50 protein-coding genes (1 of these 50 cut by a window edge) are annotated in these 56,654 nt (G+C 72.5%); 24 read left to right on the top strand and 26 right to left on the bottom strand.

Going from position 1 to position 56,654, the window contains the following annotated elements:
• Window positions 1–69: the beginning of a TetR/AcrR family transcriptional regulator gene (locus tag AB0L89_RS30965; RefSeq protein ID WP_365148197.1), read on the bottom strand. Its footprint begins 507 nt before the window's first position; 69 of the gene's 576 nt are visible here — the first part of the coding sequence; its start codon is at window positions 67–69; the stop codon falls past the left edge of the window.
• A gap of 70 nt (window positions 70–139) precedes the next feature.
• Between AB0L89_RS30965 and AB0L89_RS30960 the strand changes: the two genes are divergently transcribed.
• The 3 genes from AB0L89_RS30960 to AB0L89_RS30950 are packed head-to-tail and all read left to right on the top strand — an operon-like array spanning window position 140 to window position 3,080.
• Window positions 140–1,348, top strand: coding sequence for a saccharopine dehydrogenase NADP-binding domain-containing protein (locus tag AB0L89_RS30960; protein ID WP_365148194.1), 1,209 nt, complete (start codon window positions 140–142; stop codon window positions 1,346–1,348).
• Window positions 1,335–2,114, top strand: coding sequence for an alpha/beta fold hydrolase (locus AB0L89_RS30955; protein WP_365148191.1), 780 nt, complete (start codon window positions 1,335–1,337; stop codon window positions 2,112–2,114). Before AB0L89_RS30960 ends, AB0L89_RS30955 begins: the two co-directional genes overlap by 14 nt.
• Before the next feature lie 45 nt (window positions 2,115–2,159).
• Entirely contained in the window at window positions 2,160–3,080 is a 921-nt protein-coding gene (locus AB0L89_RS30950; protein ID WP_365148188.1) for an NAD-dependent epimerase/dehydratase family protein, read from the top strand.
• Window positions 3,081–3,100: 20 nt separating this feature from the next.
• Here the strand turns inward: AB0L89_RS30950 and AB0L89_RS30945 are convergent, their stop codons facing one another.
• The 5 genes from AB0L89_RS30945 to AB0L89_RS30925 form a co-directional block, all read right to left on the bottom strand.
• On the bottom strand, window positions 3,101–3,343 hold the full coding sequence (locus AB0L89_RS30945; protein ID WP_365148185.1) for a helix-turn-helix transcriptional regulator: 243 nt from the start codon (window positions 3,341–3,343) through the stop codon (window positions 3,101–3,103).
• Window positions 3,241–5,463, bottom strand: coding sequence for a TniQ family protein (locus AB0L89_RS30940; protein ID WP_365148182.1), 2,223 nt, complete (start codon window positions 5,461–5,463; stop codon window positions 3,241–3,243). Before AB0L89_RS30940 ends, AB0L89_RS30945 begins: the two co-directional genes overlap by 103 nt.
• Window positions 5,464–5,480: 17 nt before the next feature.
• Window positions 5,481–6,368 carry a TniB family NTP-binding protein gene (locus tag AB0L89_RS30935; RefSeq protein WP_365148179.1) on the bottom strand — a complete coding sequence of 296 codons (888 nt, stop codon included), beginning with the start codon at window positions 6,366–6,368 and terminating at the stop codon, window positions 5,481–5,483.
• A 219-nt stretch (window positions 6,369–6,587) separates the two neighbouring features.
• Entirely contained in the window at window positions 6,588–7,127 is a 540-nt protein-coding gene (locus tag AB0L89_RS30930; protein WP_365148176.1) for a hypothetical protein, read from the bottom strand.
• On the bottom strand, window positions 7,124–7,753 hold the full coding sequence (locus AB0L89_RS30925) for a TnsA-like heteromeric transposase endonuclease subunit (RefSeq protein WP_365148173.1): 630 nt from the start codon (window positions 7,751–7,753) through the stop codon (window positions 7,124–7,126). The genes AB0L89_RS30930 and AB0L89_RS30925 overlap by 4 nt, the downstream gene beginning before the upstream one ends.
• A gap of 122 nt (window positions 7,754–7,875) precedes the next feature.
• On the opposite strand from AB0L89_RS30925, the gene AB0L89_RS30920 reads away from it, so the two are divergent.
• From AB0L89_RS30920 to AB0L89_RS30905, 4 genes are all read left to right on the top strand, one after another.
• Entirely contained in the window at window positions 7,876–9,429 is a 1,554-nt protein-coding gene (locus AB0L89_RS30920; protein ID WP_365148170.1) for an NAD(P)/FAD-dependent oxidoreductase, read from the top strand.
• A gap of 90 nt (window positions 9,430–9,519) precedes the next feature.
• The gene (locus tag AB0L89_RS30915; RefSeq protein ID WP_365148168.1) at window positions 9,520–10,233 is read left to right on the top strand and encodes a TetR/AcrR family transcriptional regulator; all 714 of its coding nucleotides are present in this window, start codon (window positions 9,520–9,522) and stop codon (window positions 10,231–10,233) included.
• Window positions 10,234–10,343: 110 nt separating this feature from the next.
• Window positions 10,344–11,663 (top strand): hypothetical protein, encoded by a 1,320-nt coding sequence (locus tag AB0L89_RS30910; protein ID WP_365148165.1) that lies wholly within the window; start codon window positions 10,344–10,346, stop codon window positions 11,661–11,663.
• 54 nt (window positions 11,664–11,717) lie between these two features.
• Window positions 11,718–12,719: a MerR family transcriptional regulator gene (locus tag AB0L89_RS30905; protein WP_365148162.1), complete on the top strand. Its 1,002-nt coding sequence runs from the start codon at window positions 11,718–11,720 to the stop codon at window positions 12,717–12,719.
• A 26-nt stretch (window positions 12,720–12,745) separates the two neighbouring features.
• Here the strand turns inward: AB0L89_RS30905 and AB0L89_RS30900 are convergent, their stop codons facing one another.
• Complete coding sequence (locus AB0L89_RS30900) at window positions 12,746–13,993, bottom strand: FAD-dependent oxidoreductase (protein WP_365148159.1); 1,248 nt, start codon at window positions 13,991–13,993, stop codon at window positions 12,746–12,748.
• A 187-nt stretch (window positions 13,994–14,180) separates the two neighbouring features.
• Here AB0L89_RS30900 and AB0L89_RS30895 point away from each other — a divergent pair, with 187 nt between their 5' ends.
• Both AB0L89_RS30895 and AB0L89_RS30890 read left to right on the top strand, forming a co-directional pair.
• A complete protein-coding gene (locus tag AB0L89_RS30895) occupies window positions 14,181–15,293 on the top strand; it encodes a nitronate monooxygenase (protein ID WP_365148156.1) in 1,113 nt (370 codons plus the stop codon).
• Window positions 15,290–16,855 (top strand): acyl-CoA synthetase, encoded by a 1,566-nt coding sequence (locus AB0L89_RS30890; protein WP_365148153.1) that lies wholly within the window; start codon window positions 15,290–15,292, stop codon window positions 16,853–16,855. The genes AB0L89_RS30895 and AB0L89_RS30890 overlap by 4 nt, the downstream gene beginning before the upstream one ends.
• 94 nt (window positions 16,856–16,949) lie before the next feature.
• On the opposite strand, the gene AB0L89_RS30885 is transcribed toward AB0L89_RS30890, so the two are convergent.
• Entirely contained in the window at window positions 16,950–19,361 is a 2,412-nt protein-coding gene (locus tag AB0L89_RS30885) for a penicillin acylase family protein (protein WP_365148150.1), read from the bottom strand.
• Between the two features lie 140 nt (window positions 19,362–19,501).
• On the opposite strand from AB0L89_RS30885, the gene AB0L89_RS30880 reads away from it, so the two are divergent.
• On the top strand, window positions 19,502–21,028 hold the full coding sequence (locus AB0L89_RS30880; protein WP_365148147.1) for an acyl-CoA synthetase: 1,527 nt from the start codon (window positions 19,502–19,504) through the stop codon (window positions 21,026–21,028).
• Window positions 21,029–21,244: 216 nt separating this feature from the next.
• On the opposite strand, the gene paaK is transcribed toward AB0L89_RS30880, so the two are convergent.
• A complete protein-coding gene (gene paaK, locus AB0L89_RS30875; protein WP_365148388.1) occupies window positions 21,245–22,528 on the bottom strand; it encodes a phenylacetate--CoA ligase PaaK in 1,284 nt (427 codons plus the stop codon).
• A 214-nt stretch (window positions 22,529–22,742) separates the two neighbouring features.
• Between paaK and AB0L89_RS30870 the strand changes: the two genes are divergently transcribed.
• The 3 genes from AB0L89_RS30870 (at window position 22,743) to AB0L89_RS30860 (ending at window position 24,974) form a co-directional block, all read left to right on the top strand.
• Window positions 22,743–23,588: an alpha/beta hydrolase gene (locus tag AB0L89_RS30870; RefSeq protein WP_365148144.1), complete on the top strand. Its 846-nt coding sequence runs from the start codon at window positions 22,743–22,745 to the stop codon at window positions 23,586–23,588.
• Window positions 23,589–23,715: 127 nt separating this feature from the next.
• Window positions 23,716–24,327 carry a chorismate mutase gene (locus tag AB0L89_RS30865; protein WP_365148141.1) on the top strand — a complete coding sequence of 204 codons (612 nt, stop codon included), beginning with the start codon at window positions 23,716–23,718 and terminating at the stop codon, window positions 24,325–24,327.
• Between the two features lie 185 nt (window positions 24,328–24,512).
• Window positions 24,513–24,974 carry a cupin domain-containing protein gene (locus AB0L89_RS30860; protein ID WP_365148138.1) on the top strand — a complete coding sequence of 154 codons (462 nt, stop codon included), beginning with the start codon at window positions 24,513–24,515 and terminating at the stop codon, window positions 24,972–24,974.
• 66 nt (window positions 24,975–25,040) lie between these two features.
• Here the strand turns inward: AB0L89_RS30860 and AB0L89_RS30855 are convergent, their stop codons facing one another.
• Window positions 25,041–25,568, bottom strand: a complete 528-nt coding sequence (locus AB0L89_RS30855; protein ID WP_365148135.1) for a hypothetical protein — start codon at window positions 25,566–25,568, stop codon at window positions 25,041–25,043.
• Between the two features lie 129 nt (window positions 25,569–25,697).
• Entirely contained in the window at window positions 25,698–27,323 is a 1,626-nt protein-coding gene (locus tag AB0L89_RS30850; protein ID WP_365148132.1) for an acyl-CoA synthetase, read from the bottom strand.
• A gap of 222 nt (window positions 27,324–27,545) precedes the next feature.
• On the opposite strand from AB0L89_RS30850, the gene AB0L89_RS30845 reads away from it, so the two are divergent.
• The 6 genes from AB0L89_RS30845 (at window position 27,546) to AB0L89_RS30820 (ending at window position 33,165) form a co-directional block, all read left to right on the top strand.
• Complete coding sequence (locus AB0L89_RS30845) at window positions 27,546–28,346, top strand: crotonase/enoyl-CoA hydratase family protein (RefSeq protein ID WP_365148129.1); 801 nt, start codon at window positions 27,546–27,548, stop codon at window positions 28,344–28,346.
• A gap of 114 nt (window positions 28,347–28,460) precedes the next feature.
• Window positions 28,461–29,423, top strand: a complete 963-nt coding sequence (locus AB0L89_RS30840; RefSeq protein WP_365148126.1) for an OB-fold domain-containing protein — start codon at window positions 28,461–28,463, stop codon at window positions 29,421–29,423.
• Window positions 29,424–30,503 (top strand): thiolase domain-containing protein, encoded by a 1,080-nt coding sequence (locus AB0L89_RS30835; RefSeq protein WP_365148123.1) that lies wholly within the window; start codon window positions 29,424–29,426, stop codon window positions 30,501–30,503.
• A complete protein-coding gene (locus AB0L89_RS30830; protein WP_365148120.1) occupies window positions 30,500–31,717 on the top strand; it encodes a thiolase domain-containing protein in 1,218 nt (405 codons plus the stop codon). The genes AB0L89_RS30835 and AB0L89_RS30830 overlap by 4 nt, the downstream gene beginning before the upstream one ends.
• Window positions 31,718–31,825: 108 nt before the next feature.
• Complete coding sequence (locus AB0L89_RS30825; protein WP_055696416.1) at window positions 31,826–32,068, top strand: DUF397 domain-containing protein; 243 nt, start codon at window positions 31,826–31,828, stop codon at window positions 32,066–32,068.
• Window positions 32,069–32,154: 86 nt separating this feature from the next.
• Window positions 32,155–33,165: a universal stress protein gene (locus tag AB0L89_RS30820; RefSeq protein WP_365148116.1), complete on the top strand. Its 1,011-nt coding sequence runs from the start codon at window positions 32,155–32,157 to the stop codon at window positions 33,163–33,165.
• A gap of 62 nt (window positions 33,166–33,227) precedes the next feature.
• On the opposite strand, the gene AB0L89_RS30815 is transcribed toward AB0L89_RS30820, so the two are convergent.
• From AB0L89_RS30815 to AB0L89_RS30780, 8 genes are all read right to left on the bottom strand, one after another.
• The gene (locus AB0L89_RS30815) at window positions 33,228–33,986 is read right to left on the bottom strand and encodes an HAD-IA family hydrolase (protein WP_365148113.1); all 759 of its coding nucleotides are present in this window, start codon (window positions 33,984–33,986) and stop codon (window positions 33,228–33,230) included.
• A gap of 45 nt (window positions 33,987–34,031) precedes the next feature.
• Complete coding sequence (locus AB0L89_RS30810) at window positions 34,032–35,192, bottom strand: GNAT family N-acetyltransferase (protein ID WP_365148110.1); 1,161 nt, start codon at window positions 35,190–35,192, stop codon at window positions 34,032–34,034.
• A 5-nt stretch (window positions 35,193–35,197) separates the two neighbouring features.
• Window positions 35,198–36,376 (bottom strand): DegT/DnrJ/EryC1/StrS family aminotransferase, encoded by a 1,179-nt coding sequence (locus AB0L89_RS30805; RefSeq protein WP_365148107.1) that lies wholly within the window; start codon window positions 36,374–36,376, stop codon window positions 35,198–35,200.
• Window positions 36,377–36,384: 8 nt separating this feature from the next.
• Entirely contained in the window at window positions 36,385–37,554 is a 1,170-nt protein-coding gene (locus AB0L89_RS30800; protein ID WP_365148104.1) for a class II D-tagatose-bisphosphate aldolase, non-catalytic subunit, read from the bottom strand.
• Window positions 37,555–37,621: 67 nt separating this feature from the next.
• Entirely contained in the window at window positions 37,622–38,839 is a 1,218-nt protein-coding gene (locus AB0L89_RS30795; RefSeq protein ID WP_365148101.1) for a galactosyltransferase-related protein, read from the bottom strand.
• 18 nt (window positions 38,840–38,857) lie between these two features.
• The gene (locus tag AB0L89_RS30790; RefSeq protein ID WP_365148098.1) at window positions 38,858–40,084 is read right to left on the bottom strand and encodes an MFS transporter; all 1,227 of its coding nucleotides are present in this window, start codon (window positions 40,082–40,084) and stop codon (window positions 38,858–38,860) included.
• Between the two features lie 25 nt (window positions 40,085–40,109).
• A complete protein-coding gene (locus tag AB0L89_RS30785; protein ID WP_365148095.1) occupies window positions 40,110–40,607 on the bottom strand; it encodes a hypothetical protein in 498 nt (165 codons plus the stop codon).
• 171 nt (window positions 40,608–40,778) lie between these two features.
• Window positions 40,779–41,504, bottom strand: coding sequence for a leucine-rich repeat domain-containing protein (locus AB0L89_RS30780; protein WP_365148092.1), 726 nt, complete (start codon window positions 41,502–41,504; stop codon window positions 40,779–40,781).
• 151 nt (window positions 41,505–41,655) lie between these two features.
• On the opposite strand from AB0L89_RS30780, the gene AB0L89_RS30775 reads away from it, so the two are divergent.
• Window positions 41,656–42,156, top strand: a complete 501-nt coding sequence (locus AB0L89_RS30775; RefSeq protein WP_365148089.1) for a hypothetical protein — start codon at window positions 41,656–41,658, stop codon at window positions 42,154–42,156.
• A gap of 240 nt (window positions 42,157–42,396) precedes the next feature.
• Window positions 42,397–44,763, top strand: coding sequence for a glycoside hydrolase family 95 protein (locus AB0L89_RS30770; protein ID WP_365148086.1), 2,367 nt, complete (start codon window positions 42,397–42,399; stop codon window positions 44,761–44,763).
• Between the two features lie 14 nt (window positions 44,764–44,777).
• On the opposite strand, the gene cydC is transcribed toward AB0L89_RS30770, so the two are convergent.
• The 4 genes from cydC to AB0L89_RS30750 form a co-directional block, all read right to left on the bottom strand.
• Complete coding sequence (gene cydC / locus AB0L89_RS30765) at window positions 44,778–46,478, bottom strand: thiol reductant ABC exporter subunit CydC (RefSeq protein ID WP_365148083.1); 1,701 nt, start codon at window positions 46,476–46,478, stop codon at window positions 44,778–44,780.
• Between the two features lie 178 nt (window positions 46,479–46,656).
• Window positions 46,657–48,348: a thiol reductant ABC exporter subunit CydD gene (gene cydD, locus AB0L89_RS30760; RefSeq protein WP_365148080.1), complete on the bottom strand. Its 1,692-nt coding sequence runs from the start codon at window positions 48,346–48,348 to the stop codon at window positions 46,657–46,659.
• Between the two features lie 48 nt (window positions 48,349–48,396).
• Window positions 48,397–49,425 carry a cytochrome d ubiquinol oxidase subunit II gene (gene cydB, locus AB0L89_RS30755; protein ID WP_365148077.1) on the bottom strand — a complete coding sequence of 343 codons (1,029 nt, stop codon included), beginning with the start codon at window positions 49,423–49,425 and terminating at the stop codon, window positions 48,397–48,399.
• Window positions 49,426–49,490: 65 nt separating this feature from the next.
• Window positions 49,491–50,792, bottom strand: a complete 1,302-nt coding sequence (locus AB0L89_RS30750) for a cytochrome ubiquinol oxidase subunit I (protein WP_365148074.1) — start codon at window positions 50,790–50,792, stop codon at window positions 49,491–49,493.
• Window positions 50,793–51,011: 219 nt separating this feature from the next.
• On the opposite strand from AB0L89_RS30750, the gene AB0L89_RS30745 reads away from it, so the two are divergent.
• From AB0L89_RS30745 to AB0L89_RS30735, 3 genes are all read left to right on the top strand, one after another.
• Window positions 51,012–52,001, top strand: a complete 990-nt coding sequence (locus tag AB0L89_RS30745) for a LysR substrate-binding domain-containing protein (protein WP_365148071.1) — start codon at window positions 51,012–51,014, stop codon at window positions 51,999–52,001.
• Window positions 52,002–52,245: 244 nt separating this feature from the next.
• Window positions 52,246–52,569 carry a 2Fe-2S iron-sulfur cluster-binding protein gene (locus AB0L89_RS30740; RefSeq protein WP_365148068.1) on the top strand — a complete coding sequence of 108 codons (324 nt, stop codon included), beginning with the start codon at window positions 52,246–52,248 and terminating at the stop codon, window positions 52,567–52,569.
• The gene (locus AB0L89_RS30735) at window positions 52,569–53,864 is read left to right on the top strand and encodes an FAD-dependent oxidoreductase (protein WP_365148065.1); all 1,296 of its coding nucleotides are present in this window, start codon (window positions 52,569–52,571) and stop codon (window positions 53,862–53,864) included. The genes AB0L89_RS30740 and AB0L89_RS30735 overlap by 1 nt, the downstream gene beginning before the upstream one ends.
• On the opposite strand, the gene AB0L89_RS30730 is transcribed toward AB0L89_RS30735, so the two are convergent.
• From AB0L89_RS30730 to sigJ, 3 genes are all read right to left on the bottom strand, one after another.
• The gene (locus tag AB0L89_RS30730; RefSeq protein WP_365148062.1) at window positions 53,818–55,128 is read right to left on the bottom strand and encodes a phytase; all 1,311 of its coding nucleotides are present in this window, start codon (window positions 55,126–55,128) and stop codon (window positions 53,818–53,820) included. The genes AB0L89_RS30735 and AB0L89_RS30730 overlap by 47 nt on opposite strands.
• A gap of 156 nt (window positions 55,129–55,284) precedes the next feature.
• Window positions 55,285–55,758 carry an SRPBCC family protein gene (locus AB0L89_RS30725; protein WP_365148059.1) on the bottom strand — a complete coding sequence of 158 codons (474 nt, stop codon included), beginning with the start codon at window positions 55,756–55,758 and terminating at the stop codon, window positions 55,285–55,287.
• Window positions 55,746–56,588, bottom strand: a complete 843-nt coding sequence (gene sigJ / locus AB0L89_RS30720; RefSeq protein WP_365148385.1) for an RNA polymerase sigma factor SigJ — start codon at window positions 56,586–56,588, stop codon at window positions 55,746–55,748. The genes AB0L89_RS30725 and sigJ overlap by 13 nt, the downstream gene beginning before the upstream one ends.
• Between the last annotated feature and the right edge of the window lie 66 nt (window positions 56,589–56,654).

Raw genomic sequence — 56,654 nt, 5'->3', positions numbered from 1 at the left:
CATCGCGGTCGACACCAGCGCCGCCCGCAGGTCGCCGTGGTGGTAGCCGCTCTTCTCTGAAGTTGACACTGCTTACTTCACCCTCCTACGCTTTGTGAGCACTGTAAACATAGTGCATCTCCGGAGGATCCGAGACTTGATGTCCCCACGCCCGCATCCGCGCCCCTTCGACGTCGTACTGCTCGGCGCCACCGGCTTCACCGGCGGTCTGGCCGCCGACTACCTCGTTTCCCACCTCCCTCCCGGAGCCGGGCTCGCACTGGCCGGACGCAACCAGGTCAAGTTGGAGGCCGTCCGCGACCGTCTCCTCCGGATCAACCAGCAGCTGGGGGACATTGCGCTGCTCCACGCCGACTCCTCGGACCCGCATTCGCTGGCCCGCGTCGCCGAGTCTGCCCGGGTCGTGATCACCACGGTCGGCCCTTACCTGGAGCACGGCGAACCACTGGTCGCTGCCTGTGCCGCGGCCGGCACGGACTACGTCGACCTCACCGGCGAGCCCGAGTTCGTCGACCGCATGTACATCGAGCACCACGCGACCGCCGAGCGGACCGGTGCTCGCCTCGTTCACGCCTGCGGCTTCGACTCGATCCCGCACGACCTCGGTGCGCTCTTCACCGTCCAGCAGCTGCCGGACGATGTGCCAGTGACCCTTCGGGGAGTGGTCCGCACCAACGCCACCGTCTCCGGCGGCACCCTGCACTCCGGTCTCGGCCAGCTGTCGCGACCGCGCGCGATGCTGCAGGCTGCGGCCGGACGCCGCCGTCTCGAGCCGCGACCGCCCGGCCGGCAGGTCCGCACCCGCACCGGCCTCCCCCGCCGCGACCGCACGCTCGACACCTGGCTGATCCCGCTGCCCACCATCGACCCCGACGTCGTACGCCGCTCCGCGCTCGCCCGCACGGACTACGGGCCGGACTTCACCTACTCCCACTACGCCGGGGCCCGGCGCGCCGTGACCGTCGCCGGCGCACTGGCCGGCTTCACCGCAGTTCTGGCTGCCGTGCAGATCCCGCCCCTGCGCCGCGCCATCGGCCGACGCATCCCCCAAGGAGAGGGACCCTCTGCGGAGCGACGCGATCGCACCTGGTTCACCGTCGACATCACCGGCGAGGGCGGCGGTCAGAGGGTGCACACCCAGGTCAGCGGCGCAGACCCCGGCTACACCGAGACAGCCAAAATGCTGGCCGAGTCGGCGTTGTGCCTCGCCTTCGACGACAACCCGCCCACCGCCGGCCAGGTCACCACCGCCACCGCGATGGGAGAGAACCTGCTGCGCCGCCTCGGCCACGCCGGCATCTCCTTCACCGTGCTCACCTCGCAGACGGCGACCCATGCCGGACGCTGACAAGGGCGGCGCCGGCACGCCGATCGTTCTCATCTCACCGGCGATGGCCATCGGCTCCGGCTACTACCGGCCCCTGGCCGCCGAGTTCGAGCGACACGGGTGGCAGGCCCGAGCGCTGCGCCGGCGAGGGTTCGAGCGCGGCGAACCACGGGCGAGCCGACGTGAGGACTGGGCCTACCGCGACGAGATCGACGACATTGCGCACGCCGTCGCCGCCGCGCGGGCGCAGCAACCCGCACGGCCCGTGCTCCTCCTCGGTCACAGCCTCGGGGGACAGCTCGTCGCCGGACACGAGCTCACCCGCCCGCCGGCCGACGGAGTGATCACCGTCGCCGGCGCGATCCCGCACTACCGGCACTACCCCTACAGGGGCCTCCACGTCGCTGCGATGGCGGCGCTGGTGGTCCCGGCGATGACGGCGGTGTTCGGCTACCTCCCCAAGCCGGCGTTCGGCGGCCCCGGGGCACGCACCCTGATGCGGGAATGGGCCCGCATGGTGCTCACCGGCCGACCGCCGTACGCGGTCGACCAGCCGATCACCACCCCTGCCCTCGTCATCAGCCTGGCCGACGACGCGTTGTCGCCGCTCAAGACGGTCGACGACCTCGCGCATCGCCTCTTCGCGCCTGCCTCGGTGACACGCTGGCACCACACCAGCGAACAGCGGCCCGAAGGCTCGACCCACGACCACATCGGCTGGGTCCGCACTCCGGCCACGGTCGTCGACCGCATCGTCACGTGGTGGCACGACGCCGCTCGCAGTTGAGTTGTCGTCACCACCCGCACCATCCATCTCAAGGAGACCAGAGCCATGCAGACCGTGCTCGGCGCCGGCGGACCCATCGCCGACGAGCTCGTGAACGAGCTCCACCGCAACCACACCAAGGACATCCGCCTCGTCAGTCGCAAGCCGTCGAGAGTGAACGAAACCGACGAGCTCGTGCCCGCAGACCTCACGGACGCCGACGCCACCAGCCGTGCCGTCGCGGGCAGCGACATCGCCTACCTCACCGTCGGCCTGCCCCTGGACTCACAGCTGTGGGAGCGACAGTTCCCCGTCATCATGCGCAACGTCATCGACGCCTGCGCCGAACACGGCACTAAGCTCGTCTTCTTCGACAACACCTACATGTATCCCGGAACGGCGACGCCCCAGACCGAGGCGGCCGCATTCGCACCTGGCGGACGCAAGGGACGGGTCCGCGCCGAGATCGCCACCATGCTGCTGGAAGCCATGCGGGCCGGCCGGGTCGACGCCCTGATCGGCCGGGCGCCCGAGTTCTACGGCCCCGGCCGGACGAAGAGCTACACGAACTCGCTGGTGTTCGACCGGATCAAGGCGGGCAAGCGGCCGTTCGTCCCCGTCAACGCCCACGCCAAGCGCTCCCTGATCTGGACCCCGGACGCGAGCCGCGCTCTCGCCCTGCTCGGCAACACGCCGGATGCCTACGGCCAGACATGGCATCTGCCGGTCGATCCGGACCGGAAGTCCTACGCCCAGCTCATCCAGATCGCGGGTGAGGTCACCGGCCACAAGATCGGCTACACGGTGCTGCCGATGCTCGCCTTCCGCGTCGGGCGCCGCTTCGTCAAGCCGCTCGACGAGATGTACGAGCTGCTCGTCCGATACCGCGACGACAACATCTTCGACAGCTCGAAGTTCGCGGCCCGCTTTCCCGGATTCCAGGTCACCAGCTATCGCGAGGGCGTGGACCGGATCCTTGCTGGCTGACCCGCCGACGGGTCCTCCTTTCAGCTGACTCGTGCCGCGACGCCGAACCGGCGCCGGTACTCCGACGGCGTGACGCCCGTAGCGCGCCGGAACAGTCGCCGGAAGTTCGACACGTCCAGGTAGCCGACGCTGTGGGAGATCTGGGCGACCGGCTCGTTGGTCAGCTCCAGCAGCTCACGTGCCTTCGCGGTGCGCGCCGCCTGGATGTATTCCGTCGCAGGCAGCCGGTTGCTTGCCCCACCGACGCCACGGACGGTCCGCATCCAGGCCGAGTGCCGCGAACGACTCTCTTCGAGGTGATCGCGACACTCGTTCTGAGGTACGGCCTGACGAGCGGAAATGGGGCGAGCAGGGAACGGGAGACCCCGGAGTGCGGCCCGGCGGGGGCTCTCACCTCAGCAAGCACCAGTTGCAGCGCAAGCGACTCCGCCCACGAGTGCTGCTCGTGAATGGACATAGCGCATCTCCAGCGGAAAGCTTCTCTTCCCTCGAGGTTCCGCCTCGTCGAAATTGATCGCATTCGGTGATGCGGGTGGGAGCGGTGTGCGCATGCGCACGGAGCGGACCCCGCAGAGTCGCCGCTGGGTCGTCTGGGACCCATCCTCTGTTCACAACCGGCGTCGGAAGCTTCCTGGTGGGCGGATCGGGACATCGTTCTTGAGGAAGGCAAGACGCACGGTAGCCAGGCTCGTCCCTTCGCGGTCGGCGATGTCGTGAAGGGAGAGTTAGTTGTGTTCGTACCAGGTGCGCCATTGCCCGATGCGGGTGGCGGTGTGCTGGGTGCGCCGGAACCGGGAGGACTCCAGTCGACCGGGTGTCGGGACAGCAAGTAGATGACGTGCGCTGTGGTGGTGTTGAGCCTGTGGGCGACTTGGGCGATGGAGAAGTCGCCGACAGGCACGGCCTGATGGAGTTGGGCCACGGTGATGCTGTCCGGGGCGGGGCCCGGCAAGGTCAGTGGGCGAAGGGCTGTAGGGGCGAGGCGCGGGGCCCACTGGAGGGGTTCGTCGATGTCGTGCTCGTCGAGGATCGCGCGTGCGGTGTGGGTGAGGAGTTCGGCCTCGGCGGGCAGGATGCGCCAGCGAAATCGCAGGTACTGCTGGCGCTGTGAGGGTGTCGTCGGCGCGATGGAAGGGTGTGCCAGACGCGGGGGTGTGCCGGTCAGGGTGTGGAAGATCCAGCGGTTGGCGTGGGTGATGTCAGGGAGGTGGTTCGCGCGCATGCGGCGTTGTAGGTCGTACCAACGCTCCGGAGTGATGAAGCGGGCGCGTGGGATGAACAGGGCGCGGCGGCGTGCGTAGTCGATGGGGCTGCCGTGCTGGTCGAGGTGGTCGGCGAGCAGGACCAGGGCGTGCAGGACTCCGGCGCAGTCGCGGCGGCGGGTCAGCTCCGCGAGCAGGCTCGCAACATTGTGGCTGCTGACCGTGGTGCCCGTCAGACCGGCGGCGGCGCGGATCGCGGTGCTGTTGCCGACCAACAAGCAAGCGACGGCGAGGAGTTCGTCCACTCGTCGCGCCACCGGCTTGCCGCTGGGGTGCCACGGCGCCAGGCGCAGGCTCCACTCGGGCCACAGGGCGTTCGGCAGCATCCGGGCCCTGGCGTCCTGGTTGCCAGGGGAGCGGGTGGAAGCGACGGCGGTGCGGTGGCGCAGCCGGGCCACCGGCATCACCTTCGCCTCCCGGCTGCAGCGCAGCGCCGCTTGGAGACTGGGCGAGACGGTGCCGCCCAACGAGGCGACATTGCCGGGGTGAAGGGCGCGGCCGGTGGCAGCCACCCGCTCGGTAAGCCACTGTGCCGCCTGGCCGGCAGCGGAAACGGACTTGGCTCTCAGCGGGTGATGGCAGCGCCGACCGCGCGGCCCGTTGGGCGCCGGGCTCGCGCACAGACCCGGGCGGGGAATCTCCCGGCGCGGGTGGGCGTGCAAGCGCGGAATCCGCTGGCACGCCGGGCAGCGGTCGGCCAGCACGACTTGGTGCCGCGTGCAGGCAAAGGACCAGCTCAGCTGCCAGGTCACCTGCCAGCGTCCCTTGCTGTCGGACAGGCAGGAGGGACAGAAACGCGATCCGGCCCGCCCCCACAACGACCGGCGCTCCACTCGCCGCTGACCTACCTGAATCGCCACCGCACGTCCGTCGAACCGGCGCAGCGTCATCGCGGTGAGCACTTTCTCGGCGATCCCGGCCACGGCAGCGATCCCGGGGGTCTCCTCACCGGTGGCCAGCACGGCCCACCGCGGGAGCATCGGCTTGGCCAGAGTCACATCCCGCATCGGCAGCCCCAGCGAACGCAGGACGTCCGCGTACCGACAGTGCAGACGAGCGGCAAGAAACTCCAGCCAGGAGTCCAGGGCTTCGCCCGCCGCGGGCGCATACGGGATCGGCAAGGTCGGCTGCCCGCTCCTCATGGGCCGACCCGCATGGCGCGCGGCCGGCTGCTGGCCTTGCCGCTGTGCAGCGCATGCTCAAGTTCGGCACGGGCGTGCTCGGCGGCTTCGTCGTTTCGGACCTGGTCCAGCAGACCTTGAGTGAGGCGCTCGGCGCCGGTACGGACGGCCCGCTGGCAGGCGCGGTTGACCAGCGTCATGAGCGAGCCGATGTGCCCGGTGCTGCGGGCGAAGAGGTAGTCGGACAACGCGTCGGCGAGCATGCCGGGATACGCGTCGGCCAGGACGATCCGCTGTTCCAGGGCCAGGAGCAGCTGGCGCCAGTGGCGGCGGCCGGGTTCGGCGTCGATGGTGAAGGGCGGCATGTCTAGGCGCGTGGTGCGCCGGCCGGTCTGCGCGAGCGCCGAGTCCCCACCCCGCTCACCTTCGCTGAACAGGCCCTTGTCCGCGAGGCCCACGCCGACCTTGAGGAGGGTGACCGGGAATTCGTTGGCGATCCACTTCAGGTGGTTGCTGACCTCGATGCCACTGGTCTTGCGCCACTTGAGGAAGTGCAGGTCGTCCAGGATGAGTAGCCGGACCTCGCACAACAGCATGCAGTCCAGGGCCTGCATACCGAGCTGGGCGGCGGTGGAGGTGTGGCGGCCGGGGTGGCCGAAGAACTCCAGCATGGACCGGTTGAGGTCCTTCATACCTGTGTTGCCGGTCAAGCCCACCCGGCACACCGGCCACCGCTCATGGCCCTGTGCGGTGAACGCGCCGCGCTCGGTGATCTCCCGGCGGTGAAACTCCCGTGCGAAGGCGAGTACGGCGGTGGTCTTGCCCAGCCCTGGGAAAGCGTCGAGGGCCACAGCCCCCTTGGCCTTGTCGCCGTCCTGCTGATTGCTGTCGACGATGTCCCACAAGTCCTCGTGAAGGTTGGCCAGTTGCGGCGTCCGGATGGGACCCAGGTTGGCGTGCCATGTCCGCCGGTCGCGTTCGTAGGCGGCCCGAGAAGACTCATCCAGGGTCCGGAGTGCCTGCCGGCCCAGCCTCTCGGGCTGCCTGCGGCGCGTCGACGAACGTCTTGAAGTCCTCCTTCCGGGAGAGCGCCAGGTTGCCGAGGCCCGCCGGGCCGGCGGCCATCACACGTCCTCCAGGGCATCCGCGTAAAAGCCCTCTTCTGCGGCGAGCTCTTCCAGATCGGCTTCGTCGTCATCGCCAGCCTCGGTGACGGGTGCTCGCGCCTCCGCTGTCGCTGGTGTCTCCGTTTGCCCCAGCGCTCGGCGTACGGACGCGAGAGAAGCGCCAGCCGAGGTGCCGGGCTCGGGAAGGTCGATGCCGGTCTGCTCGCGCGAGGCCCTCAGGGCCATTCGACGCTCGGCGGGCGTGGTCCCGAGCCCGAGATTCCATCGTTCCAGCAGGTCGGCGACCGCGAGGCGGTCATCGGGGTAGCGGTACTTGGCCGCGGCCGGCTTCCGGGCGAACACGAGCGCGTCCTCGCTCGGCGGCGCACGGTCGGAGAACAGCAGCTCCTTCGACGTGAGCCGCATGACCCTTCCCTGGCCGTCCTTGAGCACCACCTCGTTGCCCGCCGTCGTCGCGGCCATCTCGACCACCTCGACCGTCTCCCCGTCGTAGCGGAAACGTGTGCCCACTCCCACACGGGCCCCGGCACCGCTCATGCTGTCCTCCTCAACACAGTGGACGGACGCAGGGGTTCAGTCAGATCCACGTGCAGGTCGTGCGACCACAAAAGGTGATGGACCGCGGCGCGCACAGTCGGATCAGGCCGCTGCGACAGACTCGATGACGCCTGCGCTAACGTCATGCCGCTCAGATCGGCGCTGCGCAGTTCCTCCAGGACCTCCGGCTGGAACAGCCACGGGCGGCGATAGCCGGCGAGGAAGCGGATGTTCTCCAGCGCCGCCGCAGGGGGTGCGTCCCACACCTCGTAACGCCAACCGCGTGCCTCCACCGCCTGCCGGGTCCACGCGAACGTGCAGGACACCACCGGCTCGGACCACCGCTGCCGCGGCTTCACATCCACCACGACCGGCCCGCTTTTGGTGATCAACAAGTAATCCGGGATGTGCTTGCGGACCCGCCCCTCGACGATGGCCTTCAACAGGAACGGCTGCGCCACGATGCCGTGCACGAGAGGGTCGAAGTCGGCACACAGCAGCCGTACGAGTTCCAGCCGCGACTCGTAGATCACATGGCCGCCCGTCGTGGCTGACCAGTACGTTCCGGATTCGAGAGCCTGGCCGTTCGTCTGGCGGACGCTGGCCGTCGGCGCGAGGCTGTCCATGGCGCTACCCCCAACCCGAAGAACGGCCTACCTCACCACGGTGCCGTCTCGGTCCTGAGGCTGTGCAGCGAATCTTGAGACCCTACGTACCCCGGCGCGGGGCCCCCGTGCTAGGAAGAGTCATGCCTGATCGTGATGCGTACGACGCCGTCATCGTCGGCGGTGGTCACAACGGTCTCGTCGCCGCCGCCTACCTCGCCCGCGCCGGGCGGTCCGTGCTGCTTCTGGAGCGGCTCCCCGGCACCGGCGGCGCCGCTGTCTCCAGCCGGCCCTTCGCCGGGGTCGACGCGCGGCTCTCCCGCTACTCGTACCTGGTCAGCCTCCTCCCCAAGAAGATCGTCCGGGACCTCGACCTCGACTTCCGGGTCCGCACCCGCACCATCTCCTCGTACACCCCGGCCGAGCGCGCCGGACGCCCCACCGGGCTGCTCGTCGGCGGCGGCGAGGCCCGCACCCGGCAGGCCTTCGCACGGCTCACCGGCGACCATCGCGAGTACGACGCGTGGCGCGACTTCTACGCCATGACCGGCCAGGTCGCCCGCCGCGTCTTCCCCACCCTCACCGAACCCCTGCCCACCCGCACCGAACTGCGCGCCGTCGTCGACGACGCCACCGCCTGGCGCACGCTCTTCGAGGAGCCGATCGGCACCGCGATCGAGGCCCGCTTCGCCGACGACCTGGTGCGCGGGGTCGTCCTGACCGACGCCCTGATCGGCACGTTCGCCGACGCGCACGATCCCTCGCTGCGCCAGAACCGCTGCTTCCTCTACCACGTCATCGGCGGCGGCACCGGCGACTGGAACGTCCCCGTCGGCGGCATGGGCGCCCTCACCACCGCCATCGCCGACGCCGCGCGGGCGGCAGGTGCCACGCTGCGCACCGGGTGCGAGGTGACGGGGATCGCCACCGACGGGCAGCGCGGGGAGGTGACGTACCGGGCGGGCGAGGACGGCGAGCGGACCGTCGCCGCGCGCCACGTCCTGGTCAACGCGTCGCCGCAGGCCCTCGCCGCGCTGCTCGGCGACGCGCCGCCCCCGCCCGCCGAAGGCGCCCAGCTCAAGGTCAACATGCTGCTCAAGCGGCTGCCGCGGCTGCGCGACACCTCCGTCGACCCGCGCGAGGCCTTCGCCGGGACCTTCCACATCGCCGAGGGCTACGAGGAGCTGGCGGCCGCGTACGCCCAGGCCGCCGCCGGCGCCCCGCCCGCCGCGCCGCCCTCCGAGATCTACTGCCACTCGCTCACCGACCCGACGATCCTCGCCCCCGAACTCGTCGAGCGCGGCTACCAGACCCTCACGCTCTTCGGGCTGCACACGCCCGCCCGGCTCTTCGCGAAGGACAACGACGCCGTCCGCGCGGACCTCCTGAAGTCCACCCTCGCGCAACTGGAGGCGCACCTCGCCGAGCCGCTCGCCGACTGCCTGGCCCCGGACGCCGAGGGGCGCCCCTGCATCGAGGCGAAGACCCCGCTGGACCTGGAGCGGGACCTCGGGCTGCCCGGCGGCAACATCTTCCACCGCGACCTCGCCTTTCCGTACGCCCAGGAGGACACCGGGCGTTGGGGCGTGGAGACCCGGCACGCGAACGTCCTCCTCTGCGGGGCGGGCGCGGTGCGCGGCGGCGGCGTGAGCGGCATCCCCGGGCACAACGCCGCCATGGCCGCTCTGGGCGCATAGCCGCTGGTGTACGGTCGGATGCCGATCACCGGCCGGACCGCTTGCCGGGTGGCCGCCGGACATCGGCGCGAGCGAGGAGAGGAGGGCGTCATGGCTGCCGACGCGGCGCGCACACCCCGCTCGTCTCGCGCGCCCCGCCCGTCCCGCCGCGCGGGCGGCGCCCCGACCTTCACCGAACAGGCCCGCCGCGGCCAGCTCATCGAGTGCACGATCGACATGATCTCCACCAGGGGCTATCCGGCGACGTCGCTCGCGGCGATCGCCGAACAGGCGGGTCTGTCGAAGGCCGCGGTCCTCTACCACTTCTCGTCCAAGGACAACCTGACCCGGGCCACCCTGTCATACGTCCTGGAGCGGTTCATGACGTACGTGGACGAGAGGGTGGCCGCCGAGGCCGACCCGCGCGCCGCGATCGTCGCCTACGTCCGCGCGATGGTCGGCTACCAGCGGGACAACCGCCGTCACGTCCGCGTGATCACCGAGATGCTCCTCGACGACGCGGACGGCACGCGCCTGAAGAACCCCGGCGGACACGACACCGCGGGCCGCTGGAACGCCCTGGCGGACCTGCTCGCCGCGGGCCAACGGACGGGCCAGTTCCGCGCGTTCGCCCCGCCGACGCTCGCCCTCGCGATCGGCGGCGCGATCGACGGGGTGATCGGGCAGTGGCTCGCCCACCCGGACCTGGACCTCGACGCGGCGGCGGACGAACTGGTGACGTTCACGCTGTACGCGATCGAGCAGCGCGAGACGTCGGGTGGGGCGCGCGAGACGCTTGGTGCGACGCGCGGGAACGGCGGCTGAGGAGCGGGGACGGCCCGGCCGGGGAGCACGGGACGGCCCGGCCTGGGAACACCGGCCGAGGGCGCGAAAACCGATTGAGGGGTCTCCTCCCGACAGGGATGATCTTCAGCATGTTTTCACGCAAGAACCGTCCGCCGAAGACCCCCGACCTCCTGAAGGCCTGGGAGTCCCTGGACGCGGGGGACATACCCGGCGCCGTGCGGCAGCTCAGGGCGGGCGGGGAGGACCGGCCGACGGCCGAGGTGGCCCGCGTGGTCGCCCGTGCGGCCGAGGCGATCGGCTTCGACGACCTGCGGCAGGCCTCCGCCGCGCTGGCCGCGCACCCCGAACAGGCGCAGGCGCTCTACGACTTCGGCTACGCGTGCGTCGAGCGCGGCCTCTCCTTCCTGGCGGTACCCGCCCTGCGCGAGGTGCTGGAGCACGATCCCGGTGCCCTCGGCGTGGTCCGTGAGCTCGTGTCGGCGTACGAGGACGAGGAACGCCACCACGACGCCGTGGCGCTCCTCGCGCGGCACGAGGACGAGTTCGAGGACTGGCCCGACCGTTACCTCCTGGTCTTCAACGCCCTCATGGCGGGCGACCTGGCCCTGGCGAGCCGCCAGCACGCGCTGCTGCCCGACCCGGACGACGCGCGGTGGCGGCCGGCGCGGGACCGGCAGTGCCGCATGCTGGAGCGGGCCGAGGCCGCCGCGGGAGTGGGGCCGCTGGACGGGACGGATCTGCGCGGCTGGCAGTTCGCGCTGGGCGGCACCGTGCTCGGGACGCTGTCCCCCTACGGCTTCGACGCGGGCATGAACGGGCGGTACGCGTGGCTGCAGGACTCCTACGACCAGTGCCTTCAGGGTCTGCTGCGCCTGAAAGCGGTGCTGGACGCCGCCGAGGTGCGGCCCCGTTCGGTGTCCCTGCTGCCCGACCGCGACAGCCGGATCCTCGGTCTGGCGGCGGCCGACGTGCTGGGCCTGCCCGCCGAGCCCTTCGCGGCCGGACGGGAGGACACCGTCGTGATCGCGTACGACCTGAACGGGACCGCGGGGACGGACGAGGGCCGTGAGGCGCTCGGGCAGTTGGTCGAGCGCGTCCCGGGACAGGTGCTGCACGAGCACGCCGGCCAGTGGACCGACACTCCCGCGGTCACCGCGGACAGCGTGGCCCTGCTGCACCAGTCGGTGGTCGCCCCGTGGGCGGCACGGCTGCGGGCCGACGCCGACGGCGAGGTGCGGGAGGAGCCGGCCGACGACAGGCCCGAGGCGCAGCTCGCCGCCGAGATCCTGGCGGGCGACCCGACGCCGGACCAGGGCGACGGCGGGACGCCCGCCGACCCGGTGGAACGCACGGCCGCCTTCGCCGCGGCCGTGCGCGGCACGTGGCTCCGGGGCGACCGGGACCGCGTGAGGTCGTCGGGTCCGGTGCGCAGCTCGCGCTTCTCCTGAGGTGGGCGGGGGAGGGGTTGAGTCTCCAGTAGGGGGAGACGTGAGAGTGGGGTCATGAGCGAAGGCGACATCCTCCAGGGCAACACTCATCAAGGCGATAATCGGCACGGCGACCGCCTGTACTCGATCGGCGAACTGGCCCGGCGGACCGGGCTTCCCGTCAAGACGATCCGTTTCTACTCGGACTCCGGGATCGTCGCGCCCACGGACCGCAGCGGGGCCGGCTACCGGCGCTACGGCCCCGAGGCCGCCGCCCGCCTCGACCTGGTGCGGACCCTGCGGGAGCTGGGCCTCGACCTGCCCACGGTGCGCAAGGTCGTGGACCGGGAGGTCGCGCTGACCGACGTGGCGGCGGCGCACGCCGAGGCGCTGGACGTACAGATCCACGCCCTGCGCGTGCGCCGCGCGGTCCTGACCGCGGTGGCCGAGCGAGGCTGCGCGCCGGAGGAGCTGGATCTCCTGCACCGGCTCGCCACGCTCTCGGAGGCCGAGCGCAGCCGTCTGATCGGCGACTTCCTCGACACCGTCTTCGCGGGCCTGGACACCCACCCGGCCTTCGCCGCGGTGATCCGCTCGATGACCCCCGAACTGCCCGACGCCCCCGATGTGCAGCAGATCGAGGCGTGGGTGGAACTGGCAGGACTGATGGCGGACCCCGGATTCCGCGCCAGCGTGCAGGGGATGGCCCGGGCCATTGCGGCCGACCGGGCCCCGGACGACGCGACGGGCCTGCCCCGCGTCCTCGCCGAAGCCCTCCGCTCCCTGGCAGAACCGGCCCTGAGCGAGGGCATCGAGCCGACCTCGTCCCTGGCCGCCCCGATCGTCACGGCACTCGCCACCCACTACAGCAGCATCGTCGGTGTGCCCGACGGCGAAGAACTCCGCCGACGCCTGGCAGGCCACGTCGACGGCATGAACGACGCGCGCAGGGACCGCTATCTGGAGCTCCTCGCTGTGATCAACGACTGGCCCGCGCCGGACGCTCTCGCCCCCGCTCTCGACTGGACCGTACGGGCCCTGCGGGCGTGGCCCCGGAGCCCCGCCACGGCGGTCTGACCCAGGGACCGCGTACGGCACCGAGGTCAGGCGCCGAGGGCTCCGTCGCGGCGCCGCGCGAACCCCGGCGCGTGTTCCGGGCGTACGCCCACGCCGCCCAAGTAGCCCGTCACCGTCCGCAGCGCCGGGATCGTGCGGAGCGCGCGCAGGGGGAGTGGGAGGCGGTCGCCTCGGAGGGTGCCGTCCAGGGCCGGGCGCAGCAGCATCTCGTGTTCGCCCCGCTGCTGGCGCTGCGTCAGAGCCGTCGGCAGGTGGCGGCGTTTCTGGACGCGGGACAGGTCGCGGACGCCGACCGTGCCGCGGCGCAGCGGCCCGGCCAGGAGGCGGGCCGTGGCGACGGCGTCCTGTACCGCGAGGTTGACGCCGACGCCCCCGACCGGCGACATGGTGTGCGCGGCGTCGCCGATGCACAGGACGCCCTCGTCGTACCAGCGGGGCAGCCGGTCCATCGTGACCTCCAGGAGCTTCACGTCGTCCCAGGAGCGGATCGCCGCCGTCGTGGCGCGGTCCCAGCCGAGCAGTGTGCCCAGCCGTTCGCGGAACCGGTCGATGCCGTGGGCGCGCAGTTCGGCGTCCGTGCCCTTCCTGATGAGGTAGGAGGTCTGGTAGTAGTCGCCGCGGTCCATGGTGGCGGCGATCTGTCCGTCGCGGATGCTCAGGAAGACGCGGCCGTTCTTGAGTTCGTCGCGCGGGGCGGGCACGCGGACCTGCCAGACGTCGATCGGGACGTCGTACGTGACGGGGGTCAGTCCCGCCGCGGCGCGGACCAGGGAGCGCCGGCCGTCGCAGGCCACGGTCAGGTCCGCGGCCAGCTCGCCGGGCCTGCCGTCCGCGTCGGTGTACCGGACGCCGGTGACCCGGCCGGAGCCGTCCGTGCGCAGGCCGGTCACGGCGGTCCGCATCCGCAGCGTGAACGACGGCTCCGCGGCGGCGGCGCCCGCGAGGAGGTCGAGGAAGTCCCACTGCGGGACCATCGCGATGTACTTGTGGCGGCCGGGTATGTGCCGCAGATCGCCCGCGACGACGCTGGTGCCGTCGATGTGCATCCGCATCTCGCGGAGCCTGCGCGCGGGCAGGCGTGCGAAGCGTGCGCCGAGGCCGAGTTCGTCGAGCAGGCGCAGGGTCGACGGGTGGACCGTGTCGCCCCGGAAGTCCCGCAGGAAGTCCCCGTGCTTCTCCAGGACGGTCACCTCGATGCCCGCTCGCGCGAGGAGCAGGCCCAGCATCATGCCGGCCGGTCCGCCGCCCACCACGCAGCACGTCGTGCGTTCCATCCCGGTGTCCTCCGTCGGTCGAGCCCCAAGGTGCGGACACACTAACCGATCGGTCAGATGTCTGACCATGCGGTCAGACGGAGGTGCGGTGCGGGCCGTGCCGGGGGTGCCTCGTGGCGTCGTAAATATCTGACACTGCATCAGAAAATCTCTTCCCTCGGCCGGTCGGCTGCGGCATCCTGCGCCCATGCAGACGGAGTTGAGCAAGAGACTGGGAGTCGAGCACGCCGTCTTCGGCTTCACGCCCTTCCCCGCGGTGGCCGCCGCCATCAGCAGAGCGGGCGGATTCGGGGTGCTCGGCGCGGTCCGCTACACGGCGCCGGACGAGCTGGCCAGGGACCTCGACTGGATGCAGGAGCACGTCGACGGCAGGCCGTACGGCCTCGACGTCGTGATGCCCGCCAAGAAGGTCGAAGGCGTCACGGAGGCCGACGTCGAGGCGATGATCCCGGACGGGCACCGGCAGTTCGTCAAGGACACCCTCGCCAAGCACGGCGTGCCCGAGCTCGCCGAGGGCGAGGAGTCGGGATGGCGCATCACCGGCTGGATGGAGCAGGTCGCCCGCAACCAGCTCGACGTCGCCTTCGACTACCCGATCAAGCTCCTCGCCAACGCGCTCGGTTCACCCCCGGCCGACGTGATCGAATGCGCCCACGCCAACGACGTCCTGGTCGCCGCCCTCGCGGGCAGCGCCCGGCACGCCCGCAAGCACGCGGACGCGGGCATCGACGTCGTCGTCGCGCAGGGGTACGAGGCGGGCGGCCACACCGGCGAGATCGCGTCGATGGTGCTCACCCCGGAGGCCGTCGAGGCCGTCGCGCCGCTGCCCGTGCTCGCCGCCGGAGGCATCGGCAGTGGCGAGCAGATCGCGGCCGCGCTGGCGCTCGGCGCACAGGGCGTCTGGCTCGGCTCCCTCTGGCTCACCACCACGGAGGCCGACCTGCACTCACCCGCCCTCACCCGCAAGCTGCTCGCCGCGGGCTCCGGCGACACGGTCCGCTCCCGTGCCCTGACCGGAAAGCCCGCCCGGCAGCTGCGCACGGAGTGGACCGACGCCTGGGACGACCCGCAGGGCCCCGGTCCGCTCCCGATGCCGCTCCAGGGCCTGCTGGTCGCCGAGGCGGTGTCCCGCATCCAGAAGTACGAGGTACAGGAGCTGCTCGGTACGCCGGTCGGTCAGATCGTCGGCCGGATGAACAGCGAGCGCAGCGTACAGGCCGTCTTCGACGATCTGACGCGCGGATTCGAGCGGGCCGTCGACCGAGTCAACCGCATCGCGGGAAGGGGAAGTCAGTCGTGAGCACACCCCCCAACAGCGCTCCGCCGAACGGTTTCTGGGCCCAGGCCGCGGCCGACCCGGGACGCGTCGTCCTCGTCGCGCCCGACGGCGAGCAGTGGACGGCAGGCCGGCTGCACGGCGCCGTCAACCAGCTGGTGCACGGGCTGCGCGCCGCGGGCCTGAAACGCGGCGACGCCTTCGCCGTCGTCCTGCCCAACGGCGTGGAGTTCCTCACCGCGTATCTCGCCGCCTCCCAGGCCGGGTTCTACCTCGTCCCGGTCAACCACCACCTGGTCGGGCCCGAGATCGCCTGGATCGTCGCCGACTCCGGCGCGAAGGTGCTGATCGCGCACGAGCGGTTCGCGGACGCGGCGGTCCCGGCGGCCGACGAGGCGGGCCTGCCGGCGAGTCACCGGTACGCGGTCGGTGACGTGCGGGGCTTCCGTCCTTACGCCCGACTCCTCGACGGACAGCCCGAGTCCGCCCCCGCCGACCGCACTCTCGGCTGGGTCATGAACTACACCTCGGGCACGACGGGCCGCCCGCGCGGCATCCGCCGCCCCCTGTCCGGCAAGCTCCCCGAGGAGTCCTACCTCGGCGGCTTCCTCGGCATCTTCGGGATCAGGCCCTTCGACGACAACGTCCACCTGGTCTGCTCGCCGCTCTACCACACGGCCGTCCTCCAGTTCGCGGGCGCCGCCCTGCACATCGGCCATCCGCTGGTCCTGATGGACAGGTGGACGCCCGAGGAGATGCTCCGCCTCATCGACGCGCACCGGTGCACGCACACCCACATGGTGCCGACGCAGTTCCACCGCCTGCTCGCCCTGCCGGAGGCGACGCGGGCCGCGTACGACGTGTCGTCGATGCGGCACGCCATCCACGGCGCCGCGCCCTGCCCCGACCACGTGAAGCGCGCGATGATCGAGTGGTGGGGCGAGTGCGTCGAGGAGTACTACGCGGCCAGCGAGGGCGGCGGCGCCTTCGCCACCGCACAGGACTGGCTGAAGAAGCCCGGGACGGTCGGAAAGGCCTGGCCCATCAGCGAGTTGGCGGTCTTCGACGACGACGGCAGCCGGCTGGCGCCGGGCGAACTCGGCACCGTCTACATGAAGATGTCCACCGGCGGCTTCTCGTACCACAAGGACGAGGCGAAGACGAAGAAGAACCGCATCGGGGACTTCTTCACCGTCGGCGACCTCGGTCTGCTGGACGAGGACGGCTATCTGTTCCTGCGCGACCGCAAGATCGACATGATCATCTCGGGCGGGGTCAACATCTATCCCGCCGAGATCGAGTCGGCGCTGCTCACGCATCCCGCGGTCGCGGACGCCGCCGCCTTCGGGATCCCGCACGACGACTGGGGAGAGGAGGTCAAGGCCGTCGTCGAGGTGGCCGAGGGCAGGGCGGCCGACGACGCACTCGCCGCCGAGATCCTGGCGCACTGCGAGCACCACCTCGCGGGCTACAAGCGCCCCAAGAGCGTCGACTTCATCGCGACGATGCCGCGCGACCCCAACGGCAAGCTGTACAAGCGGCGGCTGCGCGAACCGTACTGGGAGGGGCGCGAGCGCGCGATGTGATCTCGGCGGAGGCGGCCCGGGTCTCCTGCCCAAGGGCGGCCCGACGGGCCTGGGCCGGGCCCCGGCTTCCGGGACCCGGCCAAGGAGAGGCGCGTCAGCCGCGCTCGCGGGCGCGGACCACCTTCAGGGCCGGGTCCGCGAGGATGTCCTTCTCGCAGAACCGTGACGTCACCCAGCGCTCCTTCGCGTACAGCCTCGTCTGGTCGCTGAAATGCGGTGAGTCGGGGTTCGAGGACTGGGAGTACGCCAGGAGCGTGCGGGCCTTCGGGCAGCGGCCCTCGGTCCAGCCGACCGCCTGCACATGGCTCGTGCCGTGCACGACCTCGGTGTAGCCGGCCTTCGCGTCCCAGGTCGTCTCGACCTTGTTCCAGACGCCGAGCGACTCCGTGCCGCCGGAGACGGGGATGCGCTTGCCGTTCCGTACGACGTACTGGTTCGCGCCCAGCGGCGCGTCCAGGGCGATGCCCGCGGCGGTCAGCTCGGTGACCGCGTCGGCCAGCGCCGTCCGGAAGGCCGGCAGCGCGGTGTCCAGCGTGTTCGGGGTGCGCACCGGGTCGGCCGCCGAGAACGGCACCTTCCACAGCTGCGCGTTCGGCACGGCCGCCGACAGCTTGCGCCAGAAGCGGTCGAAGAGCAGCGCGCCCCGGCTGCCGGTGTCCATCGCGTGGTCCCAGCGCGCCAGGACCGCGCAGGCCCGGCTCACGTCGACCGTCCTGCCGTCGCTGCCCGTCGCGGTGCCGCCCGGCAGCGCCGCGCACGCCTTCGCCGTGTCGTCCGCCGCGAGGTCCGCCGCAGGAACCCGGTTCGCGAACTGCTGCCGCTGGAGGTCGGCGACCGTCAGGCCGCCCTTCTGTGCCATCGCGGCGACGTCCTCGACCGCGCCGCGCGTGCGCATCGAGCGCTGCGTGCCGATCGTGCCGAAGATCCGCTCGTAACCGGTGAGCGGGCGGTCCGCGTTGGTCAGCCAGGCGCTGTCGTTGGAGTTCTCCGCGTACGGGGCGTCCTTGAGGGTCGGCATCCTCGACGGGCCGAAGATGCCCGGCTGCACCGCGTCCTTGTCGGAGCCGAGCGCGCAGTCGCCGCGCGAGCCGTCGAGAACGGCGACGCCCGACGCCGGATAGGTGACCTTGCCCAGCGCCGTGCTGCACCGCTGCGCCAGATCGTCGGTGATCCGGGGCAGCACCTGCGACTGGCTGAGCAGCGAGTGGCCGTGGCGGTCGGCGGCGACGGTGTTCACCCAGGGCAGCCCCTGGGTCTCGCGCAGCGACCTGAGGATGCCGGCGGTGGAGCGGGCCCTGCCGAAGCCGAGGTCGGTGTCTGAACCGCGCAGGTTCACGGCGTTGGGGTCGTTGAGCGCGTACGCCGTGGTCGACGACCAGGGCAGCGGGAGCTGCGGGCCGAGGCTGGTGACGACGGGGCCGTAGCGGGTCCACCACTGGGCGCGGGTCACCGGCGGGCCGTCCTTGACCGGCACCGTCACCGTGCGCTTCGTCATCTTCCGCGGCTTGCCGTCGACGAGATAGGAGGTCGGGTCGGCGGGGTCCAGCGTGAGCTGATGCAGATTCAGGGTGACGCCGGTCGCGACCGTGTGGCTCCATGCCACGTCGCCGTTGAAGCCGATGTTGACCACGCTCGTACCGAGCAACGAGCCGCCGGACACGTTGAGTTCGCCGGGAATGGTCTGCTGCGACTGCCAGAAGCGGCGCCCGCCCTGCCAGGGGTAGTGCGGATTGCCCAAGAGCAGGCCCTTGCCGTTCGCCGTCGTGCGCCCGCTGAACGCGACGGCGTTGGAGCCCATGTCGGCGTCCTGGGAGGAGAACAGCTCACGGGCGGCCTTCGCCGTGCGCCGCGGGTCGGCCGCGCGGTCCGCGTCCTTCGCGCCGGGCGGCGCGGCGGCCGTGATGCCGTCGATCCCGCGCCCCTGTCCGCCGAGCACCTGCACGGCGAAGCCCTGCCGGGCCACGTCCAGGGCGGTGATCGGGCGGACCCAGTCGGCCTTCGCGCAGGCCGGGTCGGTGATGCGGTTCTGCTTCAGCCAGGCGTTGTAGCCCGCGGCGAAGCCCCGCATGAGCTTCTTGGAGCGGCGGCTCGGCCCGGCGGGCGCGGGCTGCTTCAGGAGCTTCTCGACGGTGCCCGCCTCGCGTACGCCACGGAAGTACAGGTCGCTGCCGAGGTTGGTGGACGCCGATGACAGCGAGGCACCGGGCGAGGCGTCGGGCCCGAAGTGCCGCGAGCGCTCGCCGCGGACGGTCAGATATCCGTCGGCGAGCGTGCACACCTGGTCGGCGGCCTGCGCCCAGCCGGTGCCGAAGCCGAGGTTCTCGTAGTCCTCGGCGAGGATGTGCGGTACGCCGTACTCGGTGTAGCGGATGGTGGCGTGCAGGCCGCCGCCGGACGGGCGGGCGTCCCGGGACGGCGCGGCCCCCGCTCCGGACGAGGGCAGCAGGGCCACGGCCGTCAGCAGGGTGATTCCCACGGCCGCCGTGCGTCTTGTGCGGTTGCGCATCGTGCCTCCCAACTGGGGTGAGGGAAGGAGCGGTTGAGCGTACCAAGCGGTATGTCGATGGGGCCCGGGCGCGGCGCCGATCTTTTCGGCACCGGTGCGGGTCTCTTGACCTGGGGGGTGGGCGGGCACAGGATCGCGCCATGACGGGAGCAGCGGGGAACAGGGTCGACGACGTACTCGCGCGCAGCGCGCGCCGCACACCGCGGCGGGTGGCGCTCCGCTACCGGGAGCGGACCTGGACGTACGGCGAACTGGACGCCGCGGTCAGCCGGGCGGCGGCGTTCCTGCTGGGCCGACGGCTCGGGCACGGGAGCCGGGTCGGCGCCTACGGCCACAACTCCGACGCCTATCTGATCGGCTTCCTGGCCTGCTCGCGCGCCGGGCTCGTGCACGTGCCGATCAACCACAACCTCACGGGCGAGGACCTGCGGTACATCATCGAGCAGTCGGGCAGCGCCCTCGTCCTCGCCGACCCGCAGGTGCGGCACCGGCTCCCGGACTCCGTACGGGTGCTGCCGCTGCGTGACGCCACGGGCTCGCTCCTCGAACACGCCTGCCGCCGCGAGGAGGGCGGCACGCACGTCCTGCTGGGGGAGGACGACGGAAGCGCGCTGGCCCAGCTGCTCTACACGTCCGGGACCACCGCGCTGCCCAAGGGCGCGATGATGTCGCACCGGGCCCTCGTCCACGAGTACGCCAGCGCGATCGCCGCCCTCGACCTCAAGGAGACGGACAAGCCCGTCCACGCGCTGCCGCTGTACCACTCGGCGCAGATGCACGTCTTCCTGCTGCCCTATCTCGCGGTCGGTGCCGAGAACACGATCCTCGACGCGCCCGATCCCGAGCGGATCTTCGAGCTGGTCGAGGCGGGCCGCGCGGACAGCCTCTTCGCGCCGCCCACGGTCTGGATCGGCCTCTCGCGCCACCCGGGCTTCGCCACCCGCGACCTGGGGACGCTGCGCAAGGCGTACTACGGGGCGTCGATCATGCCGGTGCCGGTCCTGGAACGGCTGCGGTCCCGGCTGCCGGGGCTCGGCTTCTACAACTGCTTCGGACAGAGCGAGATCGGCCCGCTCGCTACGGTCCTGGGACCCGACGAGCACGAGGGACGCATGGATTCGTGCGGGCGGCCCGTCCTGTTCGTCGAGGCGCGCGTCGTGGACGAGTACGGCAAGGAGGTGCCGGACGGAACCCAGGGCGAAGTCGTCTACCGCTCGCCGCAGTTGTGCGAGGGGTACTGGGACAAGCCGCAGGAGACCGCGGCGGCGTTCCGCGACGGCTGGTTCCGCTCGGGCGACCTCGCCGTGCGCGACGCCGAGGGCTACTTCACCGTCGTCGACCGGGTCAAGGACGTCATCAACTCCGGGGGAGTCCTGGTCGCCTCGCGGCAGGTCGAGGACGCGCTGTACACCCACGAGGGAGTCGCCGAGACCGCGGTGATCGGTCTGCCGGACGAACGGTGGATCGAGGCGGTCACCGCGGTCGTCGTACGCGCCGGCACGAGCGCGGGCGAGGAGCTGACGGAGTCCGGACTCATCGCCCACGCACGCGAAAGGCTCGCCCACTTCAAGGCGCCCAAGAGGGTCCTGTTCGTGGCCGAGCTGCCGCGCAACGCCAGCGGGAAGATCCTCAAACGGGAGCTGAGGGACCGCTTCGGGGAGGAGTGAGGAAGGAGGCCGGACGGTGGGGCGCTGCGCAGGATCCCCGGATGGCCGCCACCACTTTCCTCCGGCAGGGGCCGCGCGTCGCCGTGCGCGACCTCCGCCGCGTGGCGCGCCCACGAGCGCTGGGCCCTCACGGCGGAGGGCCGGGTGCCCGAGGGCTCCGCGTGTCCGGGAACCCCGTTGACCGACGACCCGTCAGTTCCGCCGATCCAGGATCCGTCAGTCCCGCAGGTCCACGATCCGCTTGAACTTGCCGACCGACCGCTCCAGCGTCTCCGGATCGACGATCTCCACGCCGACCGAGACGCCGATGCCGTCCTTCACCGCCGCCGCGATCTCCCGCGCCGCGGCCTCGCGCCGCTCCGGCGGGGTGTCCGCGCGCGCCTCGGCCCGCACCGTCAGCGCGTCCATGCGGCCCTCGCGGGTCAGGCGCAGCTGGAAGTGCGGCGCGATGCCCGCCGTACGCAGCACGATCTCCTCGACCTGGGTGGGGAAGAGGTTGACGCCCCGCAGGATCACCATGTCGTCGCTGCGGCCCGTCACCTTCTCCATCCGGCGGAAGATGCGCGCCGTGCCCGGCAGCAGCCGCGTCAGGTCCCGTGTCCGGTAGCGGATCACGGGCATGGCCTCCTTGGTGAGGGAGGTGAACACCAGCTCGCCGCGCTCCCCGTCCGGCAGCACCTCGCCCGTGATCGGGTCCACGACCTCGGGATAGAAATGGTCCTCCCAGATGTGCAGCCCGTCCTTGGTCTCCACGCACTCCTGCGCGACACCCGGGCCGATCACCTCGGAGAGGCCGTATATGTCCACGGCGTCGATCGCGAAGCGCTCCTCGATCTCGCGCCGCATCTCCTCCGTCCACGGCTCCGCGCCGAAGATGCCGACCCGCAGGGACGTGGTCCGGGGGTCGACGCCCTGCCGCTCGAACTCCTCCAGGAGCGTGAGCATGTACGACGGGGTCACCATGATGATCTCGGGCCGGAAGTCCTGGATCAGGCGTACCTGACGCGCTGTCATGCCGCCGGACGCGGGGATGACCGTGCAGCCGAGCCGCTCGGCGCCGTAGTGCGCGCCGAGGCCGCCCGTGAACAGGCCGTATCCGTACGCCACATGGACCTTGTCGCCGGGCCTGCCGCCCGCGGCCCGGATCGAGCGGGCGACCACGTCCGCCCACATCGACAGGTCCTGCTCGGTGTACCCGACGACCGTGGGCAGGCCGGTCGTGCCGCTGGAGGCGTGCAGGCGGCGGACCTCGGACTGCTCGACCGCGAACATCCCGAACGGGTAGTTGGCCCGCAGGTCGTCCTTGGTGGTGAAGGGGAACCGCGCCAGGTCGGCGAGCGAACGGCAGTCGTCGGGGTGCAGGCCCGCCTTGTCGAACGCCGCGCGGTAGAACGGCACGTTCTCGTACGCGTGCAGAAGGGTGTCCTGGAGGCGTTCCAGCTGCAGCGCGGCGAGCTCCCGGGGGCCGAGCCGTTCCGCCGCGTCCAGCAGTAGCGGCATACGCGTCATGAGAGGTGCTCCCGTCCCGAACGGGCGACCGATCATTCGGTCGTCGATCTTCCTAGGACCTCAGTAATCCAGTCCGGAGGGTGGGCGTCAAGAGATCGAGCACTTCCGCTTTGAGCTGGGGCGCTGCGTCATGGGCCACCGTCATGGGACAGCGCGGGCGGGCGCCGATTGCCCGCGCCCGACGCGGGATGTGATGATCACCCGCATGCCGACATTCAGCGCGTACGACGGAACGGAGCTCGCCTACCACGAGAAGGGGGACGGAGAACCTCTGCTGTGCGTGCCGGGCGGCCCCCTGCGCGCCTCCGCCTACCTCGGGGACCTCGGCGGCCTCACCGCGCACCGCCGCCTCGTCCTGCTCGATCTGCGCGGCACCGGCGACTCCGCGACGCCCGCCGACCCGGCGACGTACCGCTGCGACCGGCTCGTCGACGACGTGGAGGCCCTCCGCGAGCACCTGGGGCTCGACGAGGTCGACCTGCTCGGGCACTCGGCGTCCGGGAACATCGCCACGCTGTACGCGGCCCGTCACCCCAAGCGGGTCCGCACCCTCGTCCTGGTCACCCCGTCCACGCACTCCGTCGGTCTCACGGTCACCGACCGGGACCACCGCGCCGCCGCGGCGCTGCGCGCGGGCGAGCCCTGGTACCCCGCCGCCGTCGCGGCGCTCGACGAGATCGCGGCCGGCCGCAGCCCCGCCGAGGTGATGGACGCCCTCGCGCCCCTCGCCTACGGCCGCTGGGACGAGGCGGCCCAGGCGCACCGCGCGGCGAGCGCCCGCGAGAAGAACGCGGAGGCGGCCGCCGTCTTCTACGGCGAGGGCGCCTTCGACCCGCCCGCGACCCGCGCCGCGCTGGCCGCCCTGAACGCGCCGGTGCTCGTCCTCGCCGGGGAGTGGGACAGCGGGCCGAACCCCGCGCACGCCGAGGAGTTCGCCGGGCTGTTCCCGCGCGGGGTACGCCAAGTGCAGCCGCGCGGCGGGCACTTCCCGTGGCTGGACGACCCGGAGTGGTTCGCGCGGCGCGTCGCGGGGTTCCTCGCGCAGGACTGAGGGGCGGCGGGCCGTGCCGGGCGGGCGGCACGCACGGCTCGTACGATGAGCGTCGATCCGGCGCGGCCCCCGGCGGGCCCGTGCCCGGTCACTGAACGTCCGTCACCGACCCCCTGGGGGAACCGTCGTGCGCCTCACCTCTTCGGCCGGCCGTCTGCTCACCGTCGGTGCCGTGGCCGCCGCCCTGTGCACGGGAGGAGGCGCGGCGGTCGCGGCGCCCGCGCAGCCGCCGACGGCCGCGGTCGCCGCCGGCCCGTACGCGCAGCTGCACCCTCTCGCCGACCTGTCCGCCCAGCGCCTGGCCACCGCCGACCTGGTGGCCGCGGCCAAGTACGGCACGGACAGCCCGATCGACGACCCCGCCCGCGAGAAGCAGGTCCTGGACGCAGTGGCCGGGCAGGCGAAGGAGCTCGGCGCCGACCCGGTGGCGACCGTGCGGATCTTCCGCGACCAGATCGAGGCCAACAAGGTCGTCCAGCGCGGCCTGTTCCGGCGCTGGGACGCCGATCCCTCCCAAGCCCCGACGGAGCGGCCCGACCTCGCGGAGGTCCGCAAGGAGATCAACCGGATCAACACCGGTCTGGTGCGAGCGGTCGCCGCGTCCCCCGACGCGCGGCGGGCGCCGTACTGCGAGGGCGTCCTGACGGCGGCGGCCGTGCGCGTGGGGCACCAGGAGCGGCTCGACGCGCTGCACTCCGTGGCCCTGGGCCGTGCGCTGCGGTCGGTCTGCGCGGGCTGATCCCCGGCACGCTTCCTCGTCGACGAGCGTACGGGGGGCATGGTTCCGTTTGCTGTACCGGCAAGGTTAATTGCCGTATTGGATAAGGCGGGAGCAGTCTGGATCCGGTCAAGCCGACGCGGGGGACGAGCCGGTCACGGCAGACCCCCGCAAGGGTCGGGCAATCGGAATCGAGAGGCTGCACGATGAGTATTCAGGACGGCGTCGGAACCGCACCGGGCGTCGGAACCGCACCGGGCTCCGAGGACAGCGCCCCGCTGAACAACCGCGTCCACCACGTCCGCTCCGGTGAGCTGGACGGCTTCGCCGCCATCAGCGGCAGCATGGTCGGCTCGAAGAAGCTCTGGATGGGCATGGTGGAGAACCCGCCGCTGAGCTCGACGGACAATCACCACCACGGGGACTCGGAGGCGGGCATCTACGTGGTCAGCGGGCACCCCGTGTTCGTCTACCACGACGGCACCCGGGAGGTACGCGTCGCCGCGGGGCCGGGGGACTTCTTCCTCGTGCCGCCGTTCGTCCCGCACCGGGAGGAGAACCCCTCCCCGGAGGAGCCCGCGGTCGTCGTGATCGCCCGCACCACCCAGGAGCCGATCAAGGTCTCCGTGCCCGAGCTGTACCAGCTCACGGAGGGGAACGCGGCCTAGCGGGCGGGGCCCGGGGCGGCGCGTCCGCGGGGACGGAAGGCCGTCGCCGCGGCCCCGTCCCGGGTCCTAGCCCACCCAGCCCCGCAACAGCTTCTCCCGCTCGGCTGCGCGGGGCGACGCGCCCTCGGAGCCGCGGCCCCACTCCGCCATGGCCGCCAGCGTCGTGGACATCGTCGCGGCGCCCTCCGTGAGGCGCGCCAGGAGGGCGCGGGAGAGGTCGGCCTCGGTCTTCGGGTAGCCGACGGCGGCGGCGACGTAGGCCGAAAGATCGTGATCGCCCGCGGACGTCCGCACGCGCACGGTCATCATCGCCGGGGCCTCCTCGGCCATACCGATGCCCACGGGCATGGCCAGCTCCTTCACCGTGCCCAGGGCGATGCTCTTGACCGCGCCGACCCGCCGCATCAGCGACTTCACCGGGACGTCCGCCACCGTGAGGGACTCCACGTCCTCCCACAGGAAGAGGCGGGCCTGTCCGTCGCCGAGCGCCTCCACTCCCTGGGAGGTCAGGCGCACTCCGGGTGCGAGGCCGGACGGCTTCGCACCCACGTACACGTCGCCCTCGGCGATCCAGAACAGGCCCACCATGGCCATCGGCTGCTCACTACTCCCCGGCGACGGCGTGGCCGTCGTTTCGCACTTCCAAAGATCGGACTGATCAGTCTAGTCCGTGCTGACCTGCGGGTTCGGGCGGTGCTCGGGGAAGTGGAGGGGCCGTTGCCGCTACGGGCCCACGGTGCCCCGCGCGGCGACCGACTTGGCCCAGCGGTAGTCCGCCTTGCCGCTCGGCGAGCGCTGGATGCGGTCCGTGACGACGACGGCGCGCGGGATCTTGTAGCCGGCGAGCAGGGCCCGGCAGTGCGTCTGGATCGCCGCCAGGTCCAACGAGGGCGCGTCGGGGCGCAGTTGAACGACGGCGGCCACCCGGTTGCCCCAGCGCTCGTCCGGCACTCCGGCGACCAGTGCGTCGTACACGTCCGGATGGGACTTGAGGGCCTGCTCGACCTCCTCGGGGTAGACCTTCTCGCCCCCGGTGTTGATGCACTGCGAACCGCGCCCGAGCACGGTGACGATGCCGTCCTCGTCGACCGTCGCCATGTCGCCGAGCAGCACCCAGCGTTCGGCGCCCTTCTGGAAGAAGGTCTCGGCGGTCTTCGCCGGGTCGTTGTAGTAGCCGAGCGGTACGTGGCCGCGCTGGGCGAGGCGGCCCACCTCGCCCACCGGGACCGGCTCGTGCGTCGCCGGATCCACCACCTGAGTCCGCTCGTTGACCTCCAGGCGGAAGCCCTTCTCCGGGCCCGAGTCGTCCGTGGCCTTGCCGTTGGAACCGGACTCGGAGGAGCCGAAGTTGTTGAGGAGCAGCACGTTCGGCACCAGCTCCTGGAACTGGGCGCGCACCGTCTCCGACATGATGGCCCCGGACGAGGAGACGCTGAACAGCGACGACAGGTCGGTGCCCTTGAGCGGTCCGTGCAGCGCGTCGACGAGCGGCCTGAGCATCGCGTCGCCGACCAGCGACACGCTGGACACCTTCTCCTTCTCGATGGTGCGCAGCACTTCCTCGGGCACGTACTTGCGGTGCAGGGCCACCCGCTGGCCGTAGTTGAAGGCGATGAACGACGTCAGCGTCGACGTGCCGTGCATCAGCGGGGGAGTGGGGAAGAAGGTGATGCCGGGCCCGCCCGCCGCGACGCGTTCGGCCAGCTCCTCGGGGCGCTTGACCGGTTCGCCCGCCGGTTCTCCGCCGAAGAGCCCGGCGAAGAACAGGTCCTCGTGGCGCCACATGACGCCCTTGGGCATGCCGGTCGTGCCGCCGGTGTAGATGATGAACAGGTCGTCCGCCGAGCGCGGTCCGAAGCCGCGCTCCGGTGATCCGGCCCGCTCCGCGTCGGCGAAGGCCACGACGTCGAGCGCGGGCGCCTCGGCGGGCGGCTCGCCCACCCGTATCAGATGCCGCAGCTTCTCCGTGCGCGGCAGCGCGGCCGCGACCCGCCCGGTGAACTCGGCGTCGAAGACGAGCGCGGCGAGATCGGCGTCGCGATAGAGGTAGACCAACTCCTCTTCGACGTAGCGGTAGTTGACGTTGACCGGGACCAGGCGCGCCTTGAGGCAGGCAAGCACCGTCTGGAGGTACTCGACGCCGTTGTACAGGTGCAGGCCCAGGTGCTCGCCCGCTTTGAGGCCGCTGTCGATCAGGTGGTGGGCCAGGCGGTTGGCGGCGGTGTCGAGCTCGGCGTAGGTCAGTCGGCGCTCCGCGCCCGTGCCGGGATGGTCGATGTACACGAGCGCCTCGCGGTCGGGGACCACGTCGACGACCGACTCGAACAGGTCGGCAAGGTTGTACTCCACCGTGCTCCTCCTGACCCCGGAGTCCAAGCGACGTCTGGCTTGGCGGTTGGCTTGGCGGTCATCAGAGCAGAGGCACCCACAAGTGGGAAGGGCCCCCGCAGAAGAAAACTGACTGACTGTCAGAAAACTCTTGAACTGGCTCTCCGCCTACTGCAACCTGTTCCAGGTCCGTGGGCGACGGCGGCAGTCGCCCGGTGACCGTCGATGGAGGGAGCACGGCACATGGGTGGGACGGAACACCTCTCCGTGCGGCGCGAGGGCGCCACACTGATACTCACGCTGAACAGGCCCGAGGCGAAGAACGCGCTGTCTCTGGCGATGCTCGTGGGCCTCCACGACGGGTGGGTCGAGGCCGACGAGGACGACGCGATCCGCTCCGTCGTGCTCACCGGCGCGGGCGGCGCGTTCTGCGCGGGCATGGACCTCAAGGCGCTCGCCGGCAAGGGCATGGAGGGCGAGCAGTACCGGGACCGGCTGAAGGCCGACCCCGATCTGCACTGGAAGGCGATGCTGCGCCACCACCGGCCCCGCAAACCCGTCATCGCCGCCGTCGAGGGCCACTGCGTGGCGGGCGGCACGGAGATCCTCCAGGGCACCGACATCCGCATCGCGGGCGAGTCGGCGACGTTCGGGCTCTTCGAGGTGAAGCGGGGGCTGTTCCCGATCGGCGGCTCGACCGTGCGGCTGCCCCGGCAGATCCCCCGTACGCATGCCCTGGAGATGCTGCTCACCGGGCGGTCCTACTCGGCGGCCGAGGCGGCGTCGATCGGGCTCGTTGGGCGGGTCGTCCCCGACGGCACGGCGCTGGAGAGCGCCCTCGCCGTCGCCGAGCAGATCAACGCGTGCGGGCCGCTGGCGGTCGAGGCGGTCAAGGCGTCCGTGTACGAGACGGCCGAGATGACGGAGGCGGACGGGCTCGCCGCCGAGCTGAAGCGGGGCTGGCCCGTTTTCGACACGGCCGACGCGAAGGAGGGGTCGCGGGCCTTCGCGGAGAAGAGGGTGCCTGTCTTCCGGCGCGCCTAGGCCGTTCGTCGGCTGCGGGGCCGCCGTGGCCGGCCGCGCAGCCCCCCCGCGCCCCTTCCGGGGGCGCGTCCCCCGTCCCCCGCCCCCCCGTCACCTGGAAACGGAGTCCCCGTCATGGCATCCGCCCCCTCGCCGGAGGTGCTGCGTGCGCCTCTGGTCGTAGAGTTCCCCTTCACCCGCTCCCTCGGACCCGTGCAGAGCGCCTTCCTCACCGGGCTGCGCGAACGCACCGTGCTGGGGGTCAAGGCCGGCGACGGCCGGATCCTCGTGCCGCCCGTCGAGTACGACCCCGTGACCGCCGAAGAGATACGGGACTTGGTCGAGGTCTCCGCCACGGGCACCGTCACCACCTGGGCCTGGAACCACGAGCCCCGCCGCGGCCAGCCCCTCGACACGCCCTTCGCCTGGGTCCTGGTCAGGCTCGACGGCGCCGACACCGCCCTCCTCCACGCCCTCGACGCGCCGGGCCCCGACGCCGTGCGCACCGGCATGCGCGTGCGCGTCCGCTGGGCCGCCGAACGCGTCGGCGCCATCACGGACATCGCCTGCTTCGAGCCGTACGAGGGGGAGGCCGAAGGGGGCCGACCCGCGCCGCACGACGGCGAGTTCGCCGACCCCGTCAGCGGCATCGTCGCGGCCGCGCGGCTCGACTACACCTACTCGCCCGGCCGCGCCCAGTCCGCCTACATCCACGCCCTCTCCGGACAGCGGACCGTCGGCGAGCGCTGCCCGTCCTGCCGCAAGGTCTACGTCCCGCCCCGGGGCGCCTGCCCCACCTGCGGCGTCGCCACCACGGAGCGCGTCGAGGTCGGGCCGCGCGGCACCGTCACGACGTACTGCATCGTCAACATCAAGGCCAAGAACCTCGACATCGAAGTGCCCTACGTCTACGCGCACATCGCCCTCGACGGCGCGGACCTCGCCCTCCACGCCCGCATCGCAGGGATCCCCTACGACGAGGTGCGGATGGGCCTGCGCGTCGAACCGGTGTGGACCGAGGGCGGCCGCTACCCCGACCACTACCGGCCCACGGGCGAACCCGACGCCGACTACGACACGTACAAGGAGCTGGTGTAGATGCCGTCGTCACCGTCCGCCGCGCGGCGGCCCGCCCGGGACGTCGCCGTCGTCGCCTTCGGGCAGAGCGACCACCTGCGCTCCACCGACGAGCTCTCCGAGGTGGAGATGCTCATGCCGGTGCTGCACGAGGTCCTCGCCGCCACCGGCCTCAGGACCAGCGACATCGGGTTCACCTGCTCGGGGTCCTCGGACTACCTCGCGGGCCGCGCCTTCTCCTTCACGATGGCGCTCGACGGGGTGGGCGCCTGGCCGCCGATCTCCGAGTCCCACGTCGAGATGGACGGCGCCTGGGCGCTGTACGAGGCGTGGGTCAAGCTCCAGACCGGCGAGGCCGACACCGCGCTCGTCTACTCCTACGGCAAGTCCTCGCCCGGCTCCGTGCGCGACGTCCTGACCCGCCAGCTCGACCCGTACTACGTGGCGCCGCTGTGGCCGGACTCCGTGGCGCTCGCCGCGCTCCAGGCGCAGGCGCTCATCGACGCCGGCGAGACCGACGAGCCCGCGCTCGCCGGTGTGGCCCGCCGCAGCCGCGCCGACGCCGCCGCCAACTCCCACGCCCAACTGCGGGGCGAGGTCGCCCAGGGGGGCTATCTCGTACGTCCCCTGCGCACCGGCGACTGCCCGCCGATCGGCGACGGGGCCGCCGCCGTGATCCTCGCCGCGGGGGAGCGGGCAAGGGAGCTGTGCGAGCGGCCCGCGTGGATCCGGGGCATCGACCACCGCATCGAGGCCCATGGCCTCGGCGTGCGCGACCTCACCGACTCGCCGTCGACCACGCTCGCCGCCGAACGGGCCGGGCTCTTCGAACGGCCCGTCGACACAGCCGAGTTGCACGCGCCCTTCACCTCGCAGGAGGTCGTCCTGCGCAAGGCGCTGCGGCTCGGCGACGACGTCGCCGTCAACCCGTCCGGCGGCGCGCTCGCCGCCAACCCCGTGATGGCCGCGGGGCTCATCCGGCTCGGCGAGGCCGCCGCCCGCATCCACCGCGGGGAATCCGGCCGGGCCGTCGCACACGCCACGTCCGGGCCCTGCCTCCAGCAGAACCTGGTCGCCGTCCTGGAAGGAGACGCCCGATGAACGATCCGGTGGGGAGCCAGACGGGCACCGGCGCCGTGAGCGGCTCGGCGGGCAAGGAACCCGTCGCCGTCGTGGGGATCGGACAGACCAAGCACGTCGCCGCGCGGCGCGACGTGTCGATCGCGGGGCTGGTTCGCGAGGCCGCGCAACGCGCCCTGGAAGACGCCGAGTTGACCTGGGCCGACATCGACGCCGTCGTCATCGGCAAGGCGCCCGACTTCTTCGAGGGCGTCATGATGCCGGAGCTGTACCTCGCCGACGCGCTCGGCGCCGTCGGCAAACCGATGCTCCGCGTCCACACGGCGGGCTCCGTCGGCGGCTCCACCGCCCTCGTCGCCGCGAACCTCGTCGCGGGCCGCGTCCACGGCACGGTCCTGACACTCGCCTTCGAAAAGCAGTCGGAATCCAACGCGATGTGGGGCCTGTCACTGCCCATCCCGTTCCAGCAGCCGCTGCTCGCCGGCGCGGGCGGCTTCTTCGCCCCGCACGTGCGCGCGTACATGCGACGCACCGGCGCACCCGACGCGGTCGGCTCCCTCGTCGCGTACAAGGACCGCCGCAACGCCCTGAAGAACCCCTACGCGCACCTCCACGAACAGGACATCACCCTGGAGAAGGTCCAGGCCTCGCCCATGCTCTGGGACCCGATCCGCTACTCCGAGACCTGCCCGTCGTCCGACGGCGCCTGCGCGATGATCCTCACCGACCGCACGGGCGCGGCCCGTTCGCCCCGGCCGCCCGCCTGGCTGCACGGCGGCGCGATGCGCAGCGAGCCGACGCTCTTCGCGGGCAAGGACTTCGTCTCGCCGCGCGCGGGCAAGGACTGCGCGGCCGACGTGTACCGGCAGGCCGGGATCGCGGACCCGCGCCGGGAGATCGACGCGGTCGAGATGTACGTGCCGTTCTCCTGGTACGAGCCGATGTGGCTGGAGAACCTCGGCTTCGCGGCCGAGGGCGAGGGCTGGAAGCTCACCGAGTCCGGCGTGACCGAGCTGGACGGCGACCTCCCCGTCAACATGTCCGGCGGCGTCCTGTCGACCAACCCCATCGGCGCCTCCGGCATGATCCGCTTCGCCGAGGCGGCACTTCAGGTGCGCGGACAGGCCGGAGAACATCAAGTGGACGGAGCGCGCAGGGCACTTGGGCACGCCTACGGCGGCGGCTCGCAGTTCTTCGCGATGTGGCTCGTCGGAGCCGAGCCGCCCACGACGTGAGGGTGTACGCCACACCGGCCGGGCCGCGGTCCTTCCGTCGCGGCCTGTGCGGCGCCCGGAGCGAAAGCTAGGCTGGCGCCGGACGACGCATTCGGGAGGAGCACGGACGTGGCCGACAGCACCATTCAGCAGCACCCACTCGCGGGCTGGGACAAGCCGGAGCTCGACCTCAGCAGTGCCGACTGGCGATCCAGCAGCGCGGGGCGCGGAGACGTGGAGATCGCCTTCGTCGAGGGCTTCATCGCGATGCGCAACGGCGGCCGCCCGGAGGCCCCCTCCTTGATCTTCACCCCGGCCGAGTGGGGAGCCTTCGTGCACGGCGCGCGCGAGGGCGAGTTCGACCTGACGTAACGACGGCCGGTCACCGGGCCGTTCGGCCCTGCCGACGGTGACCTTCGGCCCTCCCCGCACCCACCGGGCCGCGCCAGGCTGAGGTCATGAACAGCGAGCCGGTGGACAGGGTCGGGAGCGAGCCCGGGACGAGCGGGACCGCGGGCACGGACGCGGCGGAACCGAGACGGCCCGTCGTCGTGGCCGTGGACGGTTCGGCCGGCGGCGGCCGCGCCCTGGAGTGGGCGCTGGCCGCGGCCCGGCTGCGCGGCGCGCGACTGCGGATCGTGCACGTGCGCTCGTACCCGATCCCGCTCGTCGACGGCCCCTTCACGGCCCTGCTGGAGCGGCGCGGGAACGATCCGGTGCTCGACCAGGTCCGGGCCCTGCTCGTCGGGCGCGCGGACCTGCCCGAGCTGGAGTTCGTCACGGTGGACGGCGGCCCGCGACACGAGCTGCCCGGGCTCGGCGACGACGCCGGGCTGCTGGTCCTCGGCTCGCGGGGCAGGGGCGGTTTCGTCGGGCTGCTGCTCGGCTCGAACGGCCTGACGTGCGCGCGGGAGGCGGCCTGCCCGGTGGTGGTCGTGCGTGCGGAATCCGACGCGGGGTCGGCACCTGGCGTACGACCGGAGTCCGTCGCGCCGCGTGCCGGGGCGGTGGACGGCCCGGCCGTGGCCGAGGAGCCGTGTGTGGTCCTCGGGCTCGCGGCGCCCGCGCCCGACGACGCGGCCATGGCCTTCGCCTTCGCGGAGGCCGCGCGGCGCGGCGCCCGGCTCCAGGTGGTCGCCGCCTACCCGTGGCCCGTCCTCAGCTCCACGGCGGCCGGTGACTTCGTGATGAGCGCCGTCGCGGACTCGGACACGGAGAAGGAGTACGGACAGCTCGCCGGAGGCCTCCTCGCCCCGTACCGCGAGCGGTACCCCGACGTGCCGGTGGAGGTGCGCGTCGCCTCCGGTGACGCCGCGGGCCACCTCGTCGACGCCTCGCGCTCCGCCGACCTGGTCGTGGTCGGCCGCCACCGCCGCAGGCCCGCGCCGGGGCGTCTGCTCGGTTCCGTCACCAACGCCGTGCTGCTGCACGCCGGTTGCCCGGTGGCGGTGGTGCCGCAGCCCGCGTGAGCGACCCGGACGCACGCCGAGGGCCGTGAGGTCCCGTCAGGCGTGGTGCGGCGCGCGGGCGCTCACGTCCCGTCACCGGTGAGCGGACCGGTGCCCGTCCTGTTCCGGTCGGGCGGACCGCCGTCCGTCCCGCCCCCGCTTCGCGGGCCGCCGTCCGTCCCGATCAGCAGGTCGACCGGCGCGGGCCCGACGCCGACCACCGCGACCCGTTCCAGCGAGGCCACCCGGACCACGGGCCCCTCCAGGGCGTCGGGCCAGGCCGCGCCCGCGTCCGCGACGGCGATCAGGCGCATGCCCGCGGCCAGCCCGGCCGCCGCGCCGGACGGGGCGTCCTCGACCACCACGCACCGCGCGCCGGGCACTCCCAGCTCAGCGGCAGCCCGCAAATAGGGTTCGGGGTCGGGTTTGCCCCGGACCACGTCGTCGGCGGTGATCATGGTCCGCGGCGTCGGCAGGCCCGCGGCGCGCAGTCGGCCGCGTGCCACGGGGCCGGAGCCGGAGGTCACCACCGCCCACTGCCGCGGGTCGAGCCGCTCGATCAGTTCGGCCGCCCCGGGGCAGGGCCGGCAGCCGTCGAACTCGGTGAGCTGCCAGCCCTGCATGAGCGCGACCTGCTCCTCGGGGTCGCACGACGGGACCAGCTCCGCCGCCAGTTCCGCCTCCCGGCGGCCGTGCGCCGTCCGGTGCACCAGCGCGCGGTCGAGCCCGTGGAGATCGGCCCAGCGGTCCAGCAACGTGCTGATCAGGGGCATGGAGTCGACCAGGACACCGTCCAGGTCGAACAGCACGGCCTGGGCCGTCCATCGGTGCTGCCCGGTCACATCGGCTCCTCTGCTCGGAAGGGCGGGGCTCAGAAGGGGAGGGGCTCAGAAGGTGTCGGGTATCCACGCCTCGCGCGGCACGATCGCCGCGTCGAGCAGGTCGATCTCACGGTCCTGCCCCCAGGCCCGGCCGAAGTCCCGGCCCCGGCGCATCGACATGGCACCGGCGTACCAGGACGCCAGCGAGCCCTCGGTGCACCGGACGGTGGGCGTGCCGCCGGATTTGACCGACACGCTGCCGCCGGAGAAGTCCAGGGTGTACGCCCGCACCGAGTCGTCGGTGAATCGCACCTCCAGACAGACCGAGGCCTCGACGGCGGTGGACCAGCCACGGGCCTCCAGCGCGCGCCGGACGTCGAGGATCTTGAAGATGACCGGGTACCTGCCCTGTTCGACCAGGGTGTACTGCGGCAGCTCCCAGGCCGCGTAGGGGGCGCGGGACAGGACCGAGCGGCGGAACTCGATCTCGCGGACCTGCAGCGCCCGGGTGCTCAGCAGGTCCAGCGCGGCGGGCACGTGCTCGGCGTGATCGGCCCAGAAGTCGTGCACCACGACGCGGAAGCCCCACGGCTGGACCGGCTCCTCCGTGAAGGTCGCGTAGGCGACCAGCTCGCCGTCCTTGCGCATGCCCAGCGTGTGGAGCGACGGGGTGCACCGCTGCTTCCAGCCGGCCCACCAGTCGGGTCGCCGCAGCGGCCCGTCCCAGCGGGGGGCCAGCCGTTCGTGGAGCGCGCGGCACTCCTCGGGGCCGGGCAGCACCGGCTCGTAGGACCGGTCCGCCACCGGGATCTCGGAGGGGCGGACGGTGAAGGTCGAACCGATGGCCCCCACCTCCCAGCCCCAGCTGCGGTACATGCCGGTGGCGGGGCTCCAGCCGGAGGTGACGGCGGCGCCGCACTCCTCCTTCAGCCAGGCCAGCTTGGACTGCATGATCCGTCTGCCGAGGCGCTCGCCGCGGGCCCAGGGCGCCACCGCCAGCCAGGCGGTGCCCCCGGAGGGCACCGCCCGCCCGCCGAAGTACTGGTCGAAGGCGAAGACGAGACCGCCTCCGACGATCTCCCCGCCCTTGGTGGCCACCTTCCCGTGCCCTTCGCGCAGCAGCGTCTCCGGCTCGTACGGAGCCTTGCCGAAGGACCGCCGCATGTGGACCAGGGCGGCGTTCAGGTCGTCCTCGCCCGCCATGGGCCTGATCTCGTAACCGCTCATCGTCGTCACTCCTTCCCCGCGCCCGAGGCGGACCGGTCGCCGGCGAAGTACGCGGCGACCGACTCGCAGACGAAGTCGATGTCGTCCGCGCCGAGATCGGGCCGGATCGGCAGGCACAGATTCCGTACGGCGAGTGCCTCCGCGACCGGGAACGCCCCGGCCCGCAGCCCCAGGGAGGCGAAGGCCGGCTGCAGGTGCAGCGGTACGGGGTAGCGCACCACGGCGTCGACGCCCCGCGACTGGAGGTGGTCGACCAGTCCGTCGCGCACCCGCTGCGACTCGGTGAGCAGCTGGAACAGGTGGTAGACGTGTTCGCCGGGCGCGCCGGGCTCCTGGAACGACACCGGCAGACCGGCGAGCCGCTCCCGGTACGCGGCGGCCACGGCGACGCGGGCCTCGTTCCACCGGTCGAGCCGAGTGAGCTTCTCGGTCAGCAGGAACGCGTGCAGCGCGTCGAGACGCGAGTTGTAGCCGAGCAACTCGTGGTGGTTCTGCCGGGACTGGCCGAAGTGGCGCAGCAGCCGCAGTCGTGCGGCGGTGTCCGTGTCGGCGGTGGTGACCGCGCCGCCGTCCCCGGCGGCCGCCAGGTTCTTGGCCGGTGCGAAGCTCCAGCAGCCCGCCGCCGACGTGGTGCCGATCCGGACGCCGGCGAACCGGGCGCCCGCCGCCTGCGCGCAGTCCTCGATCAGCACGGCCCCCGCCCCGCGGCACAGCTCGGCCACGGCGGGCACGTCCACGCTGCGGCCGAAGAGGTGCACCACGACGACGGCCTTCGTCCGCGCGGTCATGGCGGCGGCCACCTGGTCCAGGTCGATCAGGAAGTCCCGCTCCCCGCAGTCGACCAGGACCGGGGTGGCGCCGAGCCGCACGATCGCCTGGACCGTGGCGTGGAAGCTGTTGGCGACGGTCACGACCTCGTCGCCGGGGCCGATGCCCAGGGCGTCGAGCGCGAGGACCAGCGCGTCCGTGCCGGAGTTGACGCCGACGGTGTGCCCGACGTCCAGGTAGTCGGAGAACGCCCGCTCGAATCGTTCGACCTCCGGGCCGAGGACGTACGCGCCGGAGAGCAGGATGCGCCGCAGCGCCGGCAGCGTCACCGTGTCGAGGTCGGGGAACTGGTCCGCGTAGTTGTACTTGGGCACGCGGTAGGCAGAGGAGGGAGTCGTCGGTGCGGTGGGGTCCATGGCGCCCTTCACCGGGCCTGGAGCTGCGGCTCGGCCCGGTACCAGCGGTCCGCGCCCGCGAGCAGGTAGCGCTCGATCAGGAGGGTCAGTTCGGAGACGATCTGCGCCCGCAGACCGGGCAGGCCACGTGCCGCGAGCACGGCGTCCAGCTCCGCGCGGATCTCGTGGAACTCCTCGGTCTCGAAGACGTAGTGCCCCGAGATGACGGCGCGTTCGTAGTCGGTCGCGGGCGTGTCCGCCGTCATCCACTTGCCCCACTTGCCGGACGCGAAGGAGAGCGCGAGGAAACGCTCGGTGGCCTCGGCCAACTGGAACTCGCCGAGGAGGCGGAGCACCACCCGGGTCTCGGCGGTGCCGAACTCGGGCGCGACGTTGGCCGCGTGGACGCCGGCTCTGGCCAGCGCGCCGATGTCGGCGGGGTTGAGGTAGTCGCAGTTGTGCGCCTTGAGGCGGGTGCCCCGCTCCCGGCAGGTCTCGGCGAAGGCGGCGATGCGGTCCCGGACGGCGTCCCGGGACTCCGGCCGCAGGAAGGCACCGGTGTTGGACAGCTCCTGGACCTTGGTGCCGGTCTGGGCCACGACGAAGACCGGGCCCGCGAGGCCGCGTCCGATGATCTCGGCCCACACCTCGTCGAGCTGCGAGGCGAACTGCTCCGGGTCATTGGCCTCCACGCCCTGCGGCTCGAAGCCGATCTCGAAGCGGACCGGGCGCCGCGCCTCGTCGGCGGCGGTCGCGCAGCGTTCGTAGAGGGAGACCAGGCGGCGGGCGGCGGGGGCGAAGGGCGCCTCGCCGGACCGTTCCACCGAGGAGTCGATGTGCAGGATGTCGAAGCCGGCCTCGATGTCGCTGCGGAAGGAGTCCGCGCTGGAGTCCAGCGCTTCGGCCTCGGACGTCAGCGCCCGCTCGGTGGGGTGCTGCCACGGGCCGCCGTGGTCCCGGCACAGGAGGGCGAGCCGTTCGGGGTCGCGGGCCCGCACGTACTCGGCGAACTCATCGGTCGACCAGCCCAGATAGCCGCCGCCGAAGCGTTCGGCGTCCACCTGGGAGCGGCTCGGTATCAGCATGATCCGGCTCCCGCAGCGGTAGGCGGCGCTGAGCGCGGCGTCGACCGTGTTCCGTGAGACGGGGCCGACGCCGAGGAAGGGGAGCTGCTCTCTGTCGAAAGGGGAACTGGGCACGTTCTTCTCCTCAAAGGTGTCAGAGGTGCTGGTCGAGAGAGATGTCGGAGGTGCTTGCCGAGAGGTGTCAGAGGTGCGCGCCGCGGTACTTGTCGAGGTCCCCGATGGGGGAGTCGGCGGGCCAGGTGCACCAGGGGAAGGTGTCCAGGGAAGGGGGCCGGTCGGCGGTGTCGGGCGCGGACCGCTCGTGGTGGAGATGGAGCAGGTCGGTGTCGAACCGTTCGAGCCCGCCGTACAGCTCCGCGCGCCAGGCGAAGTCGTTGTCCTCGCCGCCCCAGCCCTCCAGGCGTTCGTCCATCCCGGCCATCCGGTCGAACAGGGCGCGGCGGACCCAGACGCAGCCGCCCGGCGTGCGGTGCAGAAGGGTGCCCCGCAGGGCCTCGGCGTCCACGGTGGTCCGCTCCGGCCCGCAGCGCCGCGCCACGGCCAGGTCGCTGCTGGGCCCGTCGGCGAACAGCACGTGCTGGTAGGGCCAGTGGCCCTGGAGGGTGTCGTCCTCGAAACGGGCGACGCAGCGGGAGAGGAAGCCGGGGTCGAGCAGCAGGTCACCGTCCAGGACGCAGACCAGTTCGTCGGGCCCGCCGCCGTGCACCACACCGCAGTTGACCGTCCAGGCCTTGTTGAAGCGCCCCGGTGCGTAGGCGAAGACGTAGCTGTCCGCGTACGTGCCGAAGACCGACTTCCAGCGCGGCCGCGTGTCGGACTCGGCGATGACGACGCGGTACTGGTCGCGGGGCAGGTCCTGGTCGTGGAGCGAGGCCAGGCAGGCGGCGAGATTGCGGGCGCGTCCGTCGTCGGCGCCGGCTGAGCGGAACGGCACGACGACGGTCGCCAGGACCGGACCGGCGGCCGGGCGGCGGCGTGAGGTGTCGATGCCCGCGAGGATCCGCTCCGTGGAGAGCGGGGCGGCCGTGGGCCGTTCGGTGGCGTCCGCGCCGATGTGGGCGCTGATCCTGGCGGTCCGCCGCAGGGCGCGCACCGCGTCCGTCAGGGCCGCGTCGGCGGCGCGGTCCTCGTCGAGGACCTTCGCGGTCGCCGCGGTGAGCGCCCGGAACGCGGTGAGGTCCCGTGGCGCGGCGGCCAGGGCGTCGACCAGGGGCGCGAGGAGTTCGCCGCCCTGTTCGCGGTACCGGGCGAGTGTCCGCGCGTAGTCGTCGCGGCACCACTGCCACATGCCCCACGCGGTGCTCTGCGCCGCCGGATCGGCGGTCATCACGACGCAGCCCGCGAGGCGGCCGGCCAGCAGGTGCGACCCGGTTGCGCCGTCGGCGTCACGAGGGGCCATCGTGTCTTCGCCTCCTTCTCAACGATCGGTGGACAGGCCTTTCCGGCTGGACAGGACGGCGCAGCCGCCGGCCGCGACCATCAGGCCGACGACCAGGAGCACGAGTCGGGGGCCTGTCTCGTAGAGGGCCCCGACCATCCCCGGCGCGATGCCGAAGGCGATCGCGCCGGTCATCTGGAACACGGACATGTAGCTGCCGCGCATCGCCTCGGGGGCGTGGGCGGCGACGGCCGCGTTGCCCGCGGGGACGCACAGCATCTCCCCGACGCTGTAGACGACGATGGCCGTGATCACCACGGTCAGCACGGCCGCGCGCCCGACCTCGGCGGCCAGCGCGAAGAGCACGCTGGTGACGACGAAGCAGGCGGCGCCGATCGCCATGGTCCGGGTGCGGTGCTGCTTGCGGGCGAGGTGGGTGACGGGCAGTTGGAACGCGAAGAGGAGCAGGTAGTTGAGGGAGGTGGCGGCCATGACCCACCAGACGGGCAGCCCGAGTGAGTCGACGAGGTAGAGGGACAGGAAGCTGCTGGGCAGCGTCCAGGCCGTGGCGATCAGGGCCTGGCCGACGAGCAGTCTCAGGAAGACGCGGTCCCGCAGCACATGACGGAAACCGCCGTGCGGGGCCGCGTCCGCCGGCGCGGTCCGCGCTCCCCGCACGTGATGCGCGGGCAGGGACAGGGCGAGTACGGCCGAGACGAGCGAGGTGACCGCGTTGAAGACCACCAGGACGTCGAGCGAGCCGGGACCCGCACCCGCCAGGAACACGCCGCTGGCCAGGGCGCCGAGGCCGAGACTGCCCGACCCGACCGCCTGCATCAGCGCGTACCAGGCGTCCAGGCGGCCGGGCCCGGCGATCACGGCGATCAGGGTGGGCCAGGCCGCGTAGTACATCCGGTCCCCGGCCATCACGGTGAACACCGCGAGGAAGAGCCCGACGTAACCGTCGACGAACGGATGGGCGAGGTAGCCGACCGCGGTCACCACATTGCTGAGGACCGCGATGCTGCGGGGGCCGAACCGGTCGGTGGCGGCCCCGGCCAACGGTGCCAGGGCGAGCGCCGAGAGCGTCGCCGCGCTGGTGGCCGCTCCGACGCCCGCCACCGGCAGACCGGTGGTGATGGTGAAGTAGTAGAGGGACAGGGGCAGGAACAGGCCGACGCCGAGGGTGTCCACCGCCGAGGCCACCACGATCCTGCGGTGTTCGCCGACCTCCGGTACCGACCTGGACCACGTCTTGAACACCATCGGGCGAGACCCTCGACGGCCGGGCCTAGTGCTCGGTCTCCACTCTGCCGTCACCGCGCCGGTAGTCGTCGTCGAGACGCACGTTGTCCGAACCGTCGTCCGGGGTGCACACCTCCACCAGGACGATGTCGGTCACGGCCTCCACCCGGTGCACGCTGCCCGGGTCGACGTGGGCCAGCGTGCCGGAGGGCATGGGGAGTTCGAGGGTGGGGCTGTCGTGCTCGGCCCGGTAGTGCAGGATCGCCTCTCCCTCCAGGATGAAGTAGCTCTCCCGCTTCTCCCGGTGGTACTGGAGGCTCGTCCGGCTTCCGGCGGTGATCCGGATGACCTTGAAGCCGTACGGCGCGCCCGTCTCGTGGAGCCAGCGCTCGCGGCCCCAGGGCTTGATGACCACCTTGGTGTCGGCGAAGTCCAGGACTCTGAGGCCCGCGGTGATCGAGCGCATGTTCCTGGTGTCGTGCGGTTCATTGCTGTCGGGTTCGGCGATTCCCGACGAGGGCTGGGCCTGAAGTGCACGTTCCACGATGCTCCATTTCCGAGGCAGGTGGGGACAGACCCGCACGTGGCCGACGTGGCGCGCCGGACCGAGCGCTGGTCTAGACCAGGAAATTATCAGTGGTGCCCGTGAGCCACAAGGGGTTATCAACTCGCCCCGATTGCACGGCATTTGGGCTCACTTACGGGGGTGTCGGGGTCAGTGCAGAATCACGCAGCCCTTGGCCTGAAGTGTCCGTATGTGGTGGTCGCTGACGCGGGTGTCGTTCCAGCGCAGATCCAGCTTCTCCAGGGCGGGCAACTCGCAGATCCAGTCGGGCAGTTCGCGTACGTGGTTGGAGCGCAGGTCGACGCGGCGCAGGCGTGGCAGGCCGCGCAGGGCCGCCGGGACGGCCGTGAAGGCGTTCTCGCGCAGCTCCAGCTCGCGCAGGCCGGTCAAATGACGTACAGAGATAGGCAGTTCGGACAGTTGATTGCCGCGCAGCCACAGCTCGCGCAGCTCGGTGAGGGAACCGACCGTCTCCGGGAGCCCGGTCAACTCGTTGTGCTGGGCGCGCAGTTCCACCAGGTCGGTGAGGGAGCCGAGCGTGTCGGGGAGCGCGGTCAGTCTGTTCTTCCCGACGTTGAGGTACGCCAGCCGGGTGAGGCGGCCGAGGGATGCGGGCAGCTCGGTGAGGTCGTTGTCGTGGAGGTAGAGGAAGCGGCTGAGCGCCGGCAGATCGCCCAGCTCGGCGGGGACCGTGCGCAGCCCGTTGTGGCCGAGGTCCAGGGTGTGCAGGTCCGTGAGCGTGCCGATGCGGGCGGGCAGGTCCGTGAGCGCGTTGTCCGCCAGGAGCAGGACCTCCAGCCGCGGGTGGTGCCAGACCTCGTCGGGTACGTCGGTGAGGCCGGCGCGCCAGTAGTCGAGTGCGGTGGAGTCGGTCATGGGGGCTCCCGTGTCGGTGGGGGCGTCATTGTGCCCCGGGTTGCGGAGGCGGAGCCGGGTGCTCCGTTGCTGGTCGCGCTGGTTCGCGAGCCCTCGCGGGGCGCGTCGGCCCCCGCTCCGGAATGCCCGGCGGGCCACGTACCATGGGCGCATGTCCTTCCTCCGCCGCCGCAGCTCCGCCACTCCCGCGGGCCCGGACTTCGATGTCCTGGCCATGGATCCCGGTGACTGGCCCGGCAATCTCGGCGCGGGCCTGCTGCCCGCCCCCGACGGCAGCTGCCAGGGCGTCTTCCTGCGCTACGACCTGTTCGGCGGCCGCGGCCCCGCGATGATCATCGGCAACCTCCCCGAGGGCTCGCCCGCGCGCGAGACCGCCGAGGGCGAGGTCCCCTTCGAGGTGGCCCAGCTGCTGGTGGCGCTGGAGAACGACGAGGAGATCTCGGTGGTCTCCACCGAGGACGTGCCGGTGATGCAGGGCGACAACCTCCTGATCGTGCGCCGCCTCAAGCTGTCCGAGAGCCGGATCTCCTGCGTCCAGTTCGACCGCAGCGACAACGTCCTGGTGACCATCGCCGCGTGGGACCGTCCGATCACCGACGATCTGTACGCCCTCCTGAAGCCCCTGCCCGCGGAGCTCTTCCAGCAGGGCTGATCGCCTCTGCGGGCCGAGCCGGGCTGGGCCGAGCTGGGCTGAGCCGGGCCGAGCCGGGCCGAGCCGGGCTGGGCCCAGCCGGGCCGAGCCCCCCGCGGCAGCGGTCCGCACTCCTCGTACTTCCGTCCAAGCACTGCCCCGTTCCGTCCAAGGAGCGGGGCAGTTTTGTGTCTTGCCAGCCCAGTCATCGGACTTTTAACGTGACCGGTCATGACTCAGGGGATCACACGAAGGACGACCATGAGATCCGCGCTCGGCGGTGCGGCGGCGCTGGCGGCGGGCGGTGCCGCGGTTGCCGGGGCCGGGCCCGCCTCGGCGGCAACCGGCCACCCGGGGCGCGATACCTCCGATGAATCGGCCGCGTCTCCGGAATCAACACTCTGGTACGCCGCCCCGGCCGCCGACTGGGAGCGCGAGGCCCTCCCCATCGGCAACGGCGCCCTCGGCGCCATGATCTTCGGCACCCTCGCCTCCGAGCGGCTCCAGTTCAACGAGAAGACCCTGTGGACCGGCGGCCCCGGCTCCCGGGACGGGTACGACTCCGGGAACTGGCGCGCGCCCCGCCCCGGCGCCCTCGACACCGTGCGCGACGAGCTCGACGCGAAGGGCAGGCTCGCCCCCGACACCGTGGCCCACCGGATCGGCCAGCCCCGGCGCGGCTACGGCGCCCACCAGACCTTCGGCGACCTCCACATCGACGTGCCGGGCGCCCCGGCCGCGCCCGACGCCGCCTACCGCCGCGCCCTCCGCCTCGAAGACGGCCTCGCCACCGTCACGTACCGCCAGGAACTGGTGCGCCACCAAAGGGAGTTCTTCGCCTCGTACCCCGACGGAGTGCTCGTCGGCCGGCTCTCCGCCGACCGCGCCGCCCAGGTCACCTGCACCGTCCGCTACACCTCGCCGCGCGCCGACTTCACCGCGAAGGCGGCCGGTGACCGCATCACCGTACGAGGTGAACTCGCCGACAACGCCCTGAAGTTCGAGGCCCAGCTGCGCGTCGCCCACCAGGGCGGCACGCGCGTCGCGAACGGTGACGGCAGCGTCACCGTGACCGGCGCCGACCACGTCTGGTTCGTCCTCGCCGCCGGCACCGACTACGCCGACACGTATCCCGACTACCGGGGCGCGGACCCGCACGCCGCCGTCACCCGCACCGTCGACGCGGCCCTCGCCGCCGGTCACGGACGGCTGCGCGCCCGCCACTTGCGCGACCACCGTGACCTGTTCGGCCGCGTCGCCCTCGACATCGGCCAGTCCCTGCCCGCCGACGTCCCCACGGACCGGCTTCTGGAGCGGTACGGGACCGGGGCGGGGGCCGCCGCCGACCGGGCGCTGGAGGCGCTCTTCTTCCAGTACGGCCGCTACCTCCTCGTCGCCTCCTCGCGCGCGGGCTCGCTGCCCGCCAACCTCCAGGGCGTCTGGAACAACAGCACCACCCCGCCCTGGTCGGCCGACTACCACACCAACATCAACCTGCAGATGAACTACTGGCTCGCCGAGGCCGCGAACCTGCCCGAGACGACGGCGCCCTACGACCGCTTCGTCGAGGCGCTGCGGGCCCCCGGGCGGCGCACGGCCAAGGAGATGTTCGGCAGCCGGGGCTGGGTCGTGCACAACGAGACCAACCCCTACGGCTTCACCGGCGTGCACGACTGGTCGACCGCCTTCTGGTTCCCGGAGGCCGCCGCCTGGCTGACCGCGCAGCTCTACGAGCACTACCGCTTCGGCGGCTCCACGGACTACCTGCGCACCACCGCCTACCCGGCGATGAAGGAGGCCGCCGAGTTCTGGCTCGACAACCTGCGCACCGACCCGCGCGACGGCACCCTCGTCGTCACCCCCAGCTACTCGCCCGAGCACGGCGACTTCACCGCGGGCGGCGCCATGGCCCAGCAGATCGTCCACGATCTGCTCACCAACACGCTGGAGGCGGCACGGATCCTCGGCGACACACCGGCCTTCCGCGCCGAACTGGAGAAGGCCCTGGAGCGTCTCGACCCCGGGCTGCGCGTCGGCTCCTGGGGCCAGCTCCAGGAGTGGAAGGCCGACCTGGACGACCGGACGGACGACCACCGGCACGTCTCCCACCTCTACGCCCTGCACCCCGGCCGGCGGATCGAGCCGGGCAGTGAGTGGGCCGAGGCGGCGAAGGTCTCGCTGCGGGCGCGCGGCGACGGCGGCACCGGCTGGTCCAAGGCCTGGAAGATCAACTTCTGGGCGCGGCTGCGGGACGGCGACCACGCGCACAAGATGCTCGGCGAACAGCTCAAGTCCTCGACGCTGCCCAACCTCTGGGACACCCACCCGCCCTTCCAGATCGACGGCAACTTCGGGGCGACGTCCGGCGTCGTCGAGATGCTCCTGCAGAGCCAGCACGACACCATCGAGATCCTGCCCGCCCTGCCCGCCGCCTGGCCCGCCGGATCGGTGCGCGGCCTGCGGGCGCGCGGCGGCGCGACGCTCGACATCGCCTGGGTGTCGGGCCGCGCCACCCGCATCGTGCTGAAGGCGTCACGCACCCGGGAACTCACCCTGCGCAGCGACCTGTTCGGCGGAGGCGCGCGCACGCTCAAGGCGCGCGCGGGGCAGCGGTACGTCTTCGACTGAGCGCGCGCCGCCGCTCAGGCCGGTGCGTGGGTGGCGGCGGTGGGGACGATCCTGCCGCGGTCGAGGGTCACGATCTCGTCGGCGGCGGCGATGCCCGACCGTTCGTGCGTGACCAGGAGCGTGGTGCGGCCGCGGGTCGCGTCGAGGATGTCGGCGAGCACGGCGGCCGCGTTCTCCGGGTCGAGGCCCTCGGTGGGCTCGTCAAGGACGAGCACGGGCGGGTCGGCGAGCAGCGCGCGGGCCAGGAGCAGGCGCCGGCGCTGGCCCCCCGACAGCGTGGCGCCGTCCCCGCCGAGCACGGTGTCCCAGCGGTCGGGCAGCGAGGCGATCCAGTCGAGGAGCCGGGCCCGGCGAGCGGCCTCGCCGAGCTCCGCGTCGGTCGCCTCCGGGCGGGCCAGGAGGAGGTTCGCGCGGATCGTGGTGTGGAAGACGTGCGCGTCCTGGGTCATGCCGGTGATCGCACGCCGGACGTCGGCACCGGCGCAGTCGCGCAGCTCGTACGTCCCGCGCCCGCCGTCGTGGACGCGGATGCTCCCGCCCTCGTACGGCACGAACCGCATGAGCGCGGCGATGAGCGTCGACTTGCCGGAGCCGCTCGCGCCGAGCAGGACGACCCGACGGCCCGGCGGAATGCGCAGGTCCACCCCGTCCAGGGCGGGCGGGACGTCGGGCCGGTGGCGCACCCGCAGGCCGGTGATGTCCACGCCGAGCGGACCGTCGGCGGGGAAGGGTACGGGGTCGGGCGGATCCGTGACCGGGGGCGGTGTGGCGAGCAGGTCGGCCAACCGGCGCGCGCGGGCGCGTACGTCGGCCAGGTGGCGGGCGGCTGCGGGCAGCGGCACGAGCGCCTCGAGGGCGACCAATGCGAGGACGGCGAGCACCGTCAGCTGTACGGCGGGCAGCGCGCCGGACGCGTGCGCGCGCAGCGCGAGCCAGGTGACGCCGACCGTGGCGGCGCCCTGGAGCAGCAGGACCACGGCCGAGGCGAGTGAGGTGGTCAGGGCGGACCGGCGCTCCAGCGCGGCGATGCGGGCGGCGGTCCGGCGGGCCCGCTCGTGGGTGCGGTCCCGGGCGCCGCACGCGGCGAGGTCGGCCGCGCCGCGCGTCACGTCCACGGTGAGCGCCGCGAGTTCGGCGTGCGCGGTCCTCGCCCGGCGCTCGGTGTGCCGGGAGACCGTGAGCACCGTGGCGGGCACGAGGAGTCCCGCCACGGCCAGGAGCAGCCCGAGCAGGAGCCCGGCCTGCGGCAGCAGCGCGGCGGCCGTCGCCGTGGCGGCCACGGCGACCGCGCAGGCCGCCGCCCCGGGGATCAGGACGCGCAGGAGGAGGTTCTGCGCGGCGTCGACGTCGGCGACGAGACGGGTGAGCAGGTCGCCGCCGCGGAAGGCGGGGGTGCCCGCAGGGGCGAGCGGCACCAGGGCCTCGTACACCCGGGTGCGGAACCCCGCGACGGCGCGGAGCACGCCGTCGTGGCCGAGGAGCCGGTCGGCGTAACGCAGGGCCCCGCGCCCCAGGGCGAGGGCGCGCACCGCGACGATCGCGAAGGTCACCGAGGCGATCGGCGGCTGCTCGGCGGCACGGGTGATCAGCCAGGCGGCCGTGGCCATCAGGGTGGCGGCGGCGAGTTCGCTCCCGGCCGAGGCGAGCGCGGCGGGCAGGAGCCGCCGCCAGTGGGGGAGGAGGTGGCGGAGGAGGCGCAGGGTGGGGTGGGCCACGGATGCGGGGTGGCCGGGGGGCGGGTCGAGGTGACCGGGCGGTGAGTTCGGCTGACTGGAGGGTGGGTCGAGCCGGCTGCGTGATGCCTTGGAGGCGGTGAGTCGCGCGGGGGTGGTCACGAGGGCACGGGCCTTTCGGTGGAGTGGCCGGACGGGGACGGGATGGCTCGCCGGCCGCTCACGACGCCGGGGCCTGCGCCGGGATGCCCGGCCGAAGGTCCGCGAGGCCCCCCTCCCGTACCGCGACGACCCGGTCGACGTGCGGGAGCAGGCTGGTGCGATGGGCCACCACGAGGGTCGTGCGCCCGCGCATCAGCGCGACCGTGGCGCGGGTGACCTCGGCCTCGCTCGCGGGGTCCAGATGGGCCGTCGGCTCGTCGAGGAGCAGGACCGGCGCGTCCCTGAGGAACGCGCGGGCCAGCGCGATCCGTTGACGCTGCCCGGCGGAGAGCCCGGTCCCGTGCTCGCCGAGCACCGTCCCGTATCCATGGGGCAGCTCCGCGATGAAGCCGTCGGCCGCCGCCGCACGCGCCGCCTGCCGTACCTCCGCGTCGCTGGCGCCGGGACGGCCGAGGCGGATGTTGTCCGCGACGGACGCGGCGAACAGGTGCGGACGCTGCGGAACCCATGCCACCTGGGCACGCCAGGCGTCCGGATCGAGGTCCGCGAGGCCGGTGCCGCCGACCGTCACCCGGCCCGCCGAGGGAGACACGAAGCCGAGGAGCAGCGCGAGCAGCGTCGACTTGCCCGCGCCGCTCGGCCCGACCAACGCGACGTGCTCTCCAGGGCGTACGGAGAGGGAGGCGTCCCGCAGCGCGGGCTCGGCACGCCCCGCGTACCGGACCGTCACCTCCGCCAGGCTCAGGTCGGCCCCGCGGGCCTCGGGAGCCGGGGCGCGGTCACCCGTACGCCCCGCGCAGGGCGCTGCGTCGTCGAGCAGCGCGAAGACCCGCTCGGCCACGGCGATGCCCTCGGCGCTCTCGTGGAAGGCCGCACCCATCGCGCGCAGCGGGAGATACGCCTCGGGGGCGAGGAACAGGACGGTCAGCGCCGTGCGCAGGTCCACCTCGCCGCCGAGCAGCCGCAGCCCGACCGGCACCGCGACCAGCGCGACGGAGAGCGTGGCGACCGTCTCCAGGACGAAGGAGGAGAGGAACGCCACGCGCAAAGTCCGCATGGTGGCCCGGCGGTGCGCGTCCGCCATCTCGCCCACCACGCGGGCCTGGTGGCCCTCGCGGCCGAACGCGCGCAGCGTCGGCAGTCCGGCCAGCACGTCCATGAAGTGACCGCCGAGACGGGCGAGGAGGCGCCACTGGCGTGCCGTGCGCCGGGCGGTGTGCATCCCGACGAGCGCCCCGAACACGGGGATCAGCGGCAGCGTCACGAGGACGATCAGCGCCGACGTCCAGTCGGTCCACCCGAGCCAGCCGACCACCGCGAGGGGCACCACCGCGGTGGCCGCCAGCGTGGGCACGTACCCGACGACGTACGGATCGAGGGCGTCGAGGCCCCGGGTGAGCAGGGTCGCCGTCTCGCCGTGCCGGCCGGCCGCGAGGCGCAGCGGACCGGTGCGCCCGAGCGCTGCGGTGATCCGCCCGCGCAGCACGCGCTTGGTGTCGGCCGCCGCGCGCTGGGCGAGCACCTCGCGGGCCCAGGCCAGGGCCGCGCGCAGGGCCATCACGGCGCCGAGCGCGAGCAGCGGCCCGGAGCCAAGGGCGCGCCCGGCGAAACCGTCCGCGAGGACCGTCGCGAGCAGGACCGCCTGTGCGATCACGAGCCCCGCGCCGAGGAGCGCCAGCGCCGTGGAGCACGTCATGTGGCGCCGCAGCAGCGGGAGTTCACGCAGCAGACGCCGTTCGACCGGCTTCATTCCGGGCCCTCTCCTCGGCCTGACGGGGATCTCGGTGGCACGCGCGGCTCAGAAGTAGCGGGGATGACGGCGGCCCGTGCGCCCCCGGAAGACCCACCAGCTCCACGCCTGGTACGCGAGGATCACCGGGATCACCAGGACCCCGAAGGCGCTCAGGATCCGCAGCGTGGCGTCGTCCGTGACGGCGTGGCCGACGGTGAGACCCGTGCCCGCCGAGCTGATCAGGACGTACGGGTAGTGCCCCGCGCCCACGAGGGCGACGGGCAGCGCGGTCGCGCAGCACGTGGCCACGAACGCCGGGACGTGACGGCCCCGCGCGAAGCACCACCACGCGGCCGCGAGCGCCGTGGCGAAGAGCCCGGTGACGACGGCCGAGGTCCCGCGGTTCGTCATCGAGGCACCCGCCCCGAAGAGCGTCAGGAGGAGCGCGAGGCCCCCCACGGCGGCGGTCCCGCTCAGCAGCTGTGCGCCCAACTCGCGTGCTCTGGCAGCCAGATCGGGTGCGGAGCGCAGGGCGACGAACCCGGCGCCGTGCGCGGCGAAGAGCAGCGCGGTGGTCACGCCGCAGGCCAGCACGAACGGCGAGAACACGTCGCCGGGGCCGATGTGGAAGCTCCCGTCGGCCCGCCGGGGCACACCGCGCAGCAGCAGCCCCAGGACGAACCCCCAGCACAGGGCGGGCAGCGCGCCGCCGCACACGATCAGGGCGTCCCACACCTGCCGCCCGCGGACGCCGTGGGCACGGCCGCGCAGCTGGATCGCCGCGTTGCCGAGGACGAGACCCACGAGGATCGCCACGATCAACGGGTACAGGCCGGACAGGAGGGTGCCCTCCAGGTGGGGGAACGCGCCGAACAGGACGCCGGTGAAGGCGACCAGCCAGACCTCGTTGCCCAGGAAGAACGGCGCGATGGCATCGAGGGCGGCGTTGCGGCCGGTGCGCGCCGCCGCTTCCTCGCGTGCGCCGCCGCCGAGACGGCGGTGCAGCATCTGGACGCCGTAGTCGTAGCCGCCGAGCACGAAGTATCCGGCGAGCAGCAGCCCGAGGAGGGCCAGCCAGAGAGTCTCCAGACTCATGTCGCTCAACTTTCCATGGGGAGGGTGGGGTGGTTCGTCTCAGGGATTTCGCGGGGCCGGGGCGCTCAGAAGGCCGGGACCGGCCGCTGTTCACCGGCCGCGCCGCCCGGCCCCTCGGGCACGTCGTCGGGGAGCGGCTCGGTGGCGCCGAGCTGGGTCGCTTCCGGGCCGCGCAGCGCGAAGCGGGTGATGAGGGTCCAGTTGGTCACGGCCAGCGCGAGGAACACGGCGACGAACACGGCGCAGGACACCGCGAGGGCCGTCGTGCTGACGTGGGACACCGCGTCCTCGACGGTCAACTCCCCGTAGATGAGCCAGGGCTGACGGCCCACCTCGCGGACCACCCAGCCGCCCGCGGAGGCGATGAAGGGGAACGGGACCATCGCGATCAGTACGTACAGGGCGGGACGCCGGCGGATGAGCCAGTCCCTCCACAGCAGGACGGCCGCGATGAGCGTGAGGGTGGAGACCGTGTTGCCGATGACCGTCATCACGTCCATCGAGAACCGCACGGTGTCCTGCCAGGGGACGTAGTCGCCGGGCCCGTGCTCCCGGATCAGCCGCGCCTGTTCCTCGGCGACACCGCTGCCGCGCAGCACCGCCTCCTTCATGGGCTGGGTCCGCTCGATCACGGGCCGCTGGAGCTCGCCGACGACCACCACGAAGAACGAGGCGACCGCGCTGACCCACAGCCCGAGGCGCAGGGAGCCGCGGAACAGCTCGGTCTCCTCGGTGCGCCGCAGGAAGTGGTAGGCGCTGACACCGGCGACGAAGACGCCGCCCGTCGTGAGCGCGGCGAGCGTGACGTGACCGAGGGCCACCAGTGCGCTGGCATTGGTGAGCAGCGCCCCGAAGTCGGTCAAGTAGGCGACTCCGTCGCGCACTTCGTGGCCTACCGGGTGCTGCATGAAGCCGTTGGCGACGAGGATCCAGTACCCGGAGGCGTACGCGGTCAGGGCGACCAGCCAGATCAGCGTGACGTGCACGCCCCTGCGCAGCCGCCCCCAGCCGAAGATCCACATGCCGAGGAAGGTGGACTCGGCGAAGAACGCGATGAGGGTCTCCAGCGCCAGCGGGGCGCCGAAGACGTTGCCGGCGAACTTGCTCAGACCGCTCCAGCTGAGCCCGAACTGGAACTCCATGACGAGGCCGGTGACGATGCCGACCGCGTAGTTGATGACGTAGAGCTGGCCCCAGAAGCGCGTCATGCGCTCCCGGACGGTTCGCTTGGCGGGATCGCGGGTGTACGCGGCCCGGGTGTGCATGACCGCCACCAGGGGGACGAGCCCCATGGTGAGGATCACGAACAGCCAGTGGATGCCGGTCGTGGCCGCGAACTGGAGTCGGGCCAGCTCCGCAGCGCTCATGTTGTGACCTTCCTGGGAGAAGGGCGGCCGATGGGGCGGCGCCGCACGGGCAGGTGTGAGAGGGGTCCCCGCGTCGCGTGTGCAGCCGCCGGGCGCCGTCTCCGTCGCCCGTCACCTGCGCGGTGACCTCGCTGACGACCGTAGGGAGAATCGCTGATGCATTCCAAGACCGGTTTCGCTATGTGAAGATGACGCCAGAGGCATAAGTGAAGGTGGACCGTGGATCTCCTGCAGTTGCGCTACTTCCAGGCCGTCGCCCGGTACGAGCACATGAGCCGTGCCGCCGAGGAACTGTGCGTCGCCCAGCCCTCCCTCAGCCGCACCATCGCGCGCCTGGAGGCCGACCTCGGCTCCCCGCTGTTCGACCGGCAGGGCCGCCGCATCCGGCTGAACCAGTACGGCGCGATCTTCCTGCGCCACGTCGACCGCGCCCTGAGCGAGCTCGACGACGGCCGCCGGGCCATCCGCGAGGCCCGTGACACGGGGCTCGGCCGCGTGAGTGTCGCCTCCGAGACCCTGCTGACGATCACCCCGCTGCTCGGCAGCTTCCGGGCCGCCCACCCCCGGGCCGACGTGCGGCTCTTCCAGTCGACCGCCGAGGAGATGGACCGTCAGCTGCGGGCCAGGGAGGTCGACTTCTGCGTGGCGTCCCAGCCCCTGAACGGGGCCCGGCTCGACTCGGTCGAACTCGCCCGTGAGGAAGTGCTGCTCGCGGTTCCCTACGGGCACCGGCTCGACGGCAGGGAGAGCGTGACGATCCCCGAGATCGCCGACGAGCCCTTCGTCACCACCCGCCTGGGGCACTGGCAACGCACGCTGCTGGACCGCCTGTTCGCCGAAGAAGGGCTGACGCCGCTGGTGTCCTGCGAGGGCGACGAGCCGGGCGCCAGTCAGAACATGATCAGCGCGGGCCTCGGCATCGGCCTCATCCCGGCGGTGTCCCGTCAGGTCGGCACGCACACGAGCGTGCCGGTCGCCTGGGTGCACGTGGCCGCGCCCGACTGCCACCGGGTGCTCACCCTGGTGTGGAACAGCGAGACCTACCTGTCCGAAGCCGCTCTGAGATTCCGTGAGTTCATCACCAGCAGACCGTTCATGACCCACCACCTGCCGGACCCGCGCCGTGACCGCGCACAAGGGCACGCGCGAGGGCACGCACAAGAGCACGCGCAAGAAAGCGCACACGGCCGCGCGGACGATCGCTCCTAGCGCGCCGCGAGCTCCTCTGATACGTTCCGACGCGCTGCCGCATCCCGGCCCGAGGGCGATTCACGTCCGAACGGCCCGTGGACGGCGGTGAGTCGGCAAGGGGTGTCGCGTCCCCCGTCGGCGCTTCAGGGTGATGTCACCGTCATCCCCGTGCCTCACCTTCACGTTCACCTCCCACCCTTCACCCGCATCCGCGCCGTGCCGCGCTCCCGCGCGCCGCCGGATGCCCCTGAGGAGTTCCGTCATGCCCAAGATCACGTACGTCGCCGTCGACGGCAGCGAGACGACGGTCGACGTCCCCCACGGCACGAGCGTCATGCGCGGCGCCGTCTTCAACGACATCGACGGCATCGTCGCCCAGTGCGGCGGCAACGCGCAGTGCGCCACCTGCCACGTCTACGTCGCCGACGCGGGCCTCGACCGCCTGGAGCCGATGCGCCCGGACGAGGACGACCTGCTCGACTTCACCGCGGCCCCGCGCCGCTCCACCAGCCGCCTGAGCTGCCAACTCCCGGTCACCGAGGCCATGGAGGGCCTGACCGTCCACCTTCCCGAACGGCAGAACTGATGACGGCGGAACTCATGAGGGACGGGACACCACCCGCATCCGTCGTCGTGGTGGGCGCCGGACAGGGCGGCCAGCAGACCGCAGCGTCCCTGCGCGAGCGCGGGTACACGGGGCGCATCACGCTCATCAGCGACGAGGACGCGCTGCCCTACGAGCGCCCGCCGCTGTCGAAGGACTACCTCAAGGGCCGGGTGGACGAGGCACGGCTGTGGCTACGGCCCGCGACGTACTACGTGCGCCATGCCATCGACCTGGTCCACGGCGCCGTGTCGGACATCGACCGGGCCGCCCGTACGGTGCGGCTGGCCGACGGATCCGCGTACGCGTACGGCCATCTCGTCCTGGCCACCGGCGCCCGGCCGCGCGCCCTCGACGTGCCGGGGGCGGGACTGCGCGGCGTGCACACCCTGCGCACCGCCCGCGACGCCGCCGCGCTGCGGGGCTCGCTGGACGGCGCCCGGCGCGCCGTGGTGATCGGGGCCGGGTTCATCGGCCTCGAATTCTCCGCCGTCGCCCGCGAGTCGGGCTGTGCGGTGACGGTCGTCGAGGCGCTGGACCGTCCGCTCGCCCGTGTCGTCGGCGCACGGACCGCGGAACACTTCACGCGGCTGCACCGCGAGGCGGGCGCCCTGCTCCTGTTCGGGAGAGGCGTCGCCGCCCTGCACGGCGACCGGCGCGGCGGCGTCAGGGCCGTGGAGCTGACCGACGGCACCCGGTTGCCGGCCGATCTGGTCCTGGTCGGCGTCGGCGCCGTCCCGCGCACGGAACTGGCCGCCGCGGCCGGACTGCCGGTCGACGGCGGCATCACGGTCGACTCCCGTCTGCTGACCGGCGATCCGCGCGTCTCCGCGATCGGGGACTGCGCGGCGTTCCCGCAGGTGCGGTCCGGCAGCCGGCTGCGCCTCGAATCCGTGCAGAACGCCGTCGGGCACGCCCGTCTGGTCGCCGAGCGACTGACGGGCGCGCCCGACCCGTACGACGAACTGCCCTGGTTCTGGAGCGATCAGTTCGCGACGACGCTGCAGATCGCGGGGGTGGCCGAGGGCCATGACACCGAGGTGGTGCTCGGCGACGACCCCGACGCGTTCTCGGTGCTCCTCTTCCGTGGGGAGGAGCTGCGGGCGGTCGAGTCCGTCAACCGTCCCGCGGACCACATGGCGGCCCGCCGCCTGCTGGAGAGAAGGGTCGAGGTGCACCCCGATGACGCCGCCGCACCGGGGTTCACCCTCAAGGGGTGCCTGACCGGTGTCAGTCGTCCACCGCGTCCAGCACGTCACCCAGATCCACGAACTTGAAGTCGGTGGAGGGGCGTTCACCGTCACCGGGCGCGTCATGGCCGTCCTGGACGACCAGCAGACCGTTCGGGTACGCGGATCCCAGCGGGGCCGCCAGCGCGGCGGCCCCGTCGCACTCCTCCGAGCCGTCGAGGGTGCCCGAGGCGGGCGTGACGCGGAAGCCGCCCTCGTACTCGTTGGCGTCCGACACCTCGCGGTCATAGGCGGCGAAGGTGTTGTCGCCCTGGCTGGACGCCAGGAGCAGGCCGTCGCCGTCGCGCTCGGTCACCAGGGTCAGGCCCTCGACGTCGGCGGTGAGGCGGGTGCCGCCGTAGCCCGGGTCGGCGCCCGCCGTGCATTCCTCGGTCTGCTCGTCGTACGTGCCGGGCACGCCGTACTCGCGGACCTTGTCGACGAGCTTCGGCGTGCCGGTCAGATCGGCGCGCAGTCGCCAGATCCCGACGTCCTCCTGGCCCGCGTACAGCGTGCCGTCGGCCGGGTCGACGACCATGCCCTCGACCTGGGGGAGTTCGCCCGGCTCGGCGCACGGCCGCCACGAAGTGCCGTTCGGCAGGCGGAAGTCGGCGGGCAGGTCGAGGCCGCGGACCTTGCGGTAGCCGACCGTGCCGTTCGCCGTCGGGGTGAGCTCCAGGAGAGCGATGCTGGTGCGCTCGCGCCGGCTGACCAGGGCGTAGGAGCGGCCGGTGGCCTTGTCGGTCCAGGTGGCGAGCCCGTACGCGGTGCGCTGCTCGTCGATCTCCTCCTGGGAGGACGAGAAGACCGGCGGGGCCGCCGGGTCCGTGACGTCGGTGAGGGGAGCGCGGCGGCCGTCGGGGGCGATGCGGTAGAAGCGGAGCCGGTCGCCGCCCCGGTCACTGGTCACCGCGAGGTCGGCGCGGCCCGTCGACAGGCGCAGGCCGTGGACGAGGTCCACGTTGTTGAAGCGGCCGGGCGCGTGGTCGGGTCCGGGTGCGGCGGGCGCGGGCAGGGACTGCACCTCGCGGGCGGCCAGGTCGTACACGCGCAGACCGCCCTGCTTGGCGGTGGCGATCACCAGGCTGCGGTCCGGGTCGGCGGCGTTGCGCCAGATCGCCGGGTCGTCCGCGTCGGCGTCACCGCCCGCCGTGTCGTCGTGCAGCGCGGGGGTCTCCGCCCGGGGCGTGACGGCGGGCGGCGCGGCGGACGGGGCGGCACCGGCCTGGACCGGCGCGGCGACACCGATGAGTGCCACGAGCGCCAGGGCGGACGTGAGCGCCGCCGGGCGGATTCTGCGGGACGTGACCACGTGAGGCTCCTTCACGGGCGGGGAGTGGGGCAGGGGGAGTGTGCGGTGCCCGTGTGACGACTTACCAGGAGGTAACGCGTCCTGTTGGTGTGGTGACGGTGAACGGCCCGTGCCGAGAAGGGAGTTGAGGTGAATGTGGACGTCTGTGCCGGGGCGTCACTCGCTCGGTGACAGGGGGCGCTCGCCGCGCGGGGCCAGCGCCGCGTCGGCGGCGTCGAGGATGTTGCCGAACGAGCGCGTGATGACGGGGCGTGCCAGGCGCCGCGTGAGGAAGGGGCCGATCAGCGGTACGGGGATCTCGGCGCGGGTGGTCCAGCGCACCAGGGTGGCGCCGTCGGCCTCGGTGAACGTCATGCGGCCGAGCTCGTGCCGGGCCGGCGGGACGCTGCGGTCGACGACGTACTCGGTGGCGAACGGCGGGTCGTAGAGGGTGATCCGCTCCCGGAACCAGCCGATCAGCCAGAGGTGACTGCGCACCGCGCCGACGCCGTAGGGCGCGCCCTGGCCGCGCCGGGCCAGCCGGCAGCGCACCACCAGGGGCGAGCGGGTGTAGTTCGTGGTCGTGGTGAGCCAGGCGAACACGTCGTCGATCGGGGCGTGGACGGTGCGCTCGACGGTCATGGTTTCCATGGCTGGTGATCTCCTCGGTCGAGGGGGCGTACCGCGTCGCAGCGGTGCAGCTTGTCCGGATTGCGCACGACGTACAGGCAGTTGATCCGTCCGTCGTGGATGTCGAAGGCGAGCAGCCAGTCGAGCGCGCCGTCGGTGAGGCAGCGCGCCGCGGGCATGCCGTTGTACGTGGCGTGCTCGACGCGGGTCGTCGCGGTCAGGCTGGTGCGGGCCACGCCGAGCAGGAACCGGGCGACGTCGTCGCGGCCGGTGATCGGGCGGCGGGCCGCGGACACCTTTCCGCCGCCGTCGGAGATCTGCACGACGTCGGGCGCCAGCAGGTCCATGAGCGCCTGGATCTCGCCGGTCGTCGCCGCACGGAGGAACCGCTCGACGACCTCGCGGGCCGCCGCGGAGTCGGGCTCGAAGCGGCGGCGCCGCGCGTGGACGTGCCGGCGTGCCCGGTGGGCGATCTGCCGGACGGTGGTCTCGGACCTGCCTACCGAGGCGGCGATCTCGCCGTGGGTGTAGCCGAACACGTCGTGCAGCACGAACACCGCGCGCTCGGTCGGGGCCAGCGTCTCCAGGACGAGCATCATCGCCATCGACACCGACTCGGCGAGAATCGCGTCGTCGCTCACCTCGGGCGCGGTGCGGATGGGCTCGGGCAGCCAGGAGCCGACGTACTCCTCGCGTCGCGCCTTGACCGCGCGCAGGTGGTTGAGCGACTGCCGGGTGACCACACGGACCAGATAGGCGCGGGGGTGCTCCACCGTGGTGGGGTCGACCGCGCTCCAGCGGAGATAGCTCTCCTGGAGCACGTCCTCCGCGTCGACGGTGCTGCCCAGCATTTCGTACGCGATGGTGAACAGCAGCGGACGGTGCTCGGTGAAGGCGTCCCGCGCCCCTCCGGCGGC

This window comes from Streptomyces sp. NPDC052114 (genome assembly GCF_040680155.1).
GTDB lineage: Bacteria > Actinomycetota > Actinomycetes > Streptomycetales > Streptomycetaceae > Streptomyces.
Note: the sequence above shows the minus strand (reverse complement) of the source record. Positions and strands in the feature narration are given on the sequence as shown.

Excerpts from the sequence above, each read along its gene's own strand:
- AB0L89_RS30960 (WP_365148194.1), top strand. The coding sequence starts at position 140 with ATGTCCCCACGCCCGCATCCGCGCCCCTTCGACGTCGTACTGCTCGGC.
- AB0L89_RS30955 (WP_365148191.1), top strand. The coding sequence starts at position 1,335 with ATGCCGGACGCTGACAAGGGCGGCGCCGGCACGCCGATCGTTCTCATC.
- AB0L89_RS30950 (WP_365148188.1), top strand. The coding sequence starts at position 2,160 with ATGCAGACCGTGCTCGGCGCCGGCGGACCCATCGCCGACGAGCTCGTG.
- AB0L89_RS30945 (WP_365148185.1), bottom strand. The coding sequence starts at position 3,343 with ATGCGGACCGTCCGTGGCGTCGGTGGGGCAAGCAACCGGCTGCCTGCG.
- AB0L89_RS30930 (WP_365148176.1), bottom strand. The coding sequence starts at position 7,127 with ATGAGCGGTGCCGGGGCCCGTGTGGGAGTGGGCACACGTTTCCGCTAC.
- AB0L89_RS30925 (WP_365148173.1), bottom strand. The coding sequence starts at position 7,753 with ATGGACAGCCTCGCGCCGACGGCCAGCGTCCGCCAGACGAACGGCCAG.
- AB0L89_RS30920 (WP_365148170.1), top strand. The coding sequence starts at position 7,876 with ATGCCTGATCGTGATGCGTACGACGCCGTCATCGTCGGCGGTGGTCAC.
- AB0L89_RS30915 (WP_365148168.1), top strand. The coding sequence starts at position 9,520 with ATGGCTGCCGACGCGGCGCGCACACCCCGCTCGTCTCGCGCGCCCCGC.
- AB0L89_RS30910 (WP_365148165.1), top strand. The coding sequence starts at position 10,344 with ATGTTTTCACGCAAGAACCGTCCGCCGAAGACCCCCGACCTCCTGAAG.
- AB0L89_RS30905 (WP_365148162.1), top strand. The coding sequence starts at position 11,718 with ATGAGCGAAGGCGACATCCTCCAGGGCAACACTCATCAAGGCGATAAT.
- AB0L89_RS30900 (WP_365148159.1), bottom strand. The coding sequence starts at position 13,993 with ATGGAACGCACGACGTGCTGCGTGGTGGGCGGCGGACCGGCCGGCATG.
- AB0L89_RS30895 (WP_365148156.1), top strand. The coding sequence starts at position 14,181 with ATGCAGACGGAGTTGAGCAAGAGACTGGGAGTCGAGCACGCCGTCTTC.
- AB0L89_RS30885 (WP_365148150.1), bottom strand. The coding sequence starts at position 19,361 with ATGCGCAACCGCACAAGACGCACGGCGGCCGTGGGAATCACCCTGCTG.
- AB0L89_RS30880 (WP_365148147.1), top strand. The coding sequence starts at position 19,502 with ATGACGGGAGCAGCGGGGAACAGGGTCGACGACGTACTCGCGCGCAGC.
- paaK (WP_365148388.1), bottom strand. The coding sequence starts at position 22,528 with ATGCCGCTACTGCTGGACGCGGCGGAACGGCTCGGCCCCCGGGAGCTC.
- AB0L89_RS30870 (WP_365148144.1), top strand. The coding sequence starts at position 22,743 with ATGCCGACATTCAGCGCGTACGACGGAACGGAGCTCGCCTACCACGAG.
- AB0L89_RS30860 (WP_365148138.1), top strand. The coding sequence starts at position 24,513 with ATGAGTATTCAGGACGGCGTCGGAACCGCACCGGGCGTCGGAACCGCA.
- AB0L89_RS30855 (WP_365148135.1), bottom strand. The coding sequence starts at position 25,568 with ATGGCCATGGTGGGCCTGTTCTGGATCGCCGAGGGCGACGTGTACGTG.
- AB0L89_RS30845 (WP_365148129.1), top strand. The coding sequence starts at position 27,546 with ATGGGTGGGACGGAACACCTCTCCGTGCGGCGCGAGGGCGCCACACTG.
- AB0L89_RS30840 (WP_365148126.1), top strand. The coding sequence starts at position 28,461 with ATGGCATCCGCCCCCTCGCCGGAGGTGCTGCGTGCGCCTCTGGTCGTA.
- AB0L89_RS30835 (WP_365148123.1), top strand. The coding sequence starts at position 29,424 with ATGCCGTCGTCACCGTCCGCCGCGCGGCGGCCCGCCCGGGACGTCGCC.
- AB0L89_RS30830 (WP_365148120.1), top strand. The coding sequence starts at position 30,500 with ATGAACGATCCGGTGGGGAGCCAGACGGGCACCGGCGCCGTGAGCGGC.
- AB0L89_RS30820 (WP_365148116.1), top strand. The coding sequence starts at position 32,155 with ATGAACAGCGAGCCGGTGGACAGGGTCGGGAGCGAGCCCGGGACGAGC.
- AB0L89_RS30810 (WP_365148110.1), bottom strand. The coding sequence starts at position 35,192 with ATGAGCGGTTACGAGATCAGGCCCATGGCGGGCGAGGACGACCTGAAC.
- AB0L89_RS30805 (WP_365148107.1), bottom strand. The coding sequence starts at position 36,376 with ATGGACCCCACCGCACCGACGACTCCCTCCTCTGCCTACCGCGTGCCC.
- AB0L89_RS30795 (WP_365148101.1), bottom strand. The coding sequence starts at position 38,839 with ATGGCCCCTCGTGACGCCGACGGCGCAACCGGGTCGCACCTGCTGGCC.
- AB0L89_RS30790 (WP_365148098.1), bottom strand. The coding sequence starts at position 40,084 with ATGGTGTTCAAGACGTGGTCCAGGTCGGTACCGGAGGTCGGCGAACAC.
- AB0L89_RS30780 (WP_365148092.1), bottom strand. The coding sequence starts at position 41,504 with ATGACCGACTCCACCGCACTCGACTACTGGCGCGCCGGCCTCACCGAC.
- AB0L89_RS30775 (WP_365148089.1), top strand. The coding sequence starts at position 41,656 with ATGTCCTTCCTCCGCCGCCGCAGCTCCGCCACTCCCGCGGGCCCGGAC.
- AB0L89_RS30770 (WP_365148086.1), top strand. The coding sequence starts at position 42,397 with ATGAGATCCGCGCTCGGCGGTGCGGCGGCGCTGGCGGCGGGCGGTGCC.
- cydD (WP_365148080.1), bottom strand. The coding sequence starts at position 48,348 with ATGAAGCCGGTCGAACGGCGTCTGCTGCGTGAACTCCCGCTGCTGCGG.
- cydB (WP_365148077.1), bottom strand. The coding sequence starts at position 49,425 with ATGAGTCTGGAGACTCTCTGGCTGGCCCTCCTCGGGCTGCTGCTCGCC.
- AB0L89_RS30750 (WP_365148074.1), bottom strand. The coding sequence starts at position 50,792 with ATGAGCGCTGCGGAGCTGGCCCGACTCCAGTTCGCGGCCACGACCGGC.
- AB0L89_RS30740 (WP_365148068.1), top strand. The coding sequence starts at position 52,246 with ATGCCCAAGATCACGTACGTCGCCGTCGACGGCAGCGAGACGACGGTC.
- AB0L89_RS30735 (WP_365148065.1), top strand. The coding sequence starts at position 52,569 with ATGACGGCGGAACTCATGAGGGACGGGACACCACCCGCATCCGTCGTC.
- AB0L89_RS30725 (WP_365148059.1), bottom strand. The coding sequence starts at position 55,758 with ATGGAAACCATGACCGTCGAGCGCACCGTCCACGCCCCGATCGACGAC.
- sigJ (WP_365148385.1), bottom strand. The coding sequence starts at position 56,588 with ATGCTGGGCAGCACCGTCGACGCGGAGGACGTGCTCCAGGAGAGCTAT.